The 56,810-nt window shown below is 70.8% G+C and carries 51 protein-coding genes and 2 tRNA genes (1 of these 53 running past the window's edge); 21 read left to right on the forward strand and 32 right to left on the reverse strand.

Going from position 1 to position 56,810, the window contains the following annotated elements; all coding sequences use genetic code 11:
• Positions 1-82: 82 nt before the first annotated feature.
• The 6 genes from groL to DEJ33_RS14185 form a co-directional block, all read right to left on the reverse strand.
• Complete coding sequence (groL, locus tag DEJ33_RS14160; protein ID WP_111043391.1) at positions 83-1,705, reverse strand: chaperonin GroEL; 1,623 nt, start codon at positions 1,703-1,705, stop codon at positions 83-85.
• 239 nt (positions 1,706-1,944) lie between these two features.
• Positions 1,945-2,148, reverse strand: coding sequence for a cold-shock protein (locus DEJ33_RS14165; RefSeq protein WP_056120541.1), 204 nt, complete (start codon positions 2,146-2,148; stop codon positions 1,945-1,947).
• 252 nt (positions 2,149-2,400) lie between these two features.
• The gene (locus DEJ33_RS14170) at positions 2,401-3,006 is read right to left on the reverse strand and encodes a LytR C-terminal domain-containing protein (RefSeq protein ID WP_111078078.1); all 606 of its coding nucleotides are present in this window, start codon (positions 3,004-3,006) and stop codon (positions 2,401-2,403) included.
• Complete coding sequence (locus DEJ33_RS14175) at positions 3,003-3,302, reverse strand: DUF3263 domain-containing protein (RefSeq protein WP_258366198.1); 300 nt, start codon at positions 3,300-3,302, stop codon at positions 3,003-3,005. The genes DEJ33_RS14170 and DEJ33_RS14175 overlap by 4 nt, the downstream gene beginning before the upstream one ends.
• A 96-nt stretch (positions 3,303-3,398) precedes the next feature.
• The gene (locus DEJ33_RS14180; RefSeq protein ID WP_111195335.1) at positions 3,399-4,454 is read right to left on the reverse strand and encodes a DUF2332 family protein; all 1,056 of its coding nucleotides are present in this window, start codon (positions 4,452-4,454) and stop codon (positions 3,399-3,401) included.
• A complete protein-coding gene (locus DEJ33_RS14185; RefSeq protein ID WP_181437317.1) occupies positions 4,454-4,930 on the reverse strand; it encodes a GNAT family N-acetyltransferase in 477 nt (158 codons plus the stop codon). The genes DEJ33_RS14180 and DEJ33_RS14185 overlap by 1 nt, the downstream gene beginning before the upstream one ends.
• Positions 4,931-5,003: 73 nt before the next feature.
• Between DEJ33_RS14185 and msrB the strand changes: the two genes are divergently transcribed.
• The gene (gene msrB, locus DEJ33_RS14190; protein ID WP_110903414.1) at positions 5,004-5,405 is read left to right on the forward strand and encodes a peptide-methionine (R)-S-oxide reductase MsrB; all 402 of its coding nucleotides are present in this window, start codon (positions 5,004-5,006) and stop codon (positions 5,403-5,405) included.
• A gap of 73 nt (positions 5,406-5,478) precedes the next feature.
• A tRNA-Thr gene (locus DEJ33_RS14195) sits at positions 5,479-5,551 on the forward strand.
• 34 nt (positions 5,552-5,585) lie between these two features.
• Here the strand turns inward: DEJ33_RS14195 and DEJ33_RS14200 are convergent.
• The 4 genes from DEJ33_RS14200 to DEJ33_RS14215 all read right to left on the reverse strand — a co-directional run bounded on the left by DEJ33_RS14200 (position 5,586) and on the right by DEJ33_RS14215 (position 10,663).
• A complete protein-coding gene (locus DEJ33_RS14200; RefSeq protein WP_146242640.1) occupies positions 5,586-6,914 on the reverse strand; it encodes a hypothetical protein in 1,329 nt (442 codons plus the stop codon).
• A 49-nt stretch (positions 6,915-6,963) separates the two neighbouring features.
• A complete protein-coding gene (locus DEJ33_RS14205) occupies positions 6,964-8,298 on the reverse strand; it encodes a hypothetical protein (RefSeq protein ID WP_111195338.1) in 1,335 nt (444 codons plus the stop codon).
• 265 nt (positions 8,299-8,563) lie between these two features.
• On the reverse strand, positions 8,564-9,595 hold the full coding sequence (locus tag DEJ33_RS14210; protein ID WP_111195339.1) for an aldo/keto reductase: 1,032 nt from the start codon (positions 9,593-9,595) through the stop codon (positions 8,564-8,566).
• 270 nt (positions 9,596-9,865) lie between these two features.
• A complete protein-coding gene (locus DEJ33_RS14215) occupies positions 9,866-10,663 on the reverse strand; it encodes an alpha/beta fold hydrolase (RefSeq protein WP_111078100.1) in 798 nt (265 codons plus the stop codon).
• A gap of 35 nt (positions 10,664-10,698) precedes the next feature.
• Here DEJ33_RS14215 and DEJ33_RS14220 point away from each other — a divergent pair, with 35 nt between their 5' ends.
• Positions 10,699-11,463 carry an NAD(P)H-hydrate epimerase gene (locus DEJ33_RS14220; RefSeq protein ID WP_111195340.1) on the forward strand — a complete coding sequence of 255 codons (765 nt, stop codon included), beginning with the start codon at positions 10,699-10,701 and terminating at the stop codon, positions 11,461-11,463.
• 10 nt (positions 11,464-11,473) lie between these two features.
• Here DEJ33_RS14220 and DEJ33_RS14225 read toward each other — a convergent pair whose 3' ends face one another.
• Positions 11,474-12,415 (reverse strand): 2-deoxy-5-keto-D-gluconate 6-phosphate aldolase domain-containing protein, encoded by a 942-nt coding sequence (locus DEJ33_RS14225; protein WP_111195341.1) that lies wholly within the window; start codon positions 12,413-12,415, stop codon positions 11,474-11,476.
• A 143-nt stretch (positions 12,416-12,558) separates the two neighbouring features.
• On the opposite strand from DEJ33_RS14225, the gene DEJ33_RS14230 reads away from it, so the two are divergent.
• A complete protein-coding gene (locus DEJ33_RS14230) occupies positions 12,559-13,452 on the forward strand; it encodes a neutral zinc metallopeptidase (RefSeq protein WP_111195342.1) in 894 nt (297 codons plus the stop codon).
• 33 nt (positions 13,453-13,485) lie between these two features.
• On the opposite strand, the gene DEJ33_RS14235 is transcribed toward DEJ33_RS14230, so the two are convergent.
• Entirely contained in the window at positions 13,486-14,505 is a 1,020-nt protein-coding gene (locus tag DEJ33_RS14235) for a thioredoxin domain-containing protein (RefSeq protein ID WP_111195343.1), read from the reverse strand.
• A 263-nt stretch (positions 14,506-14,768) separates the two neighbouring features.
• On the opposite strand from DEJ33_RS14235, the gene DEJ33_RS14240 reads away from it, so the two are divergent.
• Positions 14,769-15,869: an ABC transporter ATP-binding protein gene (locus DEJ33_RS14240; protein ID WP_111078110.1), complete on the forward strand. Its 1,101-nt coding sequence runs from the start codon at positions 14,769-14,771 to the stop codon at positions 15,867-15,869.
• 145 nt (positions 15,870-16,014) lie between these two features.
• The gene (locus DEJ33_RS14245; protein WP_111078112.1) at positions 16,015-17,301 is read left to right on the forward strand and encodes a DUF4032 domain-containing protein; all 1,287 of its coding nucleotides are present in this window, start codon (positions 16,015-16,017) and stop codon (positions 17,299-17,301) included.
• 311 nt (positions 17,302-17,612) lie between these two features.
• Here the strand turns inward: DEJ33_RS14245 and rlmB are convergent, their stop codons facing one another.
• The 4 genes from rlmB to DEJ33_RS14265 form a co-directional block, all read right to left on the reverse strand.
• A complete protein-coding gene (gene rlmB / locus DEJ33_RS14250; protein ID WP_111078114.1) occupies positions 17,613-18,632 on the reverse strand; it encodes a 23S rRNA (guanosine(2251)-2'-O)-methyltransferase RlmB in 1,020 nt (339 codons plus the stop codon).
• Positions 18,633-18,660: 28 nt separating this feature from the next.
• A complete protein-coding gene (gene cysS, locus DEJ33_RS14255; protein ID WP_111195344.1) occupies positions 18,661-20,070 on the reverse strand; it encodes a cysteine--tRNA ligase in 1,410 nt (469 codons plus the stop codon).
• A 73-nt stretch (positions 20,071-20,143) separates the two neighbouring features.
• Complete coding sequence (gene ispF / locus DEJ33_RS14260; protein WP_258378178.1) at positions 20,144-21,391, reverse strand: 2-C-methyl-D-erythritol 2,4-cyclodiphosphate synthase; 1,248 nt, start codon at positions 21,389-21,391, stop codon at positions 20,144-20,146.
• 58 nt (positions 21,392-21,449) lie between these two features.
• On the reverse strand, positions 21,450-21,932 hold the full coding sequence (locus DEJ33_RS14265; protein ID WP_017888066.1) for a CarD family transcriptional regulator: 483 nt from the start codon (positions 21,930-21,932) through the stop codon (positions 21,450-21,452).
• Positions 21,933-22,138: 206 nt separating this feature from the next.
• On the opposite strand from DEJ33_RS14265, the gene DEJ33_RS14270 reads away from it, so the two are divergent.
• Positions 22,139-22,708, forward strand: coding sequence for a hypothetical protein (locus tag DEJ33_RS14270; RefSeq protein ID WP_111078118.1), 570 nt, complete (start codon positions 22,139-22,141; stop codon positions 22,706-22,708).
• 111 nt (positions 22,709-22,819) lie between these two features.
• Here the strand turns inward: DEJ33_RS14270 and DEJ33_RS14275 are convergent, their stop codons facing one another.
• Entirely contained in the window at positions 22,820-23,500 is a 681-nt protein-coding gene (locus DEJ33_RS14275; protein WP_110903429.1) for a response regulator transcription factor, read from the reverse strand.
• A complete protein-coding gene (locus DEJ33_RS14280; RefSeq protein ID WP_110903430.1) occupies positions 23,497-24,663 on the reverse strand; it encodes a cell wall metabolism sensor histidine kinase WalK in 1,167 nt (388 codons plus the stop codon). Before DEJ33_RS14280 ends, DEJ33_RS14275 begins: the two co-directional genes overlap by 4 nt.
• Positions 24,664-24,809: 146 nt before the next feature.
• Between DEJ33_RS14280 and phoU the strand changes: the two genes are divergently transcribed.
• A complete protein-coding gene (gene phoU / locus DEJ33_RS14285; protein ID WP_110903431.1) occupies positions 24,810-25,481 on the forward strand; it encodes a phosphate signaling complex protein PhoU in 672 nt (223 codons plus the stop codon).
• A gap of 147 nt (positions 25,482-25,628) precedes the next feature.
• Positions 25,629-26,171: an AAA family ATPase gene (locus DEJ33_RS14290; protein WP_111195345.1), complete on the forward strand. Its 543-nt coding sequence runs from the start codon at positions 25,629-25,631 to the stop codon at positions 26,169-26,171.
• 54 nt (positions 26,172-26,225) lie between these two features.
• Here DEJ33_RS14290 and DEJ33_RS14295 read toward each other — a convergent pair whose 3' ends face one another.
• The gene (locus tag DEJ33_RS14295) at positions 26,226-26,972 is read right to left on the reverse strand and encodes a phosphoglyceromutase (RefSeq protein WP_110903433.1); all 747 of its coding nucleotides are present in this window, start codon (positions 26,970-26,972) and stop codon (positions 26,226-26,228) included.
• A gap of 44 nt (positions 26,973-27,016) precedes the next feature.
• Here DEJ33_RS14295 and DEJ33_RS14300 point away from each other — a divergent pair, with 44 nt between their 5' ends.
• Positions 27,017-27,805, forward strand: coding sequence for a class I SAM-dependent methyltransferase (locus DEJ33_RS14300; RefSeq protein ID WP_111195346.1), 789 nt, complete (start codon positions 27,017-27,019; stop codon positions 27,803-27,805).
• Between the two features lie 151 nt (positions 27,806-27,956).
• Here the strand turns inward: DEJ33_RS14300 and DEJ33_RS14305 are convergent, their stop codons facing one another.
• The 3 genes from DEJ33_RS14305 to DEJ33_RS14315 all read right to left on the reverse strand — a co-directional run bounded on the left by DEJ33_RS14305 (position 27,957) and on the right by DEJ33_RS14315 (position 30,094).
• A complete protein-coding gene (locus DEJ33_RS14305; RefSeq protein ID WP_111195347.1) occupies positions 27,957-29,033 on the reverse strand; it encodes a folate-binding protein YgfZ in 1,077 nt (358 codons plus the stop codon).
• Positions 29,033-29,635, reverse strand: a complete 603-nt coding sequence (locus DEJ33_RS14310; RefSeq protein ID WP_110903436.1) for an FABP family protein — start codon at positions 29,633-29,635, stop codon at positions 29,033-29,035. Before DEJ33_RS14310 ends, DEJ33_RS14305 begins: the two co-directional genes overlap by 1 nt.
• Positions 29,636-29,788: 153 nt before the next feature.
• Positions 29,789-30,094, reverse strand: coding sequence for a hypothetical protein (locus DEJ33_RS14315; protein ID WP_110903437.1), 306 nt, complete (start codon positions 30,092-30,094; stop codon positions 29,789-29,791).
• A 98-nt stretch (positions 30,095-30,192) separates the two neighbouring features.
• On the opposite strand from DEJ33_RS14315, the gene DEJ33_RS14320 reads away from it, so the two are divergent.
• From DEJ33_RS14320 to DEJ33_RS14330, 3 genes are read left to right on the forward strand one after another with little or no spacing between them, the layout of a single operon-like run.
• On the forward strand, positions 30,193-30,873 hold the full coding sequence (locus tag DEJ33_RS14320; RefSeq protein WP_111195348.1) for a response regulator transcription factor: 681 nt from the start codon (positions 30,193-30,195) through the stop codon (positions 30,871-30,873).
• Complete coding sequence (gene mshD / locus DEJ33_RS14325; RefSeq protein WP_110903439.1) at positions 30,873-31,694, forward strand: mycothiol synthase; 822 nt, start codon at positions 30,873-30,875, stop codon at positions 31,692-31,694. Before DEJ33_RS14320 ends, mshD begins: the two co-directional genes overlap by 1 nt.
• Positions 31,695-31,740: 46 nt before the next feature.
• The gene (locus DEJ33_RS14330; RefSeq protein ID WP_111195349.1) at positions 31,741-33,897 is read left to right on the forward strand and encodes a serine/threonine-protein kinase; all 2,157 of its coding nucleotides are present in this window, start codon (positions 31,741-31,743) and stop codon (positions 33,895-33,897) included.
• 329 nt (positions 33,898-34,226) lie between these two features.
• Here the strand turns inward: DEJ33_RS14330 and DEJ33_RS14335 are convergent, their stop codons facing one another.
• The 7 genes from DEJ33_RS14335 to DEJ33_RS14365 form a co-directional block, all read right to left on the reverse strand.
• Positions 34,227-38,489 carry an FtsK/SpoIIIE domain-containing protein gene (locus tag DEJ33_RS14335; protein ID WP_111195350.1) on the reverse strand — a complete coding sequence of 1,421 codons (4,263 nt, stop codon included), beginning with the start codon at positions 38,487-38,489 and terminating at the stop codon, positions 34,227-34,229.
• Positions 38,490-38,558: 69 nt separating this feature from the next.
• A complete protein-coding gene (locus tag DEJ33_RS14340; RefSeq protein WP_111195351.1) occupies positions 38,559-39,920 on the reverse strand; it encodes an ABC transporter substrate-binding protein in 1,362 nt (453 codons plus the stop codon).
• Entirely contained in the window at positions 39,917-42,718 is a 2,802-nt protein-coding gene (locus tag DEJ33_RS14345; RefSeq protein ID WP_146242641.1) for a hypothetical protein, read from the reverse strand. The genes DEJ33_RS14340 and DEJ33_RS14345 overlap by 4 nt, the downstream gene beginning before the upstream one ends.
• Before the next feature lie 166 nt (positions 42,719-42,884).
• Positions 42,885-43,115, reverse strand: coding sequence for a hypothetical protein (locus DEJ33_RS14350; RefSeq protein WP_111195353.1), 231 nt, complete (start codon positions 43,113-43,115; stop codon positions 42,885-42,887).
• A 149-nt stretch (positions 43,116-43,264) separates the two neighbouring features.
• Positions 43,265-43,702 carry a hypothetical protein gene (locus tag DEJ33_RS17000; RefSeq protein WP_146242642.1) on the reverse strand — a complete coding sequence of 146 codons (438 nt, stop codon included), beginning with the start codon at positions 43,700-43,702 and terminating at the stop codon, positions 43,265-43,267.
• 590 nt (positions 43,703-44,292) lie between these two features.
• Complete coding sequence (locus DEJ33_RS14360) at positions 44,293-44,742, reverse strand: hypothetical protein (protein WP_146242643.1); 450 nt, start codon at positions 44,740-44,742, stop codon at positions 44,293-44,295.
• Positions 44,743-44,932: 190 nt separating this feature from the next.
• On the reverse strand, positions 44,933-45,256 hold the full coding sequence (locus tag DEJ33_RS14365) for a hypothetical protein (protein ID WP_111195355.1): 324 nt from the start codon (positions 45,254-45,256) through the stop codon (positions 44,933-44,935).
• A gap of 227 nt (positions 45,257-45,483) precedes the next feature.
• On the opposite strand from DEJ33_RS14365, the gene DEJ33_RS14370 reads away from it, so the two are divergent.
• From DEJ33_RS14370 to pstB, 6 genes are all read left to right on the forward strand, one after another.
• Positions 45,484-47,649: an RNA degradosome polyphosphate kinase gene (locus tag DEJ33_RS14370; RefSeq protein ID WP_111078147.1), complete on the forward strand. Its 2,166-nt coding sequence runs from the start codon at positions 45,484-45,486 to the stop codon at positions 47,647-47,649.
• Positions 47,646-48,593: an NUDIX domain-containing protein gene (locus DEJ33_RS14375; protein ID WP_111078149.1), complete on the forward strand. Its 948-nt coding sequence runs from the start codon at positions 47,646-47,648 to the stop codon at positions 48,591-48,593. Before DEJ33_RS14370 ends, DEJ33_RS14375 begins: the two co-directional genes overlap by 4 nt.
• A 281-nt stretch (positions 48,594-48,874) precedes the next feature.
• Positions 48,875-49,993 carry a phosphate ABC transporter substrate-binding protein PstS gene (locus tag DEJ33_RS14380; protein WP_111195356.1) on the forward strand — a complete coding sequence of 373 codons (1,119 nt, stop codon included), beginning with the start codon at positions 48,875-48,877 and terminating at the stop codon, positions 49,991-49,993.
• Positions 49,994-50,167: 174 nt separating this feature from the next.
• Positions 50,168-51,118 carry a phosphate ABC transporter permease subunit PstC gene (pstC, locus tag DEJ33_RS14385; protein ID WP_111195357.1) on the forward strand — a complete coding sequence of 317 codons (951 nt, stop codon included), beginning with the start codon at positions 50,168-50,170 and terminating at the stop codon, positions 51,116-51,118.
• A gap of 18 nt (positions 51,119-51,136) precedes the next feature.
• Positions 51,137-52,222, forward strand: coding sequence for a phosphate ABC transporter permease PstA (pstA, locus tag DEJ33_RS14390; protein WP_110903453.1), 1,086 nt, complete (start codon positions 51,137-51,139; stop codon positions 52,220-52,222).
• Positions 52,223-52,321: 99 nt separating this feature from the next.
• Positions 52,322-53,101, forward strand: coding sequence for a phosphate ABC transporter ATP-binding protein PstB (gene pstB, locus DEJ33_RS14395; RefSeq protein WP_111078155.1), 780 nt, complete (start codon positions 52,322-52,324; stop codon positions 53,099-53,101).
• Positions 53,102-53,428: 327 nt separating this feature from the next.
• On the opposite strand, the gene DEJ33_RS14400 is transcribed toward pstB, so the two are convergent.
• The 3 genes from DEJ33_RS14400 to DEJ33_RS14410 all read right to left on the reverse strand — a co-directional run bounded on the left by DEJ33_RS14400 (position 53,429) and on the right by DEJ33_RS14410 (position 56,275).
• Complete coding sequence (locus DEJ33_RS14400; protein WP_258368816.1) at positions 53,429-54,301, reverse strand: anti-sigma factor; 873 nt, start codon at positions 54,299-54,301, stop codon at positions 53,429-53,431.
• Complete coding sequence (gene sigK / locus DEJ33_RS14405) at positions 54,298-54,897, reverse strand: ECF RNA polymerase sigma factor SigK (protein WP_110903455.1); 600 nt, start codon at positions 54,895-54,897, stop codon at positions 54,298-54,300. The genes DEJ33_RS14400 and sigK overlap by 4 nt, the downstream gene beginning before the upstream one ends.
• Before the next feature lie 748 nt (positions 54,898-55,645).
• The gene (locus DEJ33_RS14410; protein WP_110903456.1) at positions 55,646-56,275 is read right to left on the reverse strand and encodes a DNA-directed RNA polymerase subunit beta; all 630 of its coding nucleotides are present in this window, start codon (positions 56,273-56,275) and stop codon (positions 55,646-55,648) included.
• 43 nt (positions 56,276-56,318) lie between these two features.
• Here DEJ33_RS14410 and DEJ33_RS14415 point away from each other — a divergent pair.
• Both DEJ33_RS14415 and DEJ33_RS14420 read left to right on the forward strand, forming a co-directional pair.
• Positions 56,319-56,391: transfer RNA gene (locus DEJ33_RS14415), tRNA-Lys, on the forward strand.
• A gap of 152 nt (positions 56,392-56,543) precedes the next feature.
• Positions 56,544-56,810 carry the start of a TetR/AcrR family transcriptional regulator gene (locus tag DEJ33_RS14420; protein ID WP_111195358.1) on the forward strand. Its footprint extends 372 nt past the window's final position, so only the first 267 of its 639 coding nucleotides appear in the window; the start codon lies at positions 56,544-56,546; the stop codon falls past the right edge of the window.

Below are 56,810 nucleotides of genomic sequence, written 5' to 3' on the forward strand. Positions count from 1 at the left end.
GGCATGGACTTCTAGTCCGGACCTGCTCGGCAAGGGCCCCCGCACGCGAAGCGTACGAGGGCCCTTGCCGAGCAGGTCCGGACTAGAAGTCCATGCCACCCGTGGGGTCGCCGGCCGGCATGGCCGGGGTCTTCTCCGGCTTGTCGGCGACGACGGCCTCGGTCGTGAGGAACAGACCGGCGATCGACGCAGCGTTCTGCAGCGCCGAACGCGTGACCTTGGCGGGGTCGATGATGCCCGTGGCGATCAGGTCGACGTACTCGCCGGTCGCGGCGTTGAGGCCCCAACCGGACTCGAGCTCGCGGACCTTGGCGGCCACGACACCCGGCTCGAGACCGGCGTTCAGCGCGATCTGCTTGAGCGGGGCGTCGATGGCGACGCGGACGATGTTCGCACCGGTCGCCTCGTCACCCTCGAGGGTGAGCGAGTCGAGCGCGACCTTGCCGGCCTGGATGAGGGCGACGCCACCACCGGCGACGATGCCCTCTTCGACGGCTGCCTTCGCGTTGCGGACGGCGTCCTCGATGCGGTGCTTGCGCTCCTTGAGCTCGACCTCGGTCGCGGCACCCGCCTTGATGACGGCGACGCCACCGGCCAGCTTCGCGAGGCGCTCCTGGAGCTTCTCGCGGTCGTAGTCGGAGTCGGTCGCCTCGATCTCGGAGCGGATCTGACGGACGCGGCCGGCGATCTGCTCGGCGTCGCCGGCACCCTCGACGATCGTGGTCTCGTCCTTGGTGATGACGACCTTGCGGGCACGACCGAGCAGGTCGAGCGTCGCGTTCTCGAGCTTGAGGCCGACCTCTTCCGAGATCACCTGGCCGCCGGTGAGGATCGCGATGTCCTGCAGCATGGCCTTGCGGCGGTCGCCGAAGCCCGGGGCCTTGACGGCGACGGACTTGAAGATGCCGCGGATCTTGTTCACGACGAGGGTCGCGAGGGCTTCGCCGTCGACGTCCTCGGCGATGATCAGGAGCTGCTTGCCCGCCTGGATCACCTTGTCGACGACCGGCAGGAGGTCCTTGATGTTCGAGATCTTCGAGTTGACGATCAGGATGTAGGCGTCCTCGAAGACGGCTTCCTGACGCTCGGGGTCGGTGACGAAGTACTGCGACAGGTAGCCCTTGTCGAAGCGCATGCCCTCGGTCAACTCGAGCTCGGTGCCGAAGGTGTTCGACTCCTCGACGGTGACGACACCTTCCTTGCCGACCTTGTCGATGGCCTCGGCGATGAGCGCGCCGATGGTCGGGTCAGCGGCCGAGATCGACGCGGTGGCGGCGATCTGGTCCTTGGTCTCGATCTCCTTGGCGTCGGCGAGCAGCTGGGCCGAGACGGCCTCGACGGCCTTCTCGATGCCGCGCTTCAGGGAGATGGGGTCGGCACCGGCGGCCACGTTGCGGAGGCCTTCGCGGACGAGCGCCTGGGCGAGCACCGTTGCGGTGGTCGTACCGTCACCGGCGACGTCGTCGGTCTTCTTGGCGACCTCCTTGACGAGCTCCGCACCGATCTTCTCGTACGGGTCGTCGAGCTCGATCTCCTTGGCGATGGAGACACCGTCGTTCGTGATCGTGGGGGCGCCCCACTTCTTCTCGAGGACGACGTTGCGGCCGCGCGGGCCGAGCGTCACCTTCACGGCGTCGGCCAGCTGGTTGAGGCCGCGCTCGAGGCCGCGTCGGGCCTCTTCGTTGAAAGCAATGATCTTTGCCATGTGAGTTCTTCGTCCCTCCCGGACGTCGTCATCGGGGTCGTTCTGGCACTCAGTGTGACCGAGTGCCAAGCCCGATTCTGGCACTCGCCACCCGAGAGTGCAACACAGTCGGGAGGCTCGCCCCGCTTCCACAGGTCGGCCCACCCGACGCCCACCCGCGCGGCGACCGGGACGACGGCCGCCAGACGACGAACGCGCCGCCCCCGGAGGGACGACGCGTTCGTGAGCGGTTCTGCGACTCAGGCGGGACGGACCGACTCGGCCTGCGGGCCCTTCGACCCGGTCCCGACGTCGAACGTCACTGCCTGGCCCTCCTCGAGGACCTTGTAGCCGTTCATGTCGATGGCCGAGTAGTGCACGAACACGTCCTGGCCCCCTCCATCCACGGTGATGAAGCCGAAGCCCTTCTCGGCGTTGAACCACTTCACGGTTCCGTTGGCCATGTTCCTTGCTCCCTGCGGTACTGCTGGTGCGAACGACGCCGCCATCGCAAATGGTGCCGTCGGGTCCGAGGCCGTGTCGCCTCTCCCGATCGCGCGACATCCCCTCTGAAGTGAGGACCTGTCGCGACCACGGGATGACCACTCGTGACTCTGACCGAGAGTCACGATTTCGGCAAGGGGTGTGACACGTATTTCACGGAGCGATCCACCATCCGCAACGTGCCGGAAACACAGAGCCCCGGAACAGCACGCTCAGCCGGTGTAGTCGGCTCCGAGGACGACCGACACGTCGGCGTTCGGGAAGGCCGCCGACTGCTGCACCGCGGAGGTCCCGAGCGACTGCGCGATGCCCTCCGCGAGCGCTGCCTGCGACTCCTGCTGGTAGTAGACGATGGTCTGCGTCGACCCCGTGGTCCCGGCGTCGCCCGTGGAGGTCACCTTCCACCCGGCGCCGGTGAGCTTCGTGGAGGCGTTCGCGGCGAGGCCTGTGGTCGAGGTCCCGTTCAGCACCACGAGGGTCGTCGCGCCCTGGTCGGACGGGGACGCGGCGGCAGCCGGCGCGGAGCTGGACGCCTCGCCCGACGGCTCCGGACTGGTCGACGCACCGCCGGTCGGGGTCGAGGACGCCGACGCAGACGACGACGGAGCCGACGTCGCTCCGCCACTGCCCTCGGTGAACTGGAAACTGCCGTTGGCGAGTGCGAGCACGAGCACACCGACGCCCACGAGGACACCCGTCGCGAGGGCCGCCCACGCGAACACGATCCATCCACCACCCCGACGGGCAGCACCGCGGTGCGCCCCGACCCGGGGGCCGTCGGTGACGTCGTCGAACCGGTCTCGCGGGAATCTCGTCATCGTTCCTCTTCACGTCCTTCGTGGTCGGCCGGGGGCGCGACGAAGCTGCGGGCAGCACGGGCACTCGTCCGGGCCCGGCGGAGACGCTGCAGCCGGGTGACCAGCTGCGGGTCGTACGCCAGGGCCGCCGGAGAGTCGATCACCCGGTTCAACACCTGGTAGTACCGCGTCGGCGACATGTCGAACTCGACGCGGATCTCCGCTTCCTTCGTCCGGTCGTGCCGTGCCCGCTCGTGCTCGAACGCGAGCACGTGCTTGGCGAGCTCGGTGAGCTCGTCGGTGGGGAGGGCGGTCACTGTGGTTCCGATCGCGGACGGGTTGCAGGTCTCGCACATCGTAGGGGCGCTCGGCAGGTCGACCCTGGCACGGCGCTGGACTGTCGCGGAACCCGCTCAGCGGAGCGTGCGGCCGAACCACCGGACCCGGGTCCCGAAGGCGTCGGACACGGCGAGCGCCCGGCCGTCGAGGGACAGCGTCGCGAACGCGTCCGGGTCCGCGGGGTCCACGTCCTCCGGCAGCGTCGCGGCGACCCCGGTGAGGATGCCGGTCCGCTCCAGCGCCACCCACCGCACGTCCCGTTCGCGCAGCCGGTCGACCAGGCGCTGCCGTCCGGCACCGGGCACGTAGACGAGCGTCCCCGTCGTGAGGACGACCGGCTCGCAGTCGTCCGGCACCGCGTCGAGTGCCCGGTCCAGGTCGTCCGGCACGCTGCCGCGGACCCGGACGGGAGGCTCGACCACCGTCGCGCGCAACGCCTCGCGCATCAGGGCGGTCCGGTCCGTCGCCTCGGGTGGGACGGCCTCGACGAGTCGCTCGAGGGCTCCCGGTGCCGCCGGGTCGATCGGGTTCGGGTCGAGGGCGATGCGCACACCGATCCGGATCGACGTCGTGGCGGGGTCCGGCGGCGTCCCGGTGACGTCCGCGACGAGGTGCACCGCCGGCCCGGGCACGGCGGTGTGCATCCGGACGAGTGGGTCGAGCGCTCCGGTACGGGCGTCGCGCTCCGTCGCGAGGGGGCGCGACGTCCGTTCCGGGGCGCGTTGCCGGTGGTCGAGCGTCACCCGGTCCGGGATCGAGCAGAGCCCGGCGGCGGCTCCGACGTCGACCAGCCCGAGCGGCCGGTCGGACGCCGCGGCGAGCGCAGCGAGCACCGGGACGACGGGGGCGAGCCGACGCGGGTCGTTGGCCTGCACGGTGGCGGTGGTGAGGGCCGCGACCAGGGCGGGGCGGGCCTCCCGGCCGAGTGCGCGGAGCGAACCGGCGTCCATCGGGTCGGCGCCGAGCCGTCGTGCGACCGCGAACAGCAGTTCCGGCTGACGCTGTGTCTCGGGGACCTCGTCCAGCAGCGCGACGAGGTCGTCGTCCAGGGAGTCGGCCCAGCAGGCGTAGGCGGGCGAGACGGACGCGATCCGGTCCGCGTAGGTGCGGTAGCGCTCGCGGGTGTCCATCAGGACGCCGGGCGGTACATGCCGACGTGGGTGATGCCGGCCTCGTCGTAGGGGACGCCGAAGCGGACGAAGCCGTGGCGTTCGTAGAGCGCGGCGACGTACTGCTGGGCGTGCAGCACGAACGCCTCGTGCCCGTGTTCGGCGAGCGCTGCGGCGACCAACCGGCCGGCGACGCCCTGGCCGCGGTGGTCCGGGTGGGTGGCGACCCGGCCGATCACCCGGGTCGGGGCGACGGTGGCGTCGGGGTGCGGCTCGTCCGCTGCCGGGCGGACCAGGCGGAGGTAGCCGGTGGCCGGCGCGTCCGGGGTACCGGACCACCAGTGCTCGGTGTCGGGCTCGCGGTCGCGGCCGTCGAAGTCCTCGGCGGTGACCCGTTGTTCGAGGGCGAACACCCGGTTCCGCAGACGGACGATGTCGTACAGTTCGTCGGTCGTCAGGTGTTCCCAGCGAGCGTGGTGGACGGAATGACCGGACATCCCCCGGAGTTTACTGATGTGACGCACGATGACCGGCGGACACGAGTCCCGGTCGGAACCAGGAGGTACGCACATGGCATACAACGTCGACAAGTCCGACGCCCAGTGGCGCGAGGAGCTCTCGCCGGACCAGTACGCCGTGCTCCGCCAGGCCGGAACGGAGCGCCCGTGGACGGGTGAGCTCCTCGACGAGGAGCGTGCCGGGGTCTACACGTGTGCGGCGTGTGGCGCGGAACTGTTCAAGAGCGGCACGAAGTTCGACTCCGGCTGCGGCTGGCCCTCGTTCTACGAGTCGGTCGACCCGGCGGCGGTGCAGCTCATCGAGGACAAGTCCCTGGGCATGGCGCGCACCGAGGTCCGGTGTGCGAACTGCGGCGGGCACCTCGGCCACGTGTTCCCGGACGGCTTCGGGACCCCCACGGGCGACCGCTACTGCATGAACTCGATCTCGCTCAACTTCTCGGCGGAGGAGTAGCGAACAGGCGACGGCGCCCGGGCTGCGGCTCGGGCGCCGTCGTCGTGTCCTGCCCGGTACGATGGGCGGGTCAGCCGGCATGGCGCAATTGGTAGCGCACCGTACTTGTAATACGGGGGTTGCGGGTTCAAGTCCCGCTGCCGGCCCTCATGTCCACACGCGCGGTCCCCCGTCCCACGGTCACCGACGCTGCAGGTACTCGCACGTCAGCGTGACGGTCCACGGCGATCGGTCCGGCGACTGTCGGAGCAGCGCGGTCCCCCGCCCGTCGGCGCCGCGGCTCGCACACGTCGCACGCGCGGCGGGCACCTGCGACGTGATCGTCGGACCGTCGGACCGGGTGGCGTGGCCGGTGTCGTGGACGTTGACCACGAGCGAGACCGCGACCGCCAGTGCGACCACGATGGCCGCGCCGCGACGGGCCCGTGCTCGGCGCCGGCCCCGATCCGGCACACGAGCACGGCGCGGGCCCCACAGCGCGTCGGCGGTGACCACCAGTGCGAGCAGCAGGAACCCGGAACTCACCGTCGCGTAGCGGATCGTGCCGAAGTGCGCGACGTGGTCCGCCACACCCTCGGTGAACGCGAACCCGCCAGCCGGGGTGACCAGGAGCGCGGCCGACCAGAGCGCCGCAGCCCCGAGGACCGTCGCGGGGACGAGCCACCGGTGCACCACACCGCCGCAGACGATGCCCGCCACGGCCACCGCGACGCAGACGGCGGTGAGCACGACGATCGGGGTCATCCCCGAGGCGCTGATCAGGTCGCCCACCGACCCGAGGCGGGTGGTCCACACCGTGGTCAGCGTGACGGTGACGAAGCCGACGACGACGTCCGCGAGCGTCACGGGCGTCGCCGACCCGTAGCTGATCGACGGACGGGGGTACTGCACCGCCGTGACGACCTGCGCGGCGCCGGCCAGGAGGAACGCGGCGGCGACCGGCCACTTCTCGCGTCGGCGGATCCCGGCCAGGAGCAACGGGGCGAAGAGCAGCGCCTGCGTCTCGCTGAGCACGACGACGGCGACCAGGACGGCGGTCGCGGCCGAGGTCCACCAGGACCGCGGCACGACCAGGAGCACGACGGGGACCAGGAGCAGCAGGAACGAGTGCAGGTTGTTCATCGTCCCGAGCGCCTCACGTGGCGCGGTCGGGATCAGCGGGGGCACGGCCGCGAGCAGGAACGGTGCCACCGGGCTCCGCAGCATCGTGCGCCCGTACAGGTACAGCAGCGCGCTCACGGCACCGACCACCGCGCACGAGAGCAGTGTGACCGTCTGGGCGAGGTGCTCCGGGCGGGCGATCGTGCTGCTGATCGCGGCGACGAGGCGCGGGACGACCTGCAGGTAGCCGCCGAACGGTCGGAAGAGGGTGGCGCCGAACCCGTCGACCATGTCCGCGGAGACGAAGTCCCGGCCGTCCTCTGCCCACAGCGTCGCCCGTTGCACCGGGTCCAGGCGGAGCCAGGCGGTGGCCGTCGCGAACACCAGCACGACCAGTGCGACGACCACGGCCCGGATCGGGCGGTCGGCTCGGATCGGGCGGTCGGCCCGGGACGGGCTAGTGCTCGAGCCGAGCACAGGGCACCTCTGCCGTCCACAGGCGCGGGCGCGGCGACGCCTCGATGCGCACCGTCCCGTCCGGGTCGGCTGAGCAGACGGCCGCGCCCTGTCGCTGCACCTGGGTGGACCAGACCGGCCCGTCAGCCCGTCGGGTCTCGGCGTGGACGTTGAGGACCCCGGCGGCGACGACGCTCGCGACGAGGACCCAACCGAGCACCGGCAGCACCACACGGCCGCGGCCGATGCAGACGTCCGCGGCGACGACGACCGCGGCCAGCAGGAACATCGACGCCGCGGCGGCGTACCGGTAGGGGCCGAACCGCTGGAACGAGGCCTCGTTCCACTCCGCGAACATGCTCGGGACGGCGTTCACCCGCAGGGCAGCGACCCAGAGCACGGCGGGCGCGGCACCGAGCGCGACGATCATCCACCGGCTCGCTCCTCCTCGTCGCACCAATCCGAGGACGAGCACCGCCAGCACCACGACCGCCGGCACGACGACGACCCACCACCCGACGTGCACGATCGTGACCCCGACCTCCCGCACGTCCCCGTTCCACGAGCCGGCGACGGGTTGCGCGAGGAACCCGGCGGCGATGTCGAGCGGGCTCGCGTCGCTCGGGGTCCGCGGACGCGGCGCCTGGAGGGTCGTGGCGGCCTGCGCGGCGAGCCCCAGGAACGCGGCGGCCACGACCGGGACACCCCGGCGGCTCCGGAACCCGAACAGGAAGAGCGGCACGAAGAGGGCCGCCTGTATCTCGGTCAGGGTGATGGCGAGCGCGGCGACGGCCAGGCTCGCGCTGCTCCACCAGGACCGCGGCCGGAACGCGAAGACCCAGGGCGCCAGGAAGAGCAGGTACCAGTGCAGGTTCGCGGTGTTGCCGGCGATCTCGACGACACCCATCGGCGCGATCGCCGGCACGGCCGCCAGGAGCGCCCGGAGCGGTGCCGACCGGACGACGTCACGCGCCAGGACGAACACGGTCGCGCTGACGATGCCGATCACGCAGCAGGACAGGGCCGTGACGACCATCGCGTAGTCCTGGATCGGCCAGAAGGCGACGGCCGCGTCCACCACGATCCGCGGGACCAGGTGCAGGTAGCCGCTGTACGGGTGGAGCAGCGACGGCACGGCGCCGAGCTCCAGCCGTTCGTTGAGGAAGACGCCGGAGTCCTCGGCCCAGGCGATCCCCCGGGTCGGCCAGCCGAGCCGGTGCCACATCCACAGGCTCGAGGCGACAGCGAGCACGGCGGCGACGACCCACGTCAGGATCGGGTGCGTCAGGGCGCGCCGACGACGGGCGTCGACCGGGACGGGGGTCGTTTCGAGCACCTCAGGACGCTAGCAGCCGCCCGGACGCGAGGAGCCCCCGGGCCGGGGCATGAGCAGAGCCCCGAGCGACCAGGTCGCTCGGGGCTCCGGCGCGGGTGGAACACGGATCAGGGGCGTTCCCGGCGCTCGGCGCGGTAACCAGCCGGCCGTGCGTCGATCCTGACATCCGCAGGACCACCGGGTCCACGCCGCCGGACGACATCAGCGGTTTCCCGCATCATCCGGCGGGCAGCACCGCCGGTCCGCGGTGCCCGGTGGCGCCGGTTCAGCGGCCGCCGCTGATCTTCCGCTCGCGCTGCGCGACGCCGGCCGTGCCGTACGGGTAGTCGTCCACCCGGGGTGCACTGGCGTCGGTGAGGGCCCGGAGCTCGGCGTCCTCGAGCACCAGGTCCGCCGCACCGAGGTTGTCCTGCAGCTGCTCGACCGTCCGGGCACCGAGGATGACGCTCGTCACGGCCGGGCGGGCGAGCAGCCAGGCGAGGGACACCTGGGATCGCGAGGCACCGTGCGCCTCGGCGACTCCGGACACCACGTCGAGAACCTGCCAGGTGCGCTCGTCGGCGTTGCGGGCCTCCCACGCCTCCATGCCGCGCTTCGGGTCCTCCCCCAGACGTGTCGAGCCGGTCGGGGCCTCGTCACGCTGGTACTTGCCGGACAGCCAGCCACCGGCGAGCGGCGACCACGGCAGCAGGCCGATGCCGGCGTCGAGGCAGGCGGGCACGACCTCGTGCTCGATGTCGCGGACGAGCAGGTTGTACTGCGGCTGCAGGGTGACGGGGGGCGCCCAGCCGTGCGCCTTCGCCTCGTAGACGGCCTTCGTGACCTGGTAGCCGAGGTAGTTCGAAAACCCGTAGGACCCGATCTTGCCGGCCGAGACGGCGTCGTCGAGGAAGCGCAGGGTCTCCTCGATCGGGGTCAGGGCGTCCCACGCGTGCATCTGGTAGAGGTCGATGTGGTCGACGCCGAGCCGCTCCAGCGAGGCGTCGAGCGCGACGCGCAGGTGTCGGCGCGACAGGCCGAGGTCGTTCGGACCGTCGCCCTGTGGGAAGCGCCCCTTGGTGGCGAGGACGACCTGCTGCGCCTCGGTGGGGTGTGCCTGGAGCCAGCGGCCGATGATGCGCTCGGACTCGTTGCCCGAGTACACGTCCGCGGTGTCGATGAAGGTGCCGCCGCCGGCCACGAAGGCGTCGATGATGGCGTGGGAGGTGGGTTCGTCGGCTTCGCTGCCGAGCGTCATGGTGCCGAGGGTCAGCGATGACACCACTGTCCCGCTGTTGCCGAGGAGTCTGTGTTCCATGCGGCGGACGCTACGCCGCGCGGCCTCCGCAGCGGGAGGGCCCACGAGTACCCGTCAGCGACCGCCGGACAGGCCGTCCCTCAGGAACGCGATCGCCGCCTCCCGGAAGTGCCGCGACGTCGGGGCACCGAACCGATGTCACCGTGTGGTTCCGCCCCGACGTCAGCGACCGCCGGACAGGCCGTCCCCCAGGAACGCGATCGCCGCCTCCCGGAAGTGCCGCGACGTCGGGGCACCGAACCGATGTCACCGTGTGGTTCCGCCCCGACGTCAGCGGCCGCCGGACAGGCCGTCCCCCAGGAACGCGATCGCCGCCTCCCGGAAGTGGCGCGACGTCGGGGCATTGAAGTGGTTCCGCCCCGGGATCTCGAAGAAGGTCGCGTGCGGCGCCGTGTCGGCGAGCCGCAGCGCACTGTCCTTGATGCCGTCCGCACTGCCCGCGGCGAGCAGCAGCGGCTGTGTCGGCGCGTTCTCGGGCGTCGGCTCGATGCTGTCCCGCATCCCCTCGACCATCGCGACGAGCGCACGGAGGTCGTTGCCCTCGATCCCGGCCGCCATGGTCAGGTACCCGTCGGTGACGCGGTCCGTCACCGGCGTGCTGTCCGTGATGAACGCCCGGGCCTGGTCGACGCGCACGCGCCGCATCGGGTCGGCGTCCGGGATCCCGCCGAGCACGGCGCGGGAGATCCGGTCGCTCATCCGTTCGGCGGTGTGCCAGCCGACGCGGGCGCCGAGCGAGTACCCGAGGAACGCGACGTCGTCGAGCAGGTACGTGTCGATGACGGCGGTGACGTCGTCGACCAGCAGGTCCATCGAGTAGCTGTGCGGCTCGTGTGGTTTCCCGCTGGCGCCGTGGCCGCGCTGGTCGAACGCGATCACCCGGCGTCCGGCGCGGACCAGGTCGCGGGTCCACCCGGAGGCGTGCCAGTTGAGCAGCGCTCCGGAGGCGAACCCGTGCACGGCGACGACCGCTGGCGCGTCCGGGTCACCGAAGTCGTAGGTGGCGAGCGGCAGGCCGTCCGGGGACATGACCACCCGGGGGCGGGGCGCTTCGGGGACGAGTGACATGGCCTGCCCAGGGTACCGGGGGCACAGTGGCTGGCATGGACGGCTACGGCGGCGATCAGATCCGTGCGGCGGAACGACCGCACCTGGAGGCGGGCGAGCCTCTGATGCAGCGGGCCGCGGACGGGTTGGCGACGATCGTCGGCGATCTGCTCGACGACCCGGCGGTACGTCCGGGTGACGGTCCCGGGTCGGTGCTGGTCCTCGCCGGCAGCGGCGACAACGGCGGGGACGCCCTGTTCGCGGGTGCGCGCCTGGCGACGGCCGGGAGGCGCGTCACGGTCCTGCGCGTCGGCTCACGTGTCCACGAGGCGGGCCTGGCAGCGGCTCGCGAGGCCGGGGTGCACCTCCTGGAGGACCCCGTCGCTGACGGGTCGTCCGGTTCCGCAGCGGGTGCTGCGGACATCCTGCACGCGGCGACGCCCCCGGTCGGTGAGCGGCTGGCGCAGATCGCCCGCGAGGCCGCGCTCGAGGCGGACCTGGTCCTCGACGGCGTCCTGGGAATCGGCGGTGGCGGCCCCCTGCGGTCGCCCGCGCGTGAGGTCGTGGCGGGCCTCCGCGAGTTGGCGCGGGAACAGCGGGCGCCGTTCGTGGTGGCGGTGGACGTGCCGAGTGGGATCGACGTGGACACCGGCGGCATCGCGGACGACCACGTGCTGCACGCGGACGTCACCGTGACGTTCGGCGGGGTGAAGGCCGGGCTGCTCCGGGGCCCCGCGGCGACGCTCGCCGGACGGATCGAACTCGTCGACGTCGGGATCGGTGCGGACCTGGCGGCAGTGGAGCCGCTGATCCGCACCTGACCCGCCGGCGTCAGACCGCGCCGGCGTCGACCCCGTGCTCGACGTCGCCACGGGCCTCCAGCCAGGTGTCGACGAAGTGCCGGTAGTTGGCGGCGATGAGCTGCTCGGCCGCCTCGGTGTCCAGGTGCTCGCGGACCACGTCCTCGAGCGGCTCCTCCCAGTTGCTCCGGCCGATCGCGAACCCGACGAAGCCGTCGACCGGTGCAGCGGTGCGCAACCACGCGTCGAGCTGCTCCTCGGGGGCGTCCCGGCCGAGGACGATGCACTGCACGCTGTCGCGGCCACCGCGGCGGGCGGTCGCGACGACGCGTTCGGCGTCCTCTCGACGGTCCAGGCCCTCGAGCTTCCAGACGTCCGCCTCGACCCCGTGGTCCTGCAGGAACTCGAGCACCTGGACGACGAGGTCCGGGCGGAGGTCGCGGTCGTAGTCGTCCACCGATGCCGTCTGCTCGTCGGTGCCCGGCACGAGGAGTTCCACGAGGAACGGGCGACCGGCGTCGTGCAGGGTGGCCGCGACGTCGGCGAGCGCGCGAGCCTGCTGCTCACGGGAGTCGGCGTCGAACGCGGGGTTGTCCCGGACCAGCACCTTCACCCAGTCCGGGTCGAAGGCGTCGACGTGGGCGACCCAGTCGTCGCCGTACTCCAGTTCGAACCACTCGCGGCCGGATCGTTCGATCGGCATGGCGAGCTGCAGCCCGGCTTCCTTGACCAGTCGGGCGACGTCGGCGCCGTACAGCTCGTCGACCAGGACGCCGGTGCGCTCCCGGGAGGCTCCTGCGGCGAGAGCGGTGAGGACCCCGCGGTAGACGAGCTGCTTGCCGGCGCGGACCCGTTCGGCCTCGGCCTCGTCCGCGGGCTCACCCGACTCCTCGTCGTACGTGTGCTTCAGGAGCGAGGACCGCTGGTCCATCGCGAGGAGGAACAGGGGGTGGGTCTCGTCGAGGATCGGCATGTGCCCCGGTCTACTCCGTCGGCTCTCCCCGTCGGTTCGGGTCCGGACGGTTCCGGGCGGCACCGTGGTTCCGGGCGGCGTCGTGGTTCCGGGCGGCGTCGTGGTTCCGGGCGGCGTCGGCCGATCGTCCGTACGTTCGGAGCATGACGTTCAACGACGATACCCGGCTGCAGGGCGGCAAGGTCAAGCGCCGCGGGCGCAACACGGCCATCGGCGGCGGCGCGGTCGGCGTCACCGCGATCCTGGTGTTCCTCATCGCGCAGTTCACCGGCGTCGACATCGGCGGGTTGGTCGGCGGCGGGAGCGGTCTCACCCCGATCCAACAGGGCGGCGTCGAGGCCACACCGATCGCCGAGTGCCAGACCGGCCGCGACGCCAACGCCGACGTCGAGTGCCGGATGGAGGGCGCCGCCGAGTCACTCGACGCCTACTGGAGCGCCGAGTCGCAACAGCTCGGGACGTCCTACTCGACGCCCGACTTCTTCCTGTTCGACGGGTCGACCGACACCGGGTGCGGCACCGCGTCGGCGGCGACCGGGCCGTTCTACTGCCCGCCGGACCGGGCGATCTTCCTGGACACCGCGTTCTACGACGACCTGAAGTCGACCTACGGGTCCTCGGGCGGTCCACTCGCGCAGATGTACGTCGTCGCGCACGAGTGGGGCCACCACGTGCAGCAGCTCCAGGGCACCTTCGCCGACACCGACCGGAGCGGCACCGGCGCCTCGTCCGGCAGCGTCCGCGTCGAGCTGCAGGCGGACTGCTACGCCGGGGCGTGGGTGGGGGACGCGGCGACCACGAAGGCGGCCGACGGTTCGACGTTCTTCGAGCCGGTGACCCGCGCCCAGATCGCCGATGCCCTGTCCGCCGCGAGCGCCGTGGGTGACGACAGCATCCAGGAGAAGGCGACCGGACAGGTCGACCCCGACTCGTTCACGCACGGGTCCAGCGCGCAGCGACAGCGGTGGTTCGAGCGCGGCTACGAGCGCGGGGCGACCAGCTGCGACACCCTGAGCGTTCCCGGCTCGTCGCTCTAGGTCGGGCGGCCGAGCGGCCGGCCGGTCGGTCGGTCAGTCCGAGGTCGCGGACGGGCTCTCCGACGACGAGCTGCTCGGCGTCGGGGTCGGGGTGGACTCGGTGCTGCCGGCGGCCCCGACCACGAACGTGCGGAACTCGTCGTTCGTCGACGCGGTCGTGTACTGGTACTGCTGACCGTTGACGAGCACCAGCGGGGTCCCCGGGAAGGTCGTCAGGTCGGAGCCGGGGATGTCCCCACCGGTCACCGCGGTGGTGCGCTCGTCGACCCACTTGCCGTAGCGCTGGTCGTCGATGCAGGACTCGATCGTGGAGCCGTGCCGGACACCCGGGACGCTCGTGATCACCGAGGCGAGCTGCTCGTCCGTCAGGCCCGGTGTGCCCTCTTCCGGCTGCTTCGCGAACAGGGCCTTGTTCACGGCGAAGAACGAGTCGGGCGACTCCTGCGCCACGCAGGCCGCCGCGTTCGCCGCACGGAGCGAGTACTTCGTGCCCTGCGAACGGTTCGACAGGATCGCGACGGGGTGGATGTCGATCGTCGCGGCCCCCGAGTCGACCAGGCCCTCGATGTACTCGCTGTTCGTCGACTCGAACGCGCCGCAGATCGGGCAGAGGTAGTCGACGTACAGGGTGATCCGCACGGGGTCCGCCGAAGCGGTCTCCCCCGCGGACGGCCCGCTCGACACGGCGCCCGGCTCGACGGCCTTCAGACCGGTGCTGATGGTGATGCCGCCGTCGGCCATCGTGTCCGGGCCGGGGCCGGCGGGACGCGAGGAGTTCACGAGGACGAGCGTCACGATGGTGGCGGCGGCGACGAGCACCACGCCGAGTCCGATCTGCAGCCCCAGTCGAGCACCACGCTGGCGGCGCTTCTGCTGGGCTCGGGTGCGCTGGGCTCGCTCGCGGGCAGCGGCACGACGAGCGTTCCGTTCGGCACGAGCGGCACCGGCGCGGTCCTCGCGAGCGCCGTCGTCACGAGCACGGTCATCGCGAGCACGGTCACCGCGAGCATCGTCGTCACGAGCGCGGTCGTCACCTTCAGGGCGGTTGGTCATCGTGCGGCTGTCCTCCTGGTCGGTGTCCGCTCGGCCTCCCCCCGGTCGGCGGACGGACCCGCCGATTGTAGTGGCGGCCGATGGGAACCAGCCAACCAGCAGGGAACGCCCCGGTGACCGGCAGCTGCGCACTGGCGCCGGTCCGCGAACTCGTGTTGTATGAGCAGCGATGGTCGACGGCGACCATCCGCCGGCCCTCGCGGGTCGTCGCTTCACTACGGATCGTCCGGCACGTACCTGCCGGTGGAGAGGACCGAACGCTCATGGCGTCCGTCACCTATGACAAGGCAACCCGTCTGTACCCCGGAGGCAACCGCCCCGCGGTGGACTCCCTCGACCTGGACGTCGCCGACGGCGAGTTCCTCGTCCTCGTCGGCCCCTCGGGCTGTGGCAAGTCCACGTCCCTGCGCATGCTCGCCGGCCTCGAAGAGGTGAACTCCGGCGCCATCCGCATCGGCGACCGCGACGTCACCGACGTCCCGCCGAAGGACCGCGACATCGCGATGGTGTTCCAGAACTACGCGCTGTACCCGCACATGACCGTCGCCGAGAACATGGGCTTCGCGCTCAAGATCGCCGGCATCGGCAAGGAAGAGCGCGCCACCCGCGTGCAGGAGGCCGCCAAGCTGCTCGACCTCGAGCAGTACCTCGGCCGCAAGCCGAAGGCGCTCTCCGGTGGTCAGCGTCAGCGCGTCGCGATGGGCCGCGCGATCGTCCGTCAGCCGCAGGTGTTCCTCATGGACGAGCCGCTGTCGAACCTCGACGCCAAGCTCCGCGTCCAGACCCGTACCCAGATCGCGTCGCTCCAGCGTCGTCTCGGCGTCACGACCGTCTACGTCACGCACGACCAGACCGAGGCGCTCACCATGGGCGACCGCATCGCGGTCCTCAAGGACGGCATCCTGCAGCAGGTCGGCACCCCGCGCGACCTGTACGAGAAGCCGAACAACGTGTTCGTCGCCGGCTTCATCGGTTCGCCCGCGATGAACCTGCTGCCGGCCTCCGTGGTCGAGGGTGGCATCACCTTCGGGTCGCTCAACCACCCGATCGACCGCGACACCCTGTCGAACGCCCGCTCGGGTGCCGTCACGGTGGGTGTCCGCCCCGAGGACATCATCGTGTCCCAGTCCGGTGAGGGCTTGCCCGTCACGGTCGACGTCGTCGAAGAGCTCGGCGCCGACGGCTACCTCTACGGCCACGCCGACGTGAACGGCACGCGCACCGACATCGTCACGCGCGTCGACGGTCGCAACCACCCCTCGATCGGTGACACGATCGTCGTGAGCCCGAAGCAGGGTCACGTGCACGTGTTCGACGCCGAGTCGGGCGAGCGCCTCGACGACAAGGCCGTCATCAGCGCCTGATCCGCACCACCGGGAGCCCGCCAGCCGCCGCACCAGGCGGGTGGCGGGCTCCCGCCGTTCCCCCTGCGGGACGGGAGGCGCGGGTGCGGGCCCGCACCGCGCCTCCCGTCCCGCAGACCCACCGCCGAGCACCTGAGGACCCGTCGTGCCCGACTCCATGACCATCACCGCCGCCACCGTCGACCCCGGCCTGCTCGACCTGCCGTGGGACCTGCCCCTCGAGGCCTGGCCGGACGAGACGATCGTCGCGCTGCCGAAGGGCATCTCACGGCACCTGGTGCGGTTCGTGCACCTGAGCGGGTACGTCGTCGCGGTCAAGGAGACCAGCGCCGAACTGGCCCGGTCCGAGTACGACATGCTCCGCACCCTGCAGCGGATGGACGTGCCCTGCGTCGACCCGGTCGCGGTCATCACGAACCGCGTCGGTCGTGAGGGTGAGGCCCTCCAGCCCGTCCTCGTCACCCGGCACCTGCGTTTCTCGCTCCCCTACCGCGCCCTGTACTCGCAGACGCTGCGACCCGACACCGCCACGCGGCTCGTCGACGCGCTCGCGCTCCTGCTCGTCCGCCTGCACGTCATCGGCTTCTACTGGGGTGACGTCTCGCTGTCGAACACGCTGTTCCGGCGGGACGCCGGCTCGTTCGCGGCCTACCTGGTCGACGCCGAGACCGGCAAGCTCTACCCGGGCGGCCTGTCGAACGGGCAGCGTGAGAACGACCTGGAGGTCGCCCGCGTCAACATCGCCGGGGAGCTGCTGGACCTCGAGGCCGGCGGACGGCTCGACGAGAACGCCGATCCGGTCGACGTGTCGAACCGGATCGTGGCCCAGTACCGCACCCTCTGGACCGAGCTCACCGGCCCCGAGCAGTTCGACGCCGGCGAGCGCTGGCGGATCAACGACCGGGTCGAACGCTTGAACGCGCTCGGCTTCGACATCGAGGAGTTGTCGATCCGCACGGCCGAGGCCGGCGCCCAGGTCCGCATCCAGCCGAAGGTCGTCGACGCCGGGCACCACCAGCGCCGACTGCTGCGCCTGACCGGGCTCGACGCCGAGGAGAACCAGGCCCGACGACTGCTCAACGACCTGGACGCCTACCGGGCGCGGAACGGCCGCGAGGAGCTCGACGAGGAGATGGTCGCGCACGAGTGGGTCTCGCGCGTGTTCGAGCCCGTCGTCCGTGCGATCCCCCGGGACCTGCGTGGGCGACTCGAACCGGCCGAGGTGTTCCACGAGCTGCTCGAGCACCGGTGGTTCATGTCCCAGCAGGAGGAGCGTTCGGTCTCACTTCCGGAGGCCACCACCGCGTACATCAACGACGTGCTGCGGCACCGCCGGGACGAGCGCACGCTGATCAACCCGCCGACATCGTCGATCGCGCTGCCCCTGGACGACGACGAGGACGACGTCGACGACTGGCGCGCGTCCGTCTGAGTCGCGGTCGCACGACGTGCCGCCGGTGCAGCGCCGAGGTCGCAGAACGTGCCGCCTGCCGACCGGAGAGACGACAGAACGTGCGACGTCGGCACGCGGCCGTCTCGGGCGAGCCCGAGGTCGCGAGACATGGCGAGCGCTCGCTGCCGAGGTCGCAGAACCTGCCGCCTCCCGGCCCGCTGGGCGGCAGGACGTGCGACTTCGGCGACGGGTTCGCGGGCGACGGCACCGGCAGACGGGCAGACGAACGGGAGGCCCGGTGCCGGTCTCGTGGACCGGCACCGGGCCTCCCGGGTGTCGTCTGGTGCGCGCTACGCGGAGCGACGGCGCCGCGCGACCTCCCACAGGGTGACGCTCGCGGCGATGCCGGCGTTGAGCGACTCGGTCGCGCTGGAGATCGGGATCGACACGATCGCGTCACACGTCTCGGTGACCAGGCGGGACAGGCCCTTGCCCTCGGAACCGACGACGATGACGATCGGCCGGTCGGCGAGTGCCAGGGCGTCGAGCTCGACGTCACCGTCCCCGTCGAGTCCGAGCACGAACAGGCCCATCGACTTCAGCGACTTGAGCGTCTGCGTCAGGTTCGGAGCCATCGCGACGGGCGTGCGCGCAGCGGCCCCGGCGGAGGTCTTCCACGCCGACGCGGTCACACCGACCGAGCGACGCTGCGGCACGATGACACCGTGCCCGCCGAACGCCGCCGTGGAGCGGATGATCGCTCCGAGGTTGCGCGGGTCGGTGATGCCGTCGAGGGCCACGAGGAGCGGCACCTGGTCGCGGGAGAACGCCCGCTCGACCAGGTCCTCGGACACGGCGTACTCGTACGCCGGCACCTTGAGCGCGACGCCCTGGTGCACGCTGTCGTGCCCGGTGATGCGGTCGAGCTCCGGGCGCATGATCTCCATGATCGGCACACCGCGGTGGTTGGCGAGCGTCAGGATCTCCTTGACGCGGTCGTCGACCTCGATGCGGGCGGCGACGTAGAGCGTCGTCGACGGCGTCTTCGTGCGGAGCGCCTCGAGCACGGAGTTGCGTCCGGTCACGAGCTCGCTGTCATCGGTCTTCCGCGCCGGCGGACGACCGCCGGTGCGGGTCTGCGGCGCCGAGGCACTGCTGCCACCGCGACGCGTGCGGGCCGCCTCGAAGCGCTCCTTGGCGGCCTTGCGCTTGCCGGCCGGGTGGTACGGGCGGTCCTCGGCCTTCGGGGTCGGCTTGCGACCCTCGAGCGCCTGGGCACCCTGGCCGCCGGAGCCGACCTGCTTGTTGCCCTTGCGGCCGGCACGGACAGCGCCCGGACGACCCTTCTTGCTCCCCGAGACGTTCTTCATGCAGTTCTCCTGTTCGGCACTGCCGTGTTCAGGCGATGCTCCAGCGTGTTCCGGACGGTGTGTCCTCGATCGTGATGCCCGCGCCTGCGAGATCGTCCCGGACGCGGTCGGCCGTGGCGAAGTCCCGTGCGGCCCTGGCGTCGGCGCGCTCCTGTACGAGGCGTTCGACGAGGGCGGCGAGCGGTGCTGCGGAGGTGTCGTGCGCACCACCCGACCAGTGCGGTGCACGCGGGTCGATGCCGAGCACCTCGACCATCGCAGCCACCTGATGGTACGCGACCCCGAGCGCTTCCGCATCGTCGGCGTCGAGAGCGGCGTTGCCGGACCGGACGGTCTCGTGCAGCACCGCCAGCGCCTGGGGTACCGCGAGGTCGTCGTCCATGGCGTCGGCGAACCCCTGCGGAACGGCCGGAGCGTCGCTCAGCCGGACCCCTTCGAGACGCGTGGCGGCCCGTGACAGGAAGCCGTCGATGCGGTCGAGTGCGGCTTCGGCCTCGGCCAGGGACCCGTCGTGGTGGTCGATCGTCGATCGGTAGTGCGCGGCGCCGAGGAAGTAGCGGACGACGACCGGACGTGCGGACTCGAGGAAGTCGGCGGCGAAGATCGAGTTGCCGAGCGACTTCGACATCTTCTGCCCCCCGACGGTCACGAGTCCGTTGTGCAACCAGTGCGACGCGAAGGCGTCCCCGGCAGCGGTCGACTGCGCCAGTTCGTTCTCGTGGTGCGGGAAGCGGAGGTCGAGGCCACCGCCGTGGATGTCGAACGCGGGCCCGAGGTAGCGCCGGGACATCGCGGAGCACTCGATGTGCCACCCGGGACGGCCCGCACCCCACGGGGAGTCCCAGCTCGCGGTCGAGGGCTCCCCCGCCTTGCTGCCCTTCCAGAGTGCGAAGTCCCGGGCATCACGCTTGCCCCGGGGATCGGCATCGGTGGCGTCGACCATGTCGTCACGTCGCTGTCGGGTGAGCGCGCCGTACTCCGGCCAGCTCGCGGTGTCGAAGTACACGTCACCACTGCCGTCGGCGGCCGGGTACGCGTGCCCGCGCTCGATGAGCCGCGTGATGATGTCCTGCATCTGCGGGATGCTCGCGGTCGCGCGGGGCTCGTACGTCGGCGGCAGGATGCCGAGTGCCGTGTACGCGGCGGTGAACTCGAGCTCGACGCGGTACGCCCGAGCCCACCACGGTTCGTCGGTGCCCGCGGCCAGGTCGAGGACCTTGTCGTCGATGTCCGTGACGTTCCGCACCAGGGTCACGCGGTACCCGCGGTGGCTCAGCCAGCGACGCCAGATGTCGTAGACCAGCGCGGACCGGAGGTGCCCGATGTGCGGCGACGACTGCACCGTCGGGCCGCAGACGTAGATGCTGACCTGTCCGTCGACCAGGGGCATGAGGTCGACGACGTCGGCAGCGCGGGAGTCGTACAGGCGAACGGTCACGCGACAAGCCTAGAGGGCCGCACCCGCGGTGACACGGGGCCACCCGGCGCCTGTGGAGAACGGGCCGACGGTCTCAGAGCGCGGGCGCGACGGCACCGGCGGACCGGACGACTGCCGTCGCGATCGCGCAGAGCCCCTCACCCCGCCCGGTGAAGCCCAGGCCGTCGGTCGTCGTCCCGGACACCGCCACGGGAGCGCCGACCGCGGTGGCCAGGGCGTCCTGCATCTCGTCACGACGGGCACCGATGCGCGGGCGGTTGCCGATCACCTGGACGGTGACGCGGACGGGCTCGAGTCCGGCACCCTGCAGGAGCGCGACGGCACCGCGCACGAAGACGTCCCCGGCGGCGCCGGCGAAGACCGGGTCGGCGGTGCCGAACCTGCTGCCGATGTCCCCGAGGCCACCGGCCGAGAGCAGGGCGTCGCACACCGCATGGGCGACGGCGTCCCCGTCGCTGTGCCCGGAGAGCCCGGGCTCGCCGGGGAAGTCGAGCATGCCCACACGGCACGGCACGGCGGGGTCGAAGGCGTGCACGTCGACACCCAACCCGACCCGTACGTCGGACCCGACCGGGACGTCCGAACCCGCCCGCCCGTCGAGCGTGCGGGCGGCCGCTCGTTCGGCGACGACGGCCTCGGCCCGACCGAGGTCCCACCGCGTGGTGATCTTGAACGCGTCCGCGTCGCCCGGCACGGTGCGGACGACACCGCCGGCTGCCTGGAACACCCCGGCGTCGTCGGTCTCGGCCCGCTCCGCGACGGCGTACGCCCGACGGAGTGCCGCGAGCGGGAAGCCCTGCGGCGTCTGCACCCCGACCAGTGCCGAACGATCGACGGTCTCGACGACGACGTCGCCGGCGACGCGCTTCACGGTGTCGGTGACCGGCAGCGCCGGCACCACGCCGACACCACCCTGCGCCGGCCCGTCCACCGAGCCGCCGGCGACCGCGGCGAAGACCCGCTCGAACTGCGACGCCGGCGTGAGGCACCGCGCTGCGTCGTGCACGAGCACGGTCTCGACGGAGTCCGGCAGCACGGCCAGCCCGGCCTGGACCGACGCGTGGCGATCCGCGCCTCCCGGCACGACCGACGTGAACGCCGCAGCCGCACCGGCCACGTCGGCGACGAGGGCACGGCACTCGTCCATCCGGTCGGACGGTGCGACGACGACCACGAGGGTCGGCTCTCCGAGGGTCAGGACGGTCCGCAACGCGCGGACCAGCATGCGCTCCCCGGCGACGGGGACGAACGCCTTCGCGGTGCCGATGCCGAGACGGGTGCCGGACCCTGCCGCAACGACGACGACCGCACGGGCTGCCAGAGCTGGGCTCTGCGCCGGTGCGGTCGTCGTGTCGTTCGTGGTGGTGCTCAAGCGGGCGTCAGGACGCGAGGACCTCGTCGAGGACGGTCGATGCCTTGTCCTCGTCGGTCTTCTCGGCCAGGGCCAGCTCGGAGATGAGGATCTGGCGCGCCTTGGCCAGCATCCGCTTCTCACCCGCGGAGAGGCCGCGGTCCTGATCGCGGCGCCACAGGTCGCGGACGACCTCGGACACCTTGATGACGTCACCCGAAGCGAGCTTCTCGAGGTTCGCCTTGTAGCGACGCGACCAGTTGGTGGGCTCTTCGGTGAACGGTGCCCGGAGGACCTCGAACACCTTGTCGAGCCCTTCCTTGCCGATCACGTCGCGGACGCCGACCAGGTCGACGTTGTCCGCCGGGACCTCGATCGTCAGGTCACCCTGCGTCACCCGAAGCTTCAGGTAGACCTTTTCCTCGCCCTTGATGACGCGAGTCTTGACTTCAGAGATGGTTGCCGCCCCGTGATGGGGGTAGACGACGGTCTCGCCGACCTCGAATTGCATGTATCAGGCTCCGTTCCCAGACATCCAGTTTACCACAGGGGACGTTCGGGTAAGGGGGGCCTGACCCCGACGGCCTGCGCGGGACCCGCCCGGGCGCTGCCCACCCTGACCTCCGACCCGACCGGGGCCTGGGTAGGATGATCGCCAGGACCGCTCGGTCCACCATCGTGAACTTCCGGAGGAACCTCTTGCGAGCTCGGGTACTCGTGTCCGTCGCCGTCGCTGCGACCATCGCGTTCGGTGCGAGCGGCTGCGAGTTCTTGTCGCCGTCCCGCACCCAGGAGATCCGTCAGATCACCGACGGTGTCGATGTGTCCACCGGCACGATCGACGTGCGGAACGCCCTGCTCATCTCCGACAGCGGGAAGGACGCCCGGTTCGTCGGGACGCTGGTCAACACCGGCGACGACGACCGCACCGTCACGCTCGAGGTGGACGGCGACGACCAGACCGTCGAGGTCGCCGGCAACTCGACGACCGTCCTCGCGGACGACGGCGAGCACGACACGGTCGACTTCGACGACGTCAGCGTGAAGCCCGGCTCGCTCGTGAAGATGTACTTCTCCTACGACGGTGCCGAGGGCGCCTCGGCCACGGTGCCGGTCCTGACGAGCGGGCAGGAGCAGTACCAGACGCTCGCGCCGAGCCCCACCCCGACGTCGACGCCGACCTCGCCGTCGAACAGCGGTAGCGAGCCGACCGGCGGCGCCTCGGCTCCGGGCACGCAGAGCGGCTCGCAGACGGACTCCTCCGAAGGCGACAACGGCACGAACTGACCGCGGCGCGCCGTGCACGACGGCACGGTGCAGCAGCGCCCGACGGGAGGCCCGGGGCCGGTTCCGATGAACCGGCCCCGGGCCTCCCGTCCGTCTGCCCGCCGGTGGCGGCTACGCCTCGATGCGGTACCCGAGCCCGCGGACGGTGACGAGGACCTCCGGCGTGCTCGGGACGCGCTCGATCTTCGAGCGGATCCGCTTGATGTGCACGTCCAGCGTCTTCGTGTCGCCGAAGTAGTCCGAGCCCCAGACCCGGTCGATGAGCTGCCCACGGGTGAGCACGCGACCGGCGTTGCGGAGCAGCAGCTCGAGGAGCTCGAACTCCTTGAGCGGCATCGGCGTCTCGGACCCGTCGACCGAGACCGTGTGCCGCTCGACGTCCATCCGGATCCCGCCGACCTGCAGGATGCCCATGTCCCCCGGGTCATCCTCGGTCCGGCGGCGGAGCACCGCACGGATGCGCGCGAGCAGCTCACGCGTCGAGTACGGCTTCGTCACGTAGTCGTCGGCGCCGAGCTCCAGCCCGACGACGATGTCCACCTCGGAGTCCTTCGCGGTGAGCATGATGATCGGGACGTTCGAACGGGTGCGGATCTGCCGGCAGACCTCGGTGCCGGACAGACCCGGCAGCATCAGGTCCAGCAGGACGAGGTCCGGGTTCTCGGAGTCGAACTTCGACAGGGCGGTGACGCCGTCGGCCGCGACGGCGGTCTCGTACCCCTCCCGCTGCAGCAGGAACTCCAGGGGCTCGCTCAGTGCCGGCTCGTCGTCGACGATGAGGATCTTGGTCACGATGGCTGCTCTTCCATTTGCTCTTCGAGTGCTGTGGTCAGTTCGGGGTCGGCTTCGGGGATGCGGATCGTGAAGGTCGAACCCTTGCCGGGCTGCGACCAGACGCGGACGTCGCCGCCGTGGTTGCTGACGATGTGCTTCACGATCGCCAGACCGAGTCCCGTGCCGCCGGTGGCACGGGAGCGGGCCGGGTCGACGCGGTAGAACCGTTCGAACACGCGGTCGAGGTCGGCCTCCGGGATGCCGACGCCCTGGTCGGTGATCGCGATCTCCACGAAGCCCTTGGTGCCGCGGACGCCGACGCCGACGCGGGTGTTGTCCGGGGAGTACTTCACCGCGTTCGCGATGAGGTTCGACACCGCCACCTGGAGCAGGCCCGGGTCCCCCATCACGCGCAGCTTCGACTTCTTCGCACGGATCAACTCGATGCCCCGGGCGCGTGCGACGACCTCGTTGCCGTCGATCGCGGCCTGCACGACCTTGTCGATCCCGGTCTCCTCGCTGGCCTCGAGCGCGTCGACGGACTGCAGCCGGGACAGCTCGATGATGTCCTTCGTCAGCGCACCCAGTCGTTCCGACTCGGTGACGAGCTGTGCGGCGAACTTCCGGACGTGCGCCGGGTCGTCGGCTGCGATGACGAGGGTCTCGGACAGCAGGCCGATGGCACCGATCGGGGTCTTGAGCTCGTGCGAGATGTTGGCGACGAAGTCACGCCTGACCTCGTCGATGCGCCGACTCTCGGTCAGGTCGTCCGCCGTGACGAGCACGTACCGGTTGCCGAGCTGCGCCGCGCGGAAGCTGAGGTAGCCCATCACGTCACCCCGACCGCCGCGGGGCAGTTCGAGGTCCTCGGCGCCCATCTCCCCGCTGCGCCGGACCCGGTCGACCAGGGCCGCCAGCTCGTCGTGCACGAGCTTCCGACGCACCACCAGACCGACCGCCAGCGCCTGCGGCGACGCGGCGACGACGGTGTTCGAGGGGTCCACCACCACGGCCGGGTTGTGCATGGTGGCGATCACGGCGGCGACCCCGTCCGGCAGGCTCCGCTCCGCCACGTCGGCTGCACGTGCCGTGCGCTCGGCGGTGATGATCAGCACCACGACGCCCGCGCCGAACACACCGCCGAGGAGCATCGACAGTGGCACGAGCCACGCGTTGTCCATGCCGCCAGTGTAGGAGTGGTCACACGCGGTTCGGACGCCGTTCACGCCCCGGAGCAGGCCGGATCGCGAACCGTTCAGCCGCAGGTCACCGACCGTTCACCTGGGCTGACGACACTCGTCCGGTACGCAGAGAGAGGCCCTCCCCCATGCGCGAAGTGTTCCAGCAGGAGCTCCAGGACGTCCAAGAGCGTCTGACCGAGATCGCCGGGCTCGTCGAGTCCGCCATCACCCGAGCCACCGAGGCGTTCAGCGAGTCGGACGTGGCCCTCGCGGAGGAGGTCATCGCCGACGACGCGAAGATCGACGCCGCCGCGTCCGCCCTGGACGAGGTCGCCATCGACATCCTCGCCCGCCAGGCTCCCGTCGCCCGCGACCTCCGGGTCGTCGTCACCGCCCTGCGGGTCAGCTCGTCGCTCGAGCGGATGGGCGACATGGCCGAGCACATCGCGCAGCTCGCACGTCAGCGCTTCCCCGAGAAGGTCGTCCCGAAGGGCCTGCGCGGCACCTTCAAGCAGATGGGCGCACATGACGTCGCGATGTCGCAGAAGCTCACGCGCCTGCTCGCGACCGAGGACATCGCCCTGGCCGCCGAGATCCGTGACGAGGACGACGCCGTGGACGAGCTGCACGCCAGCGTCTTCGACTTCGTGCTCGGCGAGGCGTGGAAGGGCGGGCCGGTCGACACGGTCGACGCCACCCTGGCCTCCCGGTACCACGAGCGGTTCGCCGACCACGCGGTCTCGATCGCGAAGAAGGTCGAGTACCTGGCGACCGGCGACTGGGCCGGCGCGGCCAACGTCACGACGTCCCCGGCCTGAGGCCGGACGCGGTTCCGACCCGCGGTCGGTTCCGACCCGCGGTCGGTTCCGCGACACGCAACGTGGGCGGTTGCCCGCAGCGGTACTCCGTTGCGGGTGGCCGCCCACGTTGCGTGTTGCGGGGTCGAGACCTGGGAGGATCGGAGCATGGCCCAGGTCGCGATCATCGTCAACGGCATGCCCGGTTCCGGCAAGAGCACGGTGGGCGCCGCCCTCGCCGAGGTGCTCGGCTGTCCCTTCCTGTCGAAGGACCGGGTGAAGGAACCACTGGCCGACATCGCCGGACCCATGATCCCCTCGCGCATGCTCGGCGGGATCGCCATGGACACGGTCTGGGCGATGGCCGGAGCGGTCGAGAACGGGGTCGTCGTCGACGCCGTCCTGCTGCCGGCGCGTGACCGGGCCTTCCTGGAGGCCGGACTCACCGCCGCCGGGTCGCCGCGCGTCGTCGAGGTGTGGTGCGACGTCGACCGTGTGACCGCCGAGGAACGACTCCGCGACCGGTACGAGCCCGGCACGCTGCCGACGCGGCACGAGGTGCACGGGGACCTCGCGGAGATCCTGGCGTTCTGGGACGAGCACGAGGCGTCCGCCGCTCCGGTCGGCGTCGACCCCGTCGTGCGGATCGACACCGCTCGGCCGTACGACGTCGGCGTCCTGGTGCAGGAGATCGCGTCGCACTTCGCGTGACGACGACGGCCCCGCCCGGAGGGGACGGGGCCGTCGTGTCGCGCCGCGCTGCTGTTACTTCTTGGCGCCCTGGGCAGCGACCGCAGCCGCACCGGCCGCGGCGGCCTCGGGGTCGAGGTAGTACGCCGGCTTGGTCGGCCGGAAGTCGTCGTCGAGTTCGTACACGAGCGGGATGCCCGTCGGGATGTTGAGACCGGCGATGTCGTCGTCGGAGATGCCGTCGAGGTGCTTCACGAGTGCCCGCAGCGAGTTGCCGTGCGCCGTGACCAGGACGGTCTTTCCCGCGCCGAGGTCCTTCGTGATGTCCGACTCCCAGTACGGCAGCAACCGGTCGATGACGAGCTTCAGCGACTCGGTCCGGGGCAGCTCGTCGCCGAGGTCCGCGTAGCGACGGTCACCGTGCTGCGACCACTCGGCGTCGTCCGCGATGGGGGGCGGCGGGACGTCGAACGAGCGGCGCCACTCCATGAACTGCTGCTCGCCGTACTGTTCGAGCGTCTGGGCCTTGTCCTTGCCCTGCAGGTCGCCGTAGTGCCGCTCGTTGAGGCGCCAGTCGCGCTTGACCGGCAGCCAGGCCAGGTCGGCCTCGAGCAGGGCGATGTCGGCCGTCTGGATCGCCCGGGTCAGCAGCGAGGTGTACAGGACGTCGGGGACGATGCCGGACTCGGCGATGAGACTGCCGGCCCGCTTCGCCTCCTTCTCACCCAGCTCGGAGAGCCGGACGTCGACCCAACCGGTGAACAGGTTCTTCTGGTTCCAGTCACTGTTGCCGTGACGGAGCAGGACGAGCGTGGAGGTCATGCGCCCGAGTCTACCGAGCAGTGGTCCACCCGTACCCTGGTCCCATGCCCGGGAACTCCTCGCCGATCGGCACCGTCACCCGCGGGACGACCGGGCACAACCGGCTCCGCAGGGTGGACCGGTGGATCGCGGCCCTTCCGGTCCTCCGGCGCACCGACGACCCCCTCGTCGCGGACGTCGGCTACGGCGCGAGCCCGACCACGACGCTGGAGCTCCGCGACCGGTTGGCCCGGGTCCGACCCGACGTCGAGGTCACCGGGATCGAGATCGAGCCGTCGCGGGTCGCCCTCGCGAACGCCGGCACCCGCGACGGGGTGACGTTCCGGCTCGGCGGCTTCGAGACGCCGACGCCGGGCGGCCGACGACCCGCGGTCATCCGGGCCTTCAACGTCCTGCGGCAGTACGACGAGTCCGCCGTCGTCGGGTCCTGGCGGATCATGCAGGACCGGCTGCAACCCGGCGGGCAGCTCGTCGAGGGCACCTGCAACGAGGTCGGTCGGGTCGCCTCGTGGGTCACGCTCGACCGGGAGGCCCCGCACACCTTCACGGTCGCCCTGCGTCTGGCGGGCCTCGACGTCCCGAGCATCGTCGCGGAGCGGCTGCCGAAGGCGCTCATCCACCGCAACGTCCCCGGCGAGCGGGTGCACGGGTTCCTCCGCGACCTCGACCTGGCGTGGGCGGTCGCGGCACCGCTCGGCACGTACGGCCCGCGGCAGCGCTGGATCGCAGCCGTGCGGGGCATGCGTGACCGCGGCTGGCCGGTCCTGCACGGCACGAGCCGCTGGCGACTCGGCGAACTGAGCGTCCCCTGGTCCGCGGTCGCTCCCGCCTGACGCGCCCGCTCCGGCGGTCCACATCCCGGCCGGCCGGGAGGCTCGGCTGGACACCGGTGTTCGTCGAACGCACCGCGGACGGTCGCGACGCGACGGACGAACACCGGTGCCGTGCAGCGATCACCAGCCGGCGAGCGCCACGGCCACGGGGTCAGCCGCGGCGGACGGCCCCGAGGCGTGGCAGGCGCGGGACGTCGGCCGTCGCGCCGGCGCCCGGCGGGACGATGACCTGCTGCGCTGCGGTCACGACGACGTCGTCGGCGGTCAGGGACAGCACGGCCGCCGGGTCCAGGGACCGCTTGACGACCGCCAGCCCGATCGGCCCGAGCTCGTGGTGCGTGGCCGACGCCACGAGCCGCCCGACCTCGGTGTCGTCCAGCGTCACGGGCGTGCCCGGTGCGGGAACGACGCCGTCGGAGCCATCGAGGTGCAGCATCACCAGGCGCCGCGGCGGACGTCCGAGGTTGTGCACCTTCGCGACCGTCTCCTGTCCGCGGTAGCAGCCCTTCGACAGGTGCACGGCGGAACGGAGCCAGTCGAGTTCGTGCGGGATCGTCCGCTCGTCCACGTCGGACAGCGACGGACGCCAGGCGGCGATCCGCAGGGCCTCCAGCGCCAGGAGACCCGCGGCGGGCACGTCCGACGCGGCCACCTGGGCAGCGGTGTCGGGGGTGACCACGGCGATGCGGAGGGTCCAGTCGGTGCCGGGGTGGGCCTCCAGGTCGGCGTAGCCCCACCCACCGGGCGTGACGGACGACCACGGATCGACCCAGGTGACCAGCGGCGACGCACCGTGCAGCGGGTCGGCTCCGTCGAACCACCCGAGCGTCGTGAACTCGGCCGAACGGTCGGTGACCTCCACCCGCAGCATGAACCGCATCGAGGACAGCCAGGCGGCGAGCGGCTCGGCGTCCTCCGGCTCGGTGAGGAGCCAGGCGGTCTCGCCGTCGTCGACGACCCGCGCGGCGTGCTCCACCCGACCGGAGGCGTCGAGCACCAGCGTCTCGGTGCTCACCCCCGGTGCCAGGCCGAGCAGCAGCTGGGACGTGATCGAGTTCAGCCAGGACAGCCGGTCCGGACCCGACACCGTGACGACGCCGAGTCCGAGTTCCACGACCGCGCGACCGCGGGCGAGCAGACGCTGCTCGCCGAGCGGGTTGCCGAAGTGGGCCGCGGGCCCGGCAGCGGAGGCGACGAACCCGTCACGCACAGCGAACGGCGAGGCCATCAGTCGACCTTCGCGAGCTGCCCCGAGGCGTGCGAGGTGAGTTCACGGCCGAGGGCGGCGATGTCCCACGCCCAGAAGAGCTTGCCCTCGACCAGGCCGTACATGCGGGTGGCGGCCGAGTACTCCTTGGCGTTGGCGGAGCGCATCACCGCGTCGGTCGCCAGGTCGATGCGACCCTGCTTGACGCGGCCCACGTAGAGCTCGTTGACGCCCGTCGGGTGGATGATCGCCGCTTCGACGTCGAAGCCGTTCGTCTGGTTGCGCAGGGTCTCGACACTCTGCGTGGTCGAGAACGGCACCGGGCCGTCACCGAGCAGCAACGCGGGACCCCGGTCACCCGGTTCGGAGGGACGGTCGAGCCGCCAGTAGCCCATCTCGGCAGCGAGCGGCGTGTGGTCGTCGTCGAGCAGCCACGTCGTCGACGAGTAGTTGAGGTACGGCAGACCGTCGTGGCTGAAGCTCACGCGCTGCCCGAACTCGTACGTCCGGACGTCGTCGTCCTCACCCACGGGGTACTCGACGACGCCGGTGCCTTCCCAGACGCCGACCAGCCACGACAGCGGGACGAGTTCGGCGGAGAGGCCCTCGGGGAGTTCGATCACCGCTGGCCCTTGAAGAGCTTGACGACGACGGTCACCGAGATGAAGGCGATCGCGAGCGACGCCAGGCCCAGCAGGCCCACGTAGAAGAGCTCGAGCGCAAGCAGCGAATCCATGCCGGAAGTCTACGCGGCCCGGACCGAGAAGCCAGGGACCTCAGCGCACGAGCAGGATCAGCGCCGTCACGAGCACGACCACGAAGGACCCCGACGACGCGATGCTGATCCGCTCCACCAGGCCGTCCTTCGTCTGCGTCGCGAGCTGCAGGACGAAGCTGACGAACACCGCCGCGACGAACACGAGCAGCAGCCAGGCGAACGAGTCCTTCTGCGTCAGGGTCAGGACGAGGACCGCTCCGACGACCGCGAGCAACCACACCGGCACCACCGACGTCAGCCGCAGCCGTCGCTGGCTCGGCACGACCACCGGGTCGGGACCCACGGGGTCCGTCGTCTCACTCACGTCCCCATCATGACAGCCGCGTGCTGCACCGTCCGTCCGGGTCGGTTCCGCGGGCTCACTAGGATGGCGCAACGACGTCATCTGCCTCTGGAGGTCCTGTGGCACAGCTCCTGGTACTCACCTCGGCCGCGCCCGGCGACGTCCTGCCGAGCCTCGGCCTGCTGAGCCACCGGATCCGGCACGTGCCCGCTGAGGCCGCACAGCTCGTCAACGCACCGCAGAGCGACCTGATGTTCGTGGACGCCCGGACCGATCTGGTCAGCGCGAAGGCCCTCTGCAAGATCCTCGCCACGAGCGGCTCGACGACACCCGTCGTGCTGGTGGTGACCGAGGGCGGCCTCACCGCGGTGACCACCGAGTGGAGCATCGACGACGTCGTGCTCGAGTCCGCCGGCCCCGCCGAGGTCGACGCCCGCATCCGCCTCAACGCCGGACGCGCCTCGAAGAACCAGACCGGGTCGAAGATCCAGGCCTCCGGCGTCGTCATCGACGAGGCGAGCTACTCCGCGAAGGTCCGCGGTCGGCCACTCGACCTCACCTTCAAGGAGTTCGAGCTCCTCCGCTTCTTCGCCACCCACCCGGCCCGGGTGTTCACCCGTGAGCAGCTGCTCAGCGAGGTCTGGGGCTACGACTACTTCGGCGGCACCCGCACGGTCGACGTCCACGTCCGACGACTGCGCGCGAAGCTCGGGGACCTCGAGTCCCTCATCGGCACGGTCCGCAACGTCGGGTACCGCTTCAACGTGCACGACGACGACGAACGCTCGCAGGGCCAGTAGTGCTCGCGATCGTCGAACAGCTCGCCGACGCCGCGATCGCGGACGGCGAGGCTCCCCCCTTCTCCGACCAGACCCTCGTCGACCTGCGCGCCGGCCGCGCCCACGTCCTCGGTGACGACACCGGTGTCGCGGTCGTCCGGGACGGTGAGGTCGAGGTCTTCGTCCGCCGGGAGGCCCGGGGTCGCGGCATCGGCACCCGTCTCGTCGAGCAGGTGCTCGCCCTGGCGGACCCGCCGACGCGGGCCTGGGCACACGGTGACCACCCCGCCGCCCGTGCCCTCGCGGCCCGATCGGGATGGTCCGCGGAGCGCACGTTGCTGCAGCTGCGCGCACCCGTGCCGACGACGGCGGCCGACCCGGGCCTCCCGGACGGCTACCGACTCGACGCGTTCCGGGCCGGCTCCCCGCGGGACGAGGCCGACTGGCTGGCGCTGAACGCCGCGGCCTTCGCGTCGCACCCCGAGCAGGGGCGGATGACGCTCGACGACCTGCGCGCCCGCGAGTCCGACGCGTGGTTCTCCGGGGACGACCTGGTCCTGTTGCGTGACGCCGACGGCGAGCTGGCCGGCTCCTGCTGGCTCAAGGTCGAGGACGGGGTCGGCGAGTACTACGCCGTCGCGGTCCGGCCGGACCTGCAGGGCAGGGGGCTCGGCGGGGTCCTCATGCGCGCCGGCGCCGCGCGACTCGTCGACCGTGACCTGCACGCCGTCGCGCTCTACGTCGAGGGCGACAACGCACCCGCGCTGGCGCTCTACCGCCGACAGGGGTTCGTCGACCACACCGTCGACGTCCAGTACGCGGCGCCGACGACCGGCCGGTAACATGGAGCGTCGGTGACGCACCGACGTTCGTGGGTTCGGGGGATCTGTGACGGAGTACGGGCAGCACGCGCAGCGCTCCCAGTACGGCAAGGGGGAGCCGCTCGGCGCGTCCTACCGGCTGGTCGACCTCCTCGGCACCGGCGCGTCCGGCGAGGTCTGGCGGACCGAGCACACCGCGACCGGTGAGCAGTTCGCGGCGAAACTGCTGCGGGCGGAACTCGCTGCCGAACCGGACGTCGTCGAACGGTTCGTCCGCGAACGCTCGGTGCTGTTGGCACTCGACCACCCCTCGATCGTCCGGGTCCGGGACCTCGTCGTCGAGGGCGACCGGCTCGCCATCGTCATGGACCTGGTCGGTGGCGGCTCGGCCCGTGACCTGCTGCTCGCCGTCGGCACGCTGCCGCCGAGCGACGCCCTGACCATCACCGCCGAGACGCTCGACGCCCTGGCCGTCGCGCACGAGCGTGACGTCAGCCACCGGGACGTCAAGCCCGACAACGTCCTGCTCGACCACGAGTGGACGGCCGGCAGCACGGGCGACGTGCGGGTGTCCGACTTCGGGATCGCCTCGGTCGTGGCCGAGCGGGACCGGAAGACCACCGGACTCCTCGGCACGCCGCAGTACATGGCGCCCGAGTCGATCAGCCAGGGGCGCTCCGGTCCCGCCGCGGACGTGTACGGCGCCGGTGTCATGCTCTACGAACTGCTCTCCGGCCGGACGCCGTTCGCCGGCCCGGGCACGGACTTCGCGGTCGCGTACCGGCACGTGACCTCCACCCCGCCGCGACTCGACGTGCCGGACGCGCTCTGGGCCGCGCTGTCGTCCCTGCTGGCGAAGGAGCCCGCTGCCCGCCCGTCCGCGGTCGACGCCGCCGCGACCCTCCGCCGCCTGGCCCGCTCGCTGCGGGACACCCCGGCCCTGGAGCGGGTCGACGACCCGGACGCGTTCGACGAGGTCGAGCGCCCCGCGACGGTCGTGCGTGGTGGGGTCGGTGCTGCGAGCACCGGGACCGCCGTCGCCGAGACCGGCTCCGGCGGTTCCGGTGGTTCTGCGCTCGTGGCTGCCGAGGACGGGGCGGTCGAACCGGGTCCCGACCTCGGACCCGCCGCCTCCCAGACCGTCATCCGACCGTTGGCTCGCCCGGTCCTGCCCGCCGCACCGGCCGAGGTCGAGAGCACCCGACGCCGCTTCACCCGACCCGACTGGTTGACGAACCGGATGCTGCTGCTCGCGATCGTCGGGATCGTGCTGGTCGTCGTGCTCGTCATCGCGGCCGTCGTCTGGCTGCCCGGCGCCGGGAAGAAACGCCCCGGGGGCAGCGCGACCGGAGCGCAGAGTGCCAGTGCCTACCAGCAGGACCGACCACTGCCGACCGGGTTGACCACCACGCGCAAGGCCGTGGTCGACGCCTCGGCCGGCACCGTCGAGCTCTCGATCACCTACGCCGCGCAGACCGCGCCGCTGACCGGGCCCCTGCTCGAGGTGCTGCCGGCCGCGGCGAAGGGCGCCGACTGCCCCGCCGTCACCTGGAGTGGCGAGGGCGTCACGGCGAAGCGGAACCAGCCGTCGCTGACCGGCGTCGACACCGCCTGTGCGTGGAGCCTGTCGGGCGTCGACGTCGAGGCCGGTGGGTCCGTGACCGTGCAGGCGACGGTGCCCGTGGACGCGATCGAGTCGGGGGCAGGGTCCGGCTCGTCTGGGTCCGGGTCCGAGTCCGGGTCCGGGTCCTCTGGCTCCGGTTCTTCGGCGGCCGCCGGTTCCGGGTCGGGTGGCTCGGCGCTGCAGGAGTGGCTCGACGGCGTCGGCGCCGCGACCACCGCCGCCGTGACCGACCAGTCCGTGAGCGGCACCGCGTACCCGGTTCAGCGGTTGCAGGGCATCGACGTCCGCACCCCGGACCGCACGGTCAGCCAGACCGCCCTGCCCGTCACGCTCGTCCCGGTGTGGCCGAGCGGTGCGGACGACCTCAACCCGCTGTACCGCAGCCCGAGCACCGGTCGGCCGTCCGAGATGCTCGTCGACGTCGCCGGCGGAGAGTCCGGCGTCCGGTTCGCTGACGGCTGCTCGGGAGCGTTGGCGGTGTCGTCCGACGGGCTCGTCGTGACCGCACTCTCCGTGGCGCCCACCTGCACGGTGCGGGCCACGGTGGGGAACTTCACGAACCTCGAGAGCGACCCGTTCGGGATCACCACGCGCGACTGACGTCGGTAGCGGGTCCGGCGGCGGGTCTGGCGAGTCCGGCGGCCGGTCCGGCGGGTCCGGCGGCCGGGAGGCGCGTGGCCGTGCCGCCACGCGCCTCCCGTCCGGCGGTCTGCCCCGCGAAAGCGACAGATCAGCGCGGACTGTCGGCGCAGAACTGTCGCTTTCGCACACTGAACCGGCACCCGTGGACGTGCGCGGGCGAGCCGCCGCCGGCCGGCGGTCCGCCCCGCGAAAGCGACAGATCAGCGCGGAGTTCCGGCGCAGATCTGTCGCTTTCGCGTACCGAACCGGCGCCCCTGGGCAGGCGCAGGCGAGCCGCGGACCGGCGGTCAGCGGGCGGCGGAGGCGGTCTGTACGAGGCGGACCGCGCCTCCCGAGGCGGCGTACCCACGGCCGACGGTCAGTGCCACCGGCGATCGGCGCGGCAGGGTCACGCCGAGGAGCTCGCCGTCGTAGTCGACGTCCGGCTGCAGGAGCACCCCGCACCGGGACTTCCGGACCGCCCGCGTCCAGTGGCTGTACATCGAACGGAGGTCGGCGGACCGGCCGGATGCCACGACGCAGAGGCCGGGACGCTCGGTCGACAGCAGCGACGCGATGCTCTGGTCGCCGTCGTCGAACCGTTCGGCGTCGTCGATGAGCAGCAGGACCGGGCCGCGCTCGAGGCGGATGCCCGCGAGGAGCGCCGGGACCTCGTCCGCCCCGACGGCGATGCGGTCGAACGAGCCGGTCGCCAGGGGTGAGCGACGGTCGCAGATCGCCCACACCGACGGTCGGACGCCCTTTGTGTTGCGCGCCGACTCAGCCAGGGCGAGGAGGACCGACGACTTGCCGGAACGTGCCGGGCCGGCGACCAGGACGTGCTCGCCGTCGTACACCTCGAGGACGGCGGTCCCGAGGTCGTCCTCCGCGATCCCGATCGGCATCTGCCACGGTTCGGTGTCGAAGCGGGCGGGGACACCGAGGTCTGCGACCGACACCGCTCCGGGGAGGCGACCGACGGCGCTGGCCTTCGGCGCCGCACCGGGCCAACGCTCGGCGACGGCGAGGACGGCCTCCGCCAGGGTCCCGCCCGGGGTGCCGACGTGGGACTGCAGCTTGCTGACCGAGTCGATGAAGCGGCCCGGGACCGGCGGCGGGACGTCCTTCGGGCGGACGCCGATCGTCGCGTAGTCGTACGGGTCGGCGAGGCGGAAGAGCCACTTCTGTGTCGTGACCTCGTCCATGGCGGACGGGACGGCCTTCGCACGGGTGGTCGAGACCGCGAACGAGATGCCGAGCGCGGGCCCCTCGGCGTACACGCGGTAGAGGGCGTCGAGGAGTTGCTGGCCCTCGAAGTCCTGGTACTCGTCACGGAGCGCGGCGAGGCCGTCGAGCAGGACGACCGCGCGGCGGCCGCCCGGGGCAGCCCGGCGACGATCGAGTTCGGTCCGCAGGTAGCGGAGCATCCGGGCCTGCAGCTCACCCGCGCCCGCGCCGGAGCCGACGTACGCGCTGGTGTGCGGCAGGTCGGCGAGCGGGGCCAGGTCGCCGGCGCCCATGTCGAGCACCAGGAGGTCGAGGTCCTCAGGGCTCGTGGTCCGTGCGAGCTGCAGTGCGATCGACGCCAGCGCGGTGCTCGTCCCACTGCCGGGGATGCCCATGAGCATGAGGTTGCCCTCGCTGCGGTCCCAGCCGGTGGTGACCTGCCGCTGGTTGTCCGGGTCGTCGGCGAGGGCGACCGGGACCGTGCTCGGCGTGCCTGCAGGGCTGTCGGCGGGGACCAGCGTGTCGAGCGGGACGGACGCGCCCAGGGCCTCCGGCCAGATCGGACGGGGCGGGCCGTACCCGGCCTCGTCGTTCGCAGCCGAGATGGCATCGATGAGGACGTCGAGGTCGGTCAGGTCGGAGGCGGCCGGAGCGGCGAAGGCCACCGGAGCCGGCACGCCGAAGACGTCGGTCGGGCGCACAGTGACCGGCTGCTCGGCGCGGAGGTCGCGAGCGCGGCCGGTGACCAGCGCGGTCTGCACCGGTGTGATGTCGTCCTGCCCGAGCTTCACGTAGGCGCGACCGGTCTGCTGGCGGCCGATGCCGGCTGCCGAGGGGACGCCGATGACGTTCGTGGAGTCTTCGCGGCTCTGCACGCGGAGTGCGACACGCATGTTCGTGTTGGCGAGGATGTCCTCGCTGACGACACCGGCCGGTCGCTGGGTCGCGAGGATCATGTGGACGCCGAGGGTGCGACCGACCGCGGCGATCGCCACGAGCGAGGTGAGGACGTCCGGGAAGTCCTTCGCCAGCATCGCGAACTCGTCCACCACGAAGAGCAGTCGGGGCATCGGCTCCGCCGGCTTCGTCGCCAGGTACGCGTCGAGGTTGTCGATGTCCGCACCCGCGGCGGCGAACACCCGCTGGCGACGACCGAGTTCGGCTTCGAGGGCACGGATCGCCCGGTCGGCGAGCTGCTCGTCGAGGTTGCTGATCGTGCCGATCGTGTGCGGCAGTCGCTCACAGGCGGCGAAGGCGGCACCGCCCTTGAAGTCGACGAGCAGGAAGTTCAGGCGCGTCGGGTCGTTGCGGGCGGCGAGGCCGGCCACGAAGGACCGCAGGAACTCGCTCTTGCCGGAACCCGTCGTGCCACCCACCAGGCCGTGTGGGCCGTCGCGGACCAGGTCGATCTCGAGGACGCCGCTCTCGGACGAGCCGATGGGCGTCGAGAAGCCGGTGCGGGCCTCCCAGGCGGCCCGGATCGCGGCTGCGCCGGAGAGCGCTTCGGTGGTGTCGGCGCCGGTGAGCAGGTCGGGGAGCCGGACGAGCGCTGGCAGCGACGCTCCCGGCACCAGGAGCTCGGGGTCGTCGAAGTGGGCGACGTGGCGGGCGCAGAGCTCGGCGGCCTCGGGCGACAGCCCGGCGAGCACGACGTCCTCGACGCGGGTCCGGTCCTCGGGGCGGTAGACGGTCGCCGCGGCGTCCGCGCTGACCGTGATGATCGTGGTGCAGGCCGCGGGGAGCTGCTGCTCGTTCGTCGCGATGACGATCCCGCTCACCCGGCGCGGACGCTCGCCCGGACGGCGCACCTGTCCGAGCGCGCTCCGGCCGTGCCCGAGCAGGCTGCGGGCCGGGGCGTCGCGACCCTCGGTGAGGACCTCGGAGTCGATGAGGACGAGGAGCTCCGGGGTCGGCAGCTCGTCGATGGACTCGCGCAGGCCGCGGAGCACCGCGGCGCCCTGGTCACGCTGCGCCGACATCCACCGCTGGCCGGTGCTGCTGCCCGCCACGCGGGCGTGCGGCAGCCAGGAGGCCCAGGACCAGTCGTCCTCGCGGCCCCGGTCGCAGAAGACGCCGACGGTCAGGTCGGCGGGTCCGCAGTGCACGGTCGCCTGGACCAGGAGGCTGCGGGCAAGTGCGAGGGCGCCCTCACGGTCACCCACGATCCCGACCACCCCGGCGTCGCTCAGGTCGGCGACGACGGGCGCGGCGGTGAGCTTGCTCGACTCGATCGCGGCCTTCGCGTCGTCCTCGAGCTTCGTCTGCGTCGCGCGCGAGTCCAGTTCCGGCCGCCACGGTGCGTCACCCGTGCCGGCGTGCAGGCTGAGGAAGTCCACGTCGTCGGCCCGACGCTGCCAGAGCGTCGTGGCCGGCAGGAGCGCACGCCGCACGACGCTCGCCGGGTCCGGCACGAGTTCCTGCCGGCGCGCTGCCTCGATGGCGGCGGCCGCGGTGATCTCGCCGCTGAAGCCGCGGACCGCCTCGGCGAAGCGCTCGTCCTCTTCCTTGAGGTTCCGCGCCCGCCGGTGCTTCTGCTCGAACCACATGCCGATCGCCGTCACCGGGCTGAGGAGGGCGAAGAGCGCGAACCGGGCGTCTCCGAGCAGGAGCACCATCGCCCCGGCCAGCACCAGCGGAGCCGCGACCGTGATCCAGCTGAACTTCGACGCGGGCGGCACGTCGCGCTTCGTCGGCGGGGACACCGGCTCGACCGTGGTGTTGCGTCCGGGGCGCGGCGGACGGTTGAAGGGAGCTGTCGCCGCCGGGGTCAGGTTCGGCAGGGACCCGGGCGCAGGCACCGGCGTTTCGTGCAGGTCCGGGCGGACGAGCAGGACCGCGCCGCCGACGATGACGCTCGTGCCGACCTCGACCAGGACGCCGTCCTCGTCGATGCGCTCCCCTGCCACCACGGTGCCGTTCGTCGAACCGGCGTCACGGATCCGGACGCCGTCCTCCTCGAGCTCGAGCGTGCAGTGCTCCCACGAGGCGCTCTCGGTGGGCAGGACCAGGTCGGCCTGCGGGGCGCGGCCGACCACGAGCCTCCGGGACCGCGGGACGGACACCACCGCGCCGGTGACGAGGCCTCCCGCCAGGGTGACCGTCCACCCGTCGACCAGCTGCGGGCGCTCCTCGGGGGTGCGGGCGATGCGTGAGCCTTCGAGCAGGACCAGGTCACGGAGGGGCGTGTCGACGCTCGTTCGGTGCCCGTCGACCGCGAGGGTCGTGCCGGGTTCCAGCGCCAGGCCCGTCGCCGACTCGACCAGCTCACCCAGGCAGCTGGCGTTCGCCCAGCCGTCGACCTCCACCGCTTCACGTCGGTCGTCGAGCTCGATCAGCAGACGCATGCGCGCTCCTCCTCGTCCGTGGGGTGGTGGGGTGTTGCTCGTCCGCGTCGGTCCCGCTGGCCCGGTGGGTCAGCGGGCCGTCGAGTCCTGGAACCAGACGAGCGATGCGGTCTGCTCGGTCGTCGCCGGACGCAGCCCGAGCGTCTGCGAAGAGGCCGCGAGCACGGTCGCGTCGGCGCGGAGGGCCTGCTGCTGCCGGAAGTCGAGTGCCGGACCGGCGAGGCCGTCCGACGCATCGAGGCGCAGCGTCGAGAGTGCGTCAGCGACTGCCGACGGCTCGTCGCTGCGTGCGGCACCGACGGCGCGAACGAGCGCGACGACCGCGTCGTGGCTCCGTGAGTCGGCCGCCCATGCGACCGCGCTGAACGGCTGGTCGGCCGTGAGGTTCTGCGCTTCCGCGTCATCGGACAGGATCCGGACGCCGCCGAGGAACGCGGACATCGAACGGCCCTGGGCGTCGGAGGTCAACGCGCGTGCATCGTCCGTCGCGACCCCCGTCGAGACGAAGGTGCCCGACAGGCTGCCGTTCGCCGCGGCGAGGGCGGTGCCGAACGCCGGGCTCGTCGCATCGGGGGTGAGCACGACCGGGACGGTGACGTCGGCGGACTGCAGCGCCGCGACGAACGCCCCCTGCCGTGCCGCCGGACCGCTCACCACGACCGCGTCGGAGTCGGGCTTCGTGGCCTCGGTGTCCGTCGTGTCGGCGGTCACGTCCGACGTCGCGGTGGTCGTCGGGGCAGCACCGGTCCGCTGGGCCACGGTCGTCGCGAGCGCAGCGTCGTCTGCCGCGTCGTCGGCGTCCATCACGTGGGCGAACCGGATGCCGGACGGAGCACCGCCGCCCAGGTCCACGAGCAGCGGGGAGTCAGCGCCGCGGATCGCACGTTGCATCGCCGCGCTGACCGAGGCCCGGGAGGGTGCGGTCGACCAGGACCCGTCCCCGCCGTCGGCGTACGGGAGCACCACGGGGACGCCAGCGTCGGATGCCGCGTCGAGCGCGCCCGAGACGTGCGCTCCGGAGGAGGCGACGACGATGCCGGCCACGCCGCTGTCGACGAGCTGCTCGACGGCGCGCTTCGCTCCGCCCGCGCTGCCGCCGTCGTTCCGGGTGACGAGTTCCACGTCGGTCCCACCGAGGGTCAGACGCTTCGCCGCCACGAGGGCTCCCTGCGCGGCTTCGTCCCACTCGGACCCCTCGCCGTCGCCGAGCGTCACGACGACGCCGATCTTCGTGCCGTCGGGCACGTGCGCCACCCGGATCGGCACCGGGACCGTCGCCGGGACGGCTTCGGCAGCCGGGGTGTTGCGGTCGATCACGAAGACCACCACGGCCAGCACCACGGCGATGACGAGGACCGCCAGGGCAACGATGACGAGGGGCTGCCGCGGCCCGCGAGCGTCCCGCGAGTCCTCGACGGCCTGGTGCGTCATCGTGCCGCTCCGATGGTGAAGGCGTACAGCGTGGTGGAGGTCGCACCCTTCGGCACGTCCATCCGGAACGCGGGCAGGGCGGTCGCGGCATCGAGCGAGGCCCGGAACTGCTCCTGCTGCAGCAGGATCCCCGCCACGTCCTCGGCCCGGACGTTGGCGTACCCGGCAGCGTTCTGCGATGCGAGGGCCAGCTGGTAGTCGGCGGAGTCGGACTTCGCCGCGCTCGTCGCCATCGCGCCGAGGATGCCGGAGCCGTTGACCTTGCGGTCTCCCAGGTCGAGCATCACGCGGTTGAGATCGCCGGTCAGCAGCGTGCTCGCGCCCTCGACGTCGCGGGTCGACGCCGTCGTGCTCGCGTCGATCCGGGCGAGGCTCTGCTTCGTCTGCTCGTCGACGGCGCTCGCCAGGGCGGCGTTCTCACGCTCGAGCTTGCCCTTCTGGCCGTCGATCGTGCCCTTGGCGCCCGCCGTCACGTCCTTCGAGGTGGAGCGGAGGCCGGCGACGGACTGGTCGAACGCCTTGATGACCGCCGCGTTGCTCGTGGTGGCCTGCGCCGAGACGTCGCGGACTTGCTGGTCGATGAGGGCGTCGATCTGCTGCTTCGTCGCGGCCTCCGCGTTAGCGAACTTCGCCTTGATCTCCGTCCCCAGGTTGTTCTGCTGGGTCACCACACCCTCGAGGCTGGACTTCACCGCCGCGTCGGAATCGGCGAGCTTCTTGAGGATCGGCTGCAGGTCCTGGACCGAGTCCTGGACCGTCCCATCACCGGCCTTCAGCGCATCGTCGACTGTGCCGAGCAGCCTCTTCACCGCGTTCACGTCGTTCTGCAGGGCCACCATCGCTGGCCCAATGCCATCAGCCGTTCGCTCGAGGTCCGTTGCGTTGATGACCGAGTCCCAAGCATTGGCCTGATCGGCAAGGCGAGCTTCCATCGGCGAGGCATACGGGAAGGGCGGCGTCAAGGGCTTCGGCTGGGTCCCATCGCCCCCAGCATCGCAAGGGGTGCTCATCAAGTAGGAGCGCAGCTCATTCGCCTGCGCTTCCGTGAGACCCGGGGAGGTGGGGAAGAGACCAGTCGGGTCCTGGAAGGCGATGAACTGGCAGATTCGAGTCGCGAGCGCCGAGTTCTGGGCTTGCATCGAAGTACCGCCAACGCCCACGTCGCCGATCAATTTGCGAGCCGCTACCGCCTTGTCGTGCACCGCCTCCACTTCCGCGCGCACGTCGCCAATGCCTTGCTCAGTAGTGGCGACGCTGTCGCGTAACCCGTTCAGGGCGGCCTTCGTCTGACCGGAGGTAGCAGTGGAGTCACTTCCGAGTGTCGTGAGCTTCGCGGTGATCTCGCTCACATCGTCGCTGACTTCTCCGTAGCTCTTGAGGGCGCCAGCCGCGAACTCCGGCTTGAGGCTCTCGGCGAGCGCATTGCCAGTGCTCACGAGACCGGTGAGCGCCTGCGTGATCGTCGTCGACGACGCGAAGAGCGCACATGTCAGGGACGACTTGTTCGACGGCAGTGCACAGTTCGTCGCGTCCGGCTTCTCCGGCCCGACCGACGACGCCAGCTGAGCACTGACCTGCTGCTTGCAGGCCTCGCTCGCATCCGCGTACCCGGCGAGCTGAGCGGACACGCGCAGCAGGTTGCCGTAGACACTGGCGCCACCGGCAGCCTGCTGCGGTTCTGCAGCGCAGCCGTTGCCGTCGATCGCCGGCGTCGGCGCGGTCGCAGAGGTGTCACCGAGGAGCGCGTCGAGGCTGCCGGTGGTCTCCTGCAACTGCTGCAGGACCGTGGACTGGGTACCGCTCACCGTCGACCCGAGATCGCCCTTGAGCGAGCCGAGCTGACCCGAGAGCGACTTCATCGTGCTGGCCAGCGACGAACTGCTCTCCTTGAGCCGCTCGGCCGTGCGGACACCGAGGGTCGCGGAGGTCGTCTCGAGGTTCGAACGGACCTCGGTGATCGTGCCGCCGGCGCGCGCGAGGACCTCGTTGACCTGGGAGATGAGGTCGATGGTCCGTCGCTGCAGCGCCAGCTCGGAGTCGGTGTCGGACCCGAAGGCCGCGTCCACCACACCGGTCGAAGAGAGGTCCGTCGAGATGCCCGGCTGCGCAGCCATGTCGAACGAGGGCGCCGCGAAGTCGTCGACGTTCGCGACGAGGTGCAGGGTCGTGCTGGCGCCGGACGTCGGCGGCGCGAGGAGTCGTCCCCACTGCACGACCGCGTCGCCGTCGCCGTTGGCGCTGACGACACCGTCCGTCGCGGTGGCGTCGTCGGACGTGTCGGTGACGATGTTGCTGGGCTTCGTCCCGAGCAGCACGGTGGACGCCGCGATGCTGAAGGGCGCACCGACGAGAGCCGGAGTCGTCCGGGAGGCGCCCGCCACGTCGTACGTGAGGTTGCGGGACCGTACGGTCAGGTTCTCGACGGTCAGGTCGATCTCGACCCGGCCGGAGTAGCCCGCCAGGTCCGCGAGGTCAGTGCCGCTCTTCTTCGCCGTCGTGTACTGCGTCGTCACGCGGAGCGGCAGGTCGGCCGCCGCCTTCGCCGTGTCGTGCTCGGTGACCGCCGACGAGGACCCGTCCGTGCCGACCGAGATCGCGGTGTCGGAGATCGCGGTGATCGACCCGTCTGCCGCCAGCTTCGTGTCGACCGTCTGCAGCACACGCGACGGCTTGTCGACCGTCCGGTCCGACGAGGTGCACCCCGAGAGCACCAGCGCAGCAGCACCTGCCACCGCGACCACGGCGAGCGCGCGGCCGTTCCTCGTTCGTACCCCTGGATGCAGCATGCGCAACGACATTGACGACCGTCCCCCTCAAGAACCGACAAGCAACTCGATCCTAACGGGGCTGCGTCGCGCAGGGACGACTGTCCACAGGCGCCCGGGTCCCCCGTTCGGGCGACAGACCAACGGCGATGACTCGCGGGCCGTTCGGCCCTCGGTGCAGTGATCACCATGACCCGAGCTACGCCGATTGCGAGAAGGTCAGCACCAGCGCGCCGAGTTCGCTTCGAACGGGCCAAGAATCCGCGACCAGCCGTCCGGCCTCCCGCACCAACGACCGGGACACGGGGCTCTCGTGCTCCTGCGCCAGAGCACGGGTGAGGACGGACCGAACCGCGTGGATTTGATCGTCGGAGGCTGCGTCCTCAGCGCCGCGCTGGTCCAGGGTGTCGATCAGGTCAAGCAAGCTCATGTCGTCCCTCCGGTCGCGCCTGCGCGGACCATGCGGCGAACTCAAGAACGACGATATCCGAGGAGTTCCGGCGAGGCACCGAACACCCGCAACAGGGCCCTCACCTCGAGGGAGCCACCACCGGCCTCGAGAGCGTCCTCTTCCCCAACTCACTGATCCATTCGGTAGCTCACGATCTCCGGTTGTACCCGCAGAAGTCCCAGCACCTCACGGAAGTTGAAGGATCTCGCACCGACGACGAGTTCCCAGTCGCCTGGCTTCAGTGAGGCAGCGATACGACCGCGGTTCTCATCAGTGATTCCACGTTGGATGTTGAGGACGCCGCAACTCTTCGTCGTGACTTCGACCTGCGGGATGCTCGTACTCGACAGGTTGGTCGACGACACCCTGACCGAGGTCGCTTCAGCAGTGGAACCTTCACAGGTGACCGTCTTTGGGTGTGAATGGTCGTACGCCCTCAGCGCGAGCGGGCAGATCACGAACATCAAGAAAATGACGGCAAGCGACAGCAGCCAGCCCAAGGTCATCACTGCGACTTTGCGTTCCGACATCCGGGGCCAATCACCGTGCGCGAGGCTGTGACTCACCGACTCAACTCATCCTGTTCGCGGTGACGAGTGACAAACGAGATCCGCGAGCGCCAGGGTCCGGATCGTCACGAAGCGCCGCGCGTTCCGTGCTGACACTCGACCCGTCCGGGACAGCCGTGTTCGGGCGCACGTCATCGCTACCAGCCATCAGTCCTGTGGACCCTGGGCAGCAGATTGAAGAAGTCGAAGAGCCCCCGCGGTACGATCGAGCCCTTGCCCATCGAGAGCGATCGAACAGGATCGCATTCGATACGACGCCCAGGCTTTTCAGCATTGTCGGATGTCACTCCATTCAAGTAGCCGGTTCGTGCGCGGCAGATGTGGAAGACCCTCACGATGCAGATCAGTCCGCCAGCGGCACCGATCGACGCCACGGGAAAGCTGCCGTAGACACGGTCGCCGCCGGATCAGACCGGAACAGCGCTGCCGGTGCTGCAAAAAAAACGAATACGAGCGGAATCGGCTGCTGACACGCGCCGACGTCAGGCGCCGCACAAGCTCCCCAGCGATACTCGAAAACGTCGTGGATGGCGTCTGTTCCTATGCCCGCCCTGCAGCGAGCGCGCTGTACCGCTCTCGCACAGGCCTCATCTGTCAGTCTCAGCCCGCACATCAAAGACGTTCGGAGCAACTCCGATGCCCTGGAACAAGCCCCGAAGATGCGCAGATCCCGCACCGATCTTGACTTTGTAACGCCCACCGCGCACGATCTCGGCTGCCTTCTCCTCGGCTGCCTCGGTGGTGAGCCCTCCGCTCATCACAAGCGTTCCGCAGTCGGTTGATCGGTACTCGACCTGGTTGGACGACGTGCCGACTCCCTTCAAAGATCGACTTGAAGCCGACCCGGCGTAGGCGGCCGTCATCTCGCAACTGATCGTCGTTCTGTGCGCACTGTCGTACTTCTCGAGCATCGTGGGACCGATCAGGAATACGAAGAGCACGAGCGCGAAGAGCGCCAGCACCAGCAGAGAGATCACCCACTTGACAGGTCTTGACAGATTCCGGAGACTTTTCGCTGGTTGTCCGAAGGAATCCATATCTGCTCCCTTACTTCTTTCCCCTGTTCAGCGGTTGGGCCCTTCCGCTCCCTGCGTCACACCACCCAGGAAAGAGTCCCTGAGTTTGATGATCGAGGGGCCGGGGAGGCGCGGGCTTGTTCTCGATGTCCGGAGGGTTCCCCCAGCCGAAGAAGTCGTCCCGCCACTTCTCGAACCCGTTGCGGTCGGCCTACTGCCCCTGCCACTCACGGGCCTGGCGACGGCGTTCGCGTTCTTCCGCGGCAGCCGTCTTCATCTGGTCGACCCAGCCGGCAACCGTGCGCATCATGTCGGAGATGGTCGTGCCGTCGCTCTTCGCGACGCTCGCGTTCTCGGTGAACAGCTCCGAGAAGTGGCCGCGGAACTCCTGCGATGCCGTCGACACGTACGACTGACGGCTTCCGATCTGCCCGTCGATCGCACTGGCTGCGCTGCGCATGGCACTGCCGAGCGCATCAGCGGTCGCGTCGTCGAACTCGATCGGATCGGTGTTGGCGTGCAGCTGGTCAGCCATGGTGGCTCGTCCCCCCGGAGAAGTGGTGCTGGTCGTGATGGTCGACGAGCCTCCGCAGCGGATCCCCCTGGAGGCTGTGACCCCGACCAACATACCGATTCGTCCACCCGCTCGGTGCTGCCTGTGGACACCCGCACCGTCCTCCACTCCCCGCCCGTTCACCGCCCGTCTCCACAGGCGCCACCCGGGCAGCCCCCGGCGCAGGGTGCTGGTGGCAGGATGTGGCCATGGACACCGAACCGCAGCTCGACGGCGACTCCGTCGCGAACGACCTCGACGACTTCGACGAGGTCGTGGAGATCGAGCACGAGTCGCTGCCCTCCGACCGGTACTTCGACCGCGAGCTCAGCTGGCTCCGCTTCAACCAGCGCGTGCTCGAGCTCGGTGAGGACCGGACGCAGCCGCTGCTCGAGCGGGCGAACTTCCTCGCGATCTTCGCCTCGAACCTCGACGAGTTCTTCATGGTGCGGGTCGCGGGCCTGAAGCGCCGCATCGACACCGGCATCGCGGTCCCCACCAACGTCGGTCGAGCGCCGAGTGACGTCCTGCGCGACATCGCGATGAAGGCGCACGAGCTGCAGGAGCGGCACGCGAACGCCTTCATCGGGTCGCTCAAGCCGGACCTCGACGCCGCCGGCATCCACGTCGAGCACTGGTCCGACCTGGGCGAGGACGACCGCCTCCGCATGCGCGAGTACTTCAGCGAGCAGATTTTCCCGGTGCTCATGCCGCTCGCGGTCGACCCGGCGCACCCGTTCCCCTACATCTCCGGCCTGTCACTCAACTTGGCGGTCCGGGTGCGGAACCCGAAGTCGCAGCGTCAGGAGTTCGCGCGCCTCAAGGTGCCGCAGAACTACCCGCGCTTCATCAAGCTGCCGGACGACAACTCCGGGCGGCTGCGCTTCATCCCGCTCGAGGACCTGATCGCGAACCACCTCCCCGATCTGTTCCCGGGGATGGAGGTGCTCGAGCACCACGTGTTCCGCATCACCCGCAACGAAGACGTCGAGATCGAAGAGGACGAGGCAGAGAACCTCATCCAGGCGCTGGAGCGTGAACTCCTCCGTCGTCGCTTCGGTCCGCCGATCCGTCTCGAGATCACCGAGGACATGGACGCGGTGACGCTCGACCTGCTGGTCCGCGAACTCGACATCACCGAGCAAGAGGTCTACCGCCTGCCGTCGCCGCTCGACCTCGGCGGACTGTTCGAACTGGCGAAGCTCCCGCGCCCGGACCTGCACTACCCGCGCCACGTGCCGACGACCCCGGTGCAGTTCCAGCCGGGCGAGCCGAACACGAAGCCCGACCTGTTCCGCGCGATCGCCACTCGGGACGTCCTGGTCCACCACCCGTACGAGTCCTTCGCCACCAGCGTGCAGGCGTTCCTCGAGCAGGCCGCCGCAGACCCGAACGTGCTGGCGATCAAGCAGACGCTGTACCGCACCTCGGGTGACTCCCCCATCGTGGAGGCCCTGATCGACGCCGCCGCGGCCGGCAAGCAGGTGCTCGCCCTCGTCGAGATCAAGGCGCGGTTCGACGAGCAGAACAACATCACGTGGGCGCGCAAGCTCGAGAAGGCCGGCGTGCACGTCGTGTACGGCCTGGTCGGGCTGAAGACGCACTCGAAGCTGGTGCTCGTCATCCGGCAGGAAGGCGGGACACTCAAGCACTACAGCCACATCGGCACGGGCAACTACAACCCGAAGACCTCGCGCATCTACGAGGACATGGGGTTGTTCACCGCGGACGACACCGTCGGCAAGGACCTGACTCGGCTGTTCAACGAGCTGTCCGGGTACGCGATCGAGAAGAAGTTCAAGCGTCTCCTCGTCGCTCCGCTGCACCTGCGCAAGGGCCTGGTGAAGCGCATCCAGGCCGAGGCGGAGAACGCCCTCGCCGGGAAGCCCTCGGGCATCCGCATCAAGGTCAACTCGATGGTGGATGAGCAGATCATCGACGCGCTCTACCTGGCGAGCCAGGCCGGGGTTCCGGTCGACATCTGGGTCCGGGGGATCTGCTCCTTGAAGCCGGGCCTCGAAGGCGTGAGCGAGACGATCCGGGTCCGCAGTGTGGTCGGACGGTACCTCGAGCACTCGCGGGCGTTCGCGTTCCACAACGACGGCGACCCGGCGGTGTTCATCGGCAGCGCCGACATGATGCACCGCAACCTCGATCGTCGCGTCGAGGCCCTCGTCCGCCTCACCACCCCGGCGCACATCACCGAGGTGCAGGAGATGTTCGACCTGGCGATGGCCGAGACGACCAGTTCCTGGCACCTCGAGTCCGACGGCGAGTGGAGCCGCCACTCGACGGACGACGACGGACGCCCACTCGACGACGTGCAGAATGTCCTCATGCGGACCATCTCGGCACGGAAGCGTTCCACTCGGTGAGCGGTGGGCAGTCGGGCCCGGTCATCGCGGCCGGCGCCGTGGTGTGGCGCGAACAGGACGGCGAGCCGCTCGTCCTCCTGATCCACCGCGAGCACCACAAGGACGTCTCCTTCCCCAAGGGCAAGGTGGACCCGGGCGAGAGCATCCCCGAGGCCGCCGTGCGCGAGATCGACGAGGAGACCGGGTACCGCGTGCACCTCGGCGCTCCCCTCGGCCGAGCGGAGTACGTCCTACCGAGCGGCCGCGACAAGGTCGTGCACTACTGGTCGGCTCGGGTCTCCCGCAAGGAGGCCGAGCGTGCGGGTCAGTTCCGCCCGAACGACGAGGTCGCCGCCGTCGAGTGGGTGTCCATCGACGACGCCCGCGCCCGGCTCACCTACGAACGTGACGTCGCGATCCTCGACCGGTTCGCCGAACGTGCCGCCGCGGACGAGCACGACACCTTCGCCCTGATCGCCCTGCGGCACGCCAAGACGGTCCCCGGGTCAGACTGGGACGGCCCTGACGCCACGCGTCCGCTCCTCCCCCTCGGCCGCGCGCAGGCGAAGGCGGCTGCGGCTCCGGTCGCGGCGTTCGGGCCGAAGAAGATCGTCAGCAGCACGGCCGCCCGGTGCCTGGCGACCGTGGAACCCCTGTCGGCGCGGACGAAGGTCGGGGTGTCCGACACCCCGGACATCAGCCAGGATGCCCACGAGCGTGGGACTGCCGACGTCAAGGGCGTCGTCCGGAAGCGCCTGGACAAGGCGAAGACCGCGGTGCTCTGCTCGCACGGCCCGGTCCTGCCCGACATCGTCGCGCGGATCGCGACGGACACCGCGGACGACGCGGCGAAGTTCGACCTGCGTCGCGCCGCCATGCTCTCCGTCGGCGAGTTCGCCGTGATGCACATCGCCGGCCGGAAGCTCATCGCCGTCGAGACGCACCGCAACACCGTCAGCGCCTGACCCGAGCCGACGCGGGAGCCAGCGCCAGCGCAGCCAGCGCAGCAGCGCAAGAGCGCAAGCAGCGCAGCAGCGCCAGCGGTCGACAGCACCGCTCGGTGGGCAGCGTGCCCCGATCCTGCCCGGTGTCCGGCGACCCGCACCGGGTGAACCCCGCGTTCACCTCCCGTTCACCGGAGAGCGTCATCCCGGTCACCTCTCGTCCCTACAGTCACTCCCGGGTCAGCACCGGCCCGGGGACCACACAGCGGTCCCACTGCACTTACATTCCCGAAGGGACCCCTGTGAACATCAAGCGAATCGGCTCGGTCGCGGCAATCGCGATCGCCGGCGCCGTCGTGCTCTCCTCCTGCGCGGCGAACGAGGATGCTGGCAACGGCGGCAACTCGTCGTCGCCCGCCGCCTCCTCGGGTGTCGACTACTCGAGCCTCTCCGGCACGCTCACCGGTTCCGGCTCCTCCGCACAGCAGACCGCCGAAGCGACCTGGGCCGCCGGCTTCCAGGGTCAGGCTTCCGGCGTCACCGTGAACTACTCGCCTGACGGTTCGGGCGCGGGCCGCAAGAACTTCGTCTCGGGTGCCGCGGACTTCGCCGGCTCCGACGCCGCCCTGTCCGAGGAGGAGCTCGGCGGCACGTTCGCCGCGTGCGCCGCGGACTCGAAGGCCATCGACATCCCGGTCTACATCTCCCCGATCGCGATCGCCTACAAGATCGACGGCGTCTCGGACCTGACGCTCGACGCGAAGTCCATCGCGGGCATCTTCTCCGGCAAGATCACGAAGTGGAACGACTCCGAGATCGCGTCGCTCAACGACGGCGTGAAGCTGCCGGACGCGAACATCACCGTCGTGCACCGCTCCGACGACTCCGGCACGACCGAGAACTTCTCCGAGTACCTGTCGGAGAACGCGGGCGACGCCTGGGGTAAGGAGCCGAGCCAGACCTTCCCGTTCCAGGTCGGTGACGCGGCGGCGAAGACCTCCGGTGTGGCCTCGGCCATGCAGGGTGCCTCGAACGCCATCACCTACATCGACGACTCCGGCGCCGGTGACCTCGACAAGGCCAAGCTCATGGTCGGCGACAAGGCCACCGAGATCTCGGCCGAGGGTGCTGCGAAGGTCGTCGCCGACTCCGACGTCGCCTCGGGCCGCGAGGACAACGACCTCGCGATCGAGATCGACCGCAAGGACACCGCGGAGAACGCGTGGCCGCTGGTGCTCGTCTCCTACGCCATCGCCTGCCAGGAGTACAAGGACAGCGACAAGGCCGACCTCGTGAAGGCGTACCTCGGGTACGTCGTCTCGGCCGACGCGCAGAAGGCCGCAGCGACGGAGGCCAAGTCGGCCGCCCTGTCGTCCGACCTGGGCGAGAAGGCCGCCGTGGCGGTCGAGTCCATCAAGTAAGTCCGCTCAGCGCCCGGACGCCGGTCCCACCCACTCGACCGGCGTCCGGGCTCTCGCCCGTCGTGACGCGAGCTGCCGACGCCTGCTGCGTCCCGCGCCCGTCACGACCCTGACGCTCCACCTCTCCCCCGAACCCCTCGCGCTCACCCGGCGCGATCCTCCGACAGGAGCCCCATGACGACCGCACCGGTCCGAGACCAGGACATCTCCACCCCGTCCAAGCCGAAGGCCGTCGTCCGCATCGGCGACCGGGTGTTCTCCGCCGCCTCCGTCGCGGCCGGCAGCCTGATCCTCTTCGTCCTCGTCCTCGTGGCCGCGTTCCTCGTCTGGCAGAGCATCCCGGCCTTCAACGCCGAAGCCGGCACCCTGCCGAACAGCGCCGCGAACTTCTGGACCTACGTCGGCCCGCTCGTCTTCGGAACGGTGTGGTCGGCCTTCCTCGCGCTGATCATGGCGGTGCCGTTGGCGATCGGCATCGCGCTCTTCATCTCGCACTACGCGCCGCGCCGGCTGGCTCCGGTCCTCGGCTACGTCATCGACCTGCTCGCCGCGGTGCCGTCGGTCGTCTACGGCCTCTGGGGCATCGTGGTCCTGGCCCGCCTGGTGAAGCCGTTCTACGCGTTCCTCAACGACCACTTCGGATGGATCCCACTCTTCTCCGGCCCGCTGTCCGGGACCGGGCGCACGATCCTCACCGCGTCGATCGTCCTCGCGGTGATGGCCATCCCGATCATGACCGCCGTGATGCGTGAGATCTTCCTGCAGGCGCCGACGCTGAACGAGGAAGCGGCCCTGGCCCTGGGTGCGACGCGTTGGGAGATGATCCGGATGTCGGTCCTGCCGTTCGCCAAGTCGGGCATCGTGTCCGCGATCATGCTCGGCCTCGGTCGGGCGCTGGGCGAGACGATGGCGATCGCCCTGGTGCTCTCGGTGTCGACGAACATCACCTTCCAGCTCCTCACCCCGTTGAACCCGTCGACGATCGCAGCGAACATCGCCCTGCAGTTCGCCGAGGCCTCCGGCACGGCCCTGAACGCGCTCGTCGCGTCGGGCCTGATCCTCTTCGTCATCACCCTGGTCATCAACATGCTCGCGCGGTACATCGTCCGCAAGCGAGTCTCCTGACGGGAAAGGTCGCACCCGATGTCCCTCGCACTCCGTCAGCCCGCCACCGCCGGCAACGTCTTCGCCAACGGCAAGCTCCACAAGTCCGTCCCGTGGTTGCTGCTCGTCGGCAGCTGGGTCGCCCTCGGCCTGGTCTTCGCCCTGCTCAACGCCGGCGGCGCCACCAAGGACTTCAACGTCGTCGCCGCGGTCTTCCTCGGCACGGTCCTGTTCGACGTCCTCATCGTCGTGGTCTCCCGCATCGTGGAGGGTGGCCGCAAGGCCGTCGACCGCCTGATCACCTCGCTGGTCATCACCGCCTTCGTGATCGCGGTCCTGCCGCTGGTGTCCCTCCTCTGGACGGTCCTGGCCGACGGTCTCGCGCGCTTCGATGCACAGTTCTTCTCGTACTCGATGCGCGGGGTCATCTCCGAGGGCGGTGGCGCGGTGCACGCGCTGATCGGCACGCTCGAGATCACCCTGTTCGCGGCGCTGATCAGCGTCCCGATCGGACTGCTCACCTCGATCTACCTGGTGGAGTACGGCAAGGGCGTGCTGGCCCGCGGCATCACCTTCTTCGTCGACGTGATGACGGGCATCCCCTCGATCGTCGCCGGTCTGTTCGCCTACTCGCTGTTCGCGCTGTTCCTCGGCCCGGGTGCCCGCTTCGGCCTGGTCGGTTCGGTCGCCCTCGCGGTGCTGATGATCCCGATCGTCGTGCGTTCCACCGAAGAGGTCCTGAAGATCGTGCCGATGGAGCTCCGCGAGGCCTCGTACGCCCTGGGTGTGCCGAAGTGGCTGACGATCATGAAGGTCGTCCTGCCGACCAGCCTCGCGGGCATCACCACGGGTGTCATGCTCTCGATCGCCCGCGTGATCGGTGAGACGGCGCCGCTGCTCGTCACGGCCGGGTTCACGTCGAGCATGAACTACGACCTGTTCAAGGACCCGATGATGACGCTGCCGGTGTTCGCGTACACGCAGTACTCGCAGCAGGGCGCCAACCCGGTGCCGTTCGTCGACCGGGCCTGGACCGCGGCACTGCTCCTCATCCTCATCGTGATGCTGCTCAACCTGCTGGCCCGCTTCATCACCCGCCTGTTCGCGCCCAAGCTCCCCCGCTAGGGAGAGGCACTGCCTCCCCCGCCAGGGAGAGGCAGTGCCTCCCCCGCCAGCGCGCGGACGACCAGCAACCCGACGACCACCCAACCCAGAAGGATCCACGTGTCCAAGCGCATCGAGGTCGACGGCCTCAACGTCTACTACTCGAAGTTCAAGGCCGTCGAGGGCGTCGACATGACGATCGAGCCCCGCACCGTCACCGCCTTCATCGGCCCGTCCGGCTGCGGCAAGTCGACGTTCCTCCGCACACTGAACCGCATGCACGAGGTCATCCCCGGCGCGTACGTCGAAGGTTCCGTCAAGATCGACGGCGACGACCTGTACGCTCCCGGCGTCGACCCGGTCATCGTCCGCCGCCAGGTCGGCATGGTCTTCCAGCGCCCGAACCCGTTCCCGACGATGTCCATCAAGGACAACGTGTTGGCCGGCGTGAAGCTCAACAACAAGCGCATCTCACGGTCGGAGGCCGATGACATCGTCGAGCGTTCGCTGCAGGGCGCGAACCTCTGGAACGAGGTCAAGGACCGCCTCGAGAAGCCCGGCATGGGTCTGTCCGGCGGTCAGCAGCAGCGTCTGTGCATCGCCCGCGCCATCGCGGTGCAGCCCGATGTGCTGCTGATGGACGAGCCGTGCTCCGCGCTCGACCCGATCTCGACCCTGGCCATCGAGGACCTGATCGAGGACCTGAAGAAGGAGTTCACGATCGTCATCGTGACCCACAACATGCAGCAGGCCTCGCGGGTCAGCGACAAGACGGCGTTCTTCAACATCGCCGGCACCGGTCAGCCGGGTCACCTCATCGAGTACGACGACACCGCCACGATCTTCTCGAACCCGTCGGTCAAGTCGACCGAGGACTACGTCTCGGGTCGCTTCGGGTGATCGGCGCTCGCGCGGTCGCCTGACGGCTCCGCCGATCCGGACTGGAGGCCCGGTGCACGTCCGCCACGGACGGCACCGGGCCTCCGTCGTACCGTCGACAGGCTCTGTCTGCCGTCGACACGCTCTGTCTGCCGTCGACACGCCCCCGTTTGTCCGCGACGCCCCGTGCTCCACGAGACGCCGCCGGAGCACGGGGCGTCCCGTGAGGTCGGCGGTGCCAGAGACAGACGGAGGCGTCTCGGTGTGCCGGACGAACGCCGCACACGACGACGCCCCCCGTGACCGACGTGGTCACGGGGGGCGTCGTCCTGAACCGTCAGGGGCTGGTCACGCCTCGGACGTGGGGACGGCGACGACCGGGTCGGAGGTCGGCTGGTCCGAGCCACCAGTCGGCTCGACCGTGATGCCGATCGTGTCACCGGCGCCCATCGTGCCGCGGAGGACCGCCGAACGGACACCACCGTCGACGTCGTCCATCAGGCCGGCCGCGGTGATCGTGCCGCCGGACTCCTGCGACCCGATGTACCAGAGCTCGTACGTCTTGTCCTTCGGTGCCGCGTCGACCCCGTCGAGGATGACCGCGGACCGCTGCAGCTGGCCGGACCACACGACCGTGGCCGTGCCGCCGCCCTTGACCTTCGCGGTGCTCCGCTGGAAGTCCGGGGCCGCGTAGATCTGGTCGAGGCCGGAGGCGGCCTGCGTGGTCGCCGGCGCTCCGCCGTCGTCCTGGAGCAGCGAGCCGCCGACCCCGAAGCCGACGCTGAGGAGCACCACGGCACCCGCTGCGGCGACGCTGAGCATCGCGGCCGGACGCTGGAACCACCGGGCCCGGGCGGTCGACGCGGCACGGCCGGGAGCGGACTGCAGGTCGGTGACCGACGCTGCCGGCGTGACGAGCGGGGCGGACGCGGGGCGGGCCTCCCGGACGGGCTCCGGTGTGACACCGGCGTCGTCCAGGGCGGGCAGCTGCGGGGTCGCCTGGATCTTCGCCATCAGCGAGGTCTTGAGGGACGCGGAGGGTTCGACGGGCGACACGGCGAAGGCGAGGGCCAGTGCGGTCTCACGGAGGGAGTCGGACTCGCGCTGCAGCTCCGGGGAGTCGGACAGCGCCCGCTCGACCGCGGCGCGCTCGTCGTCGGTCAGCGCGTTCAGCGCGTGCGAGCCGGTCATCAGCTCGGGGTCGTCGTGACGGTCGGTCATGACGTCACCCCCATCTCATCGCGGAGTCGGATCATCCCGTCGCGGAGACGGGTCTTGACGGTGCCGATCGGCACCCCCAGCTTGTCGGCCATCTCGCTGTGCGAGAAGCCGCCGTAGTAGGCGAGCTGCACGGCCTGACGCTGGAACTCGGTGAGTCGGGACAGTGCCCGGCTGACGCGTTCGTGTTCGAGCCGGATCTCGACGGACTCGGAGACGGAGTCGAAGTCCGTCTCGAAGTCGCGGATGCCGATCTTGGTGTCGCGGTCGCGGGACGACTGCGATGCCCGCACCCGGTCGACCGCTCGGCGGTGCGCCATGGTGAGGACCCAGCTCGCGGCGCTGCCGCGGGCCTGGTCGAAGCGGGTGGCCTGCTGCCAGACCTCGAGGAAGACCTCCTGCGTGACCTCTTCGGACTGGGCACGGTCACGGAGGAGCCGCGTCACGAGCCCGAGGACCCGGCCGGACAGCTCGTCGTAGAGGTCGGCGAAGGCAGCCTGGTCACCGGTCGCGACCCGACTGAGCAGGTCGTCCGCCGACACCGGTTCCGGGGCGGCGGGAGTCCAACCATCCATGTCGCCTTCCACGAGAGTGAGCATTGCAGGTTTTCCTCCTTCCCGGGTGTGCGGCGTCCACCGCGCGCTCTGGACAGAGCGCTCGGCGACTGCGGTCGCGGTGGTCATCAGCTGGAGTCCCGTTCGGATCGGGTCCCGGCAGCGATCGCTGCGCGGGTGGCGTGGGTACATGTGGCGAGGCCCCGGACGACCCACAGGGAATTGACCCGCGAGCGGGCCCGGGTCGTCCGGGGACCTCGTGTGAGACGTCTTGCGACGGTCACGCTGATGGTTCGGCACCGTCGCCCGGTCGGATTGGGTCAGGGCGGAAATCCGTGACGATCGCTCCTGCCCGGGCGGGCCGACGGGCGGAGCCGGGACGCGCCTCCCGTTCGGCGTCGTCCCCGGGCGGCGGCACGCCCGGTGCCGGATCTGTCCACCGAGAGTGAACACCTGGGTACGACGCGGCAGACGTCTCGTACACTTGGACTTGCCGGGCCGCAGCAAGCCCCGGGCTCCAATATTCGCCGCTCCGAGCGGCCTCGCGCCGAGAGGCGCTTCTGCGGCCCGGTCTTTCCATGTCCGGATGCGGACGGCGCTGCAGGCCACGGCCGGGAGGCGCGTCAGCGGTCCGACGGTCGGGTCACCGCCGTCGACGGCGAGCGGCACGGTGACGCTGGTGTCAGCCTGCCGGTGTCAGCCGCCCGTGTCAGTCCGTCGGCGTCGGCCCGTCGGTGTCAGCCCGTCGGCGTCAGCCCGTCGGCGTCAGCCCGTCGGCGTCAGCCCGTCGGCGTCAGTCGAGACTCTCGCGGCGCCAGAGCGCTGCTGCGGCCGACAGGTCCTCGGCGAGTTCCGCGAGTCGGAAGGCGCGGGTCGTCAGCGCCGAGGCGCGCTCCTCCGCCGAGACGTCCGAGTCGTCCGCCACCGAGGTCGCCCCCGCCGCGGTCAACCGCGCGAAGGCCGCACCGCGCTCGAGCGCCACCGCGAAGTCCCCCGTGTACAGCCCATGCAGGATCCGGTCCGACAGCGTCAGGATCTCCGCCGGGCCCGTCGGTTCCTCGGCACCCGCGACCGCCTGGTCGATCGTGCCGATCAGCTGCGTCCCCCGTTCGAAGAGGTACGCGATCTCCTCCGGGTTCTGCCGGATCACCGTGCGGACCAGGTAGATGCGCCAGAGGGCCCCCGGCAGGGTGTGCGGCCCCACGCGTGCCCAGAGTTCCGCGATCGCGTCGATACCGTGCACGTCCGTGTAGGTGACCAGGCGTTCGACGACGGCCGGGTCCGGGTCCTCGCGCACCCGGTGCAGCAGCGCGTTGGCGGTGTCGTGCGCGACGCGGTTCACCAGGGCCGGGTCCTCACCGCCCTTGATGGCGGCGAACTCGGCATCGGTGAACTGGACGGGACGGTGGTGTTCGCGAGGCACCGCGACAGTGTAGGCGCTGCTCGCCCGCTACCCTTGTGTGCGAGGGCCTCTAGCTCAGTTGGTAGAGCACCGGACTTTTAATCCGAGGGTCGTGGGTTCGAGCCCCACGGGGCCCACCTCAGCCGCTTCGTCCGAGGGCCCCGGGTTCGAGCCCCACGGCGCCGACCCTCTCGTCCGCCCGGAGTGGGGGTGCACCCGTTTCGCAGATCGGACAGCATGCTCGTTGTGGGGGTACCCCGTCGCGCGGCCGATGTGATGTGGTGCTGACATGCCCAGCCCCGACATGGACTCCGCACCGCACGACGACGTCTTCACCCGTACGCAGATCGTCGACGCGATGATCCGGGTGCTCCACGAACTGCCCATGCACGAAGTCACCCCCGCCCGCGTCGCCGACGAGGCGGACGCCACCATCGCGACCCTCGAGGCGTCGTTCCCCAGCTGGGACGGCCTGCTCCTGGCGACCATCGACCGGTGGAACGACCGCCGGACGGGTCCGCTGACGCCGATCGCCGCCGAGCTGGGGACCATCCGG

The organism is Curtobacterium sp. MCPF17_047 (assembly GCF_003234045.1).
In the GTDB taxonomy this organism is placed as follows: domain Bacteria; phylum Actinomycetota; class Actinomycetes; order Actinomycetales; family Microbacteriaceae; genus Curtobacterium.

What these genes read in the sequence shown, in the direction of transcription:
- groL (WP_111043391.1), bottom strand. Translation starts at nt 1,705, where the DNA reads ATGGCAAAGATCATTGCTTTCAACGAAGAGGCCCGACGCGGCCTCGAG.
- DEJ33_RS14165 (WP_056120541.1), bottom strand. Translation starts at nt 2,148, where the DNA reads ATGGCCAACGGAACCGTGAAGTGGTTCAACGCCGAGAAGGGCTTCGGC.
- DEJ33_RS14170 (WP_111078078.1), bottom strand. Translation starts at nt 3,006, where the DNA reads ATGACGAGATTCCCGCGAGACCGGTTCGACGACGTCACCGACGGCCCC.
- DEJ33_RS14180 (WP_111195335.1), bottom strand. Translation starts at nt 4,454, where the DNA reads ATGGACACCCGCGAGCGCTACCGCACCTACGCGGACCGGATCGCGTCC.
- DEJ33_RS14185 (WP_181437317.1), bottom strand. Translation starts at nt 4,930, where the DNA reads ATGTCCGGTCATTCCGTCCACCACGCTCGCTGGGAACACCTGACGACC.
- msrB (WP_110903414.1), top strand. Translation starts at nt 5,004, where the DNA reads ATGGCATACAACGTCGACAAGTCCGACGCCCAGTGGCGCGAGGAGCTC.
- DEJ33_RS14210 (WP_111195339.1), bottom strand. Translation starts at nt 9,595, where the DNA reads ATGGAACACAGACTCCTCGGCAACAGCGGGACAGTGGTGTCATCGCTG.
- DEJ33_RS14215 (WP_111078100.1), bottom strand. Translation starts at nt 10,663, where the DNA reads ATGTCACTCGTCCCCGAAGCGCCCCGCCCCCGGGTGGTCATGTCCCCG.
- DEJ33_RS14220 (WP_111195340.1), top strand. Translation starts at nt 10,699, where the DNA reads ATGGACGGCTACGGCGGCGATCAGATCCGTGCGGCGGAACGACCGCAC.
- DEJ33_RS14225 (WP_111195341.1), bottom strand. Translation starts at nt 12,415, where the DNA reads ATGCCGATCCTCGACGAGACCCACCCCCTGTTCCTCCTCGCGATGGAC.
- DEJ33_RS14230 (WP_111195342.1), top strand. Translation starts at nt 12,559, where the DNA reads ATGACGTTCAACGACGATACCCGGCTGCAGGGCGGCAAGGTCAAGCGC.
- DEJ33_RS14235 (WP_111195343.1), bottom strand. Translation starts at nt 14,505, where the DNA reads ATGACCAACCGCCCTGAAGGTGACGACCGCGCTCGTGACGACGATGCT.
- DEJ33_RS14240 (WP_111078110.1), top strand. Translation starts at nt 14,769, where the DNA reads ATGGCGTCCGTCACCTATGACAAGGCAACCCGTCTGTACCCCGGAGGC.
- rlmB (WP_111078114.1), bottom strand. Translation starts at nt 18,632, where the DNA reads ATGAAGAACGTCTCGGGGAGCAAGAAGGGTCGTCCGGGCGCTGTCCGT.
- DEJ33_RS14265 (WP_017888066.1), bottom strand. Translation starts at nt 21,932, where the DNA reads ATGCAATTCGAGGTCGGCGAGACCGTCGTCTACCCCCATCACGGGGCG.
- DEJ33_RS14280 (WP_110903430.1), bottom strand. Translation starts at nt 24,663, where the DNA reads ATGGACAACGCGTGGCTCGTGCCACTGTCGATGCTCCTCGGCGGTGTG.
- phoU (WP_110903431.1), top strand. Translation starts at nt 24,810, where the DNA reads ATGCGCGAAGTGTTCCAGCAGGAGCTCCAGGACGTCCAAGAGCGTCTG.
- DEJ33_RS14290 (WP_111195345.1), top strand. Translation starts at nt 25,629, where the DNA reads ATGGCCCAGGTCGCGATCATCGTCAACGGCATGCCCGGTTCCGGCAAG.
- DEJ33_RS14295 (WP_110903433.1), bottom strand. Translation starts at nt 26,972, where the DNA reads ATGACCTCCACGCTCGTCCTGCTCCGTCACGGCAACAGTGACTGGAAC.
- DEJ33_RS14300 (WP_111195346.1), top strand. Translation starts at nt 27,017, where the DNA reads ATGCCCGGGAACTCCTCGCCGATCGGCACCGTCACCCGCGGGACGACC.
- DEJ33_RS14305 (WP_111195347.1), bottom strand. Translation starts at nt 29,033, where the DNA reads ATGGCCTCGCCGTTCGCTGTGCGTGACGGGTTCGTCGCCTCCGCTGCC.
- DEJ33_RS14335 (WP_111195350.1), bottom strand. Translation starts at nt 38,489, where the DNA reads ATGCGTCTGCTGATCGAGCTCGACGACCGACGTGAAGCGGTGGAGGTC.
- DEJ33_RS14340 (WP_111195351.1), bottom strand. Translation starts at nt 39,920, where the DNA reads ATGACGCACCAGGCCGTCGAGGACTCGCGGGACGCTCGCGGGCCGCGG.
- DEJ33_RS14345 (WP_146242641.1), bottom strand. Translation starts at nt 42,718, where the DNA reads ATGTCGTTGCGCATGCTGCATCCAGGGGTACGAACGAGGAACGGCCGC.
- DEJ33_RS14350 (WP_111195353.1), bottom strand. Translation starts at nt 43,115, where the DNA reads ATGAGCTTGCTTGACCTGATCGACACCCTGGACCAGCGCGGCGCTGAG.
- DEJ33_RS14360 (WP_146242643.1), bottom strand. Translation starts at nt 44,742, where the DNA reads ATGGATTCCTTCGGACAACCAGCGAAAAGTCTCCGGAATCTGTCAAGA.
- DEJ33_RS14365 (WP_111195355.1), bottom strand. Translation starts at nt 45,256, where the DNA reads ATGGCTGACCAGCTGCACGCCAACACCGATCCGATCGAGTTCGACGAC.
- DEJ33_RS14370 (WP_111078147.1), top strand. Translation starts at nt 45,484, where the DNA reads ATGGACACCGAACCGCAGCTCGACGGCGACTCCGTCGCGAACGACCTC.
- pstC (WP_111195357.1), top strand. Translation starts at nt 50,168, where the DNA reads ATGACGACCGCACCGGTCCGAGACCAGGACATCTCCACCCCGTCCAAG.
- pstA (WP_110903453.1), top strand. Translation starts at nt 51,137, where the DNA reads ATGTCCCTCGCACTCCGTCAGCCCGCCACCGCCGGCAACGTCTTCGCC.
- DEJ33_RS14400 (WP_258368816.1), bottom strand. Translation starts at nt 54,301, where the DNA reads ATGACCGACCGTCACGACGACCCCGAGCTGATGACCGGCTCGCACGCG.
- sigK (WP_110903455.1), bottom strand. Translation starts at nt 54,897, where the DNA reads ATGCTCACTCTCGTGGAAGGCGACATGGATGGTTGGACTCCCGCCGCC.